Origin of the sequence: Nocardiopsis sp. NPDC049922 (assembly GCF_040660275.1) — a bacterium.
Classification (GTDB): domain Bacteria; phylum Actinomycetota; class Actinomycetes; order Streptosporangiales; family Streptosporangiaceae; genus Nocardiopsis.
This window is the reverse complement of the sequence record NZ_JBFAME010000002.1, coordinates 170467-226429: the sequence shown is the minus strand read 5'-3', so window position 1 is coordinate 226429 and position 55963 is coordinate 170467. Positions and strand designations below refer to the sequence as shown.

General features: G+C 72.8%; 61 protein-coding genes and 2 riboswitches (2 of these 63 running past the window's edge). Of the genes, 41 read left to right on the top strand and 20 right to left on the bottom strand.

Translation table 11 applies throughout. The features are described from left to right. From AB0I72_RS05265 to AB0I72_RS05245, 5 genes are all read left to right on the top strand, one after another. A protein-coding gene (locus tag AB0I72_RS05265) for a glycosyltransferase family 4 protein (RefSeq protein WP_358563221.1) crosses the window boundary here: on the top strand, positions 1–721 show its 3' portion. The gene continues 488 nt to the left of window position 1, outside the view; 721 of the gene's 1209 nt are visible here — the last part of the coding sequence; its start codon lies off the left edge, out of view; its stop codon occupies positions 719–721. 23 nt (positions 722–744) lie between these two features. Further along, positions 745–1272 (top strand): hypothetical protein, encoded by a 528-nt coding sequence (locus tag AB0I72_RS05260; protein ID WP_358563219.1) that lies wholly within the window; start codon positions 745–747, stop codon positions 1270–1272. Between the two features lie 186 nt (positions 1273–1458). After that, the gene (gene pdxS / locus AB0I72_RS05255; protein WP_358563217.1) at positions 1459–2370 is read left to right on the top strand and encodes a pyridoxal 5'-phosphate synthase lyase subunit PdxS; all 912 of its coding nucleotides are present in this window, start codon (positions 1459–1461) and stop codon (positions 2368–2370) included. 76 nt (positions 2371–2446) lie between these two features. After that, positions 2447–3055 carry a pyridoxal 5'-phosphate synthase glutaminase subunit PdxT gene (gene pdxT / locus AB0I72_RS05250; RefSeq protein ID WP_358563215.1) on the top strand — a complete coding sequence of 203 codons (609 nt, stop codon included), beginning with the start codon at positions 2447–2449 and terminating at the stop codon, positions 3053–3055. After that, positions 3052–3801, top strand: coding sequence for a YebC/PmpR family DNA-binding transcriptional regulator (locus AB0I72_RS05245; protein ID WP_358563213.1), 750 nt, complete (start codon positions 3052–3054; stop codon positions 3799–3801). The genes pdxT and AB0I72_RS05245 overlap by 4 nt, the downstream gene beginning before the upstream one ends. 65 nt (positions 3802–3866) lie before the next feature. Here the strand turns inward: AB0I72_RS05245 and AB0I72_RS05240 are convergent, their stop codons facing one another. Continuing rightward, positions 3867–4079, bottom strand: a complete 213-nt coding sequence (locus AB0I72_RS05240) for a DUF397 domain-containing protein (protein ID WP_358563211.1) — start codon at positions 4077–4079, stop codon at positions 3867–3869. A 9-nt stretch (positions 4080–4088) separates the two neighbouring features. Then, complete coding sequence (locus AB0I72_RS05235; protein ID WP_358563209.1) at positions 4089–5012, bottom strand: helix-turn-helix transcriptional regulator; 924 nt, start codon at positions 5010–5012, stop codon at positions 4089–4091. 154 nt (positions 5013–5166) lie between these two features. Between AB0I72_RS05235 and AB0I72_RS05230 the strand changes: the two genes are divergently transcribed. The 3 genes from AB0I72_RS05230 (at position 5167) to AB0I72_RS05220 (ending at position 6244) form a co-directional block, all read left to right on the top strand. After that, positions 5167–5523 (top strand): hypothetical protein, encoded by a 357-nt coding sequence (locus AB0I72_RS05230; RefSeq protein ID WP_358563207.1) that lies wholly within the window; start codon positions 5167–5169, stop codon positions 5521–5523. 139 nt (positions 5524–5662) lie between these two features. Then, positions 5663–5992, top strand: coding sequence for a DUF6247 family protein (locus AB0I72_RS05225; RefSeq protein WP_116245094.1), 330 nt, complete (start codon positions 5663–5665; stop codon positions 5990–5992). A 123-nt stretch (positions 5993–6115) separates the two neighbouring features. Continuing rightward, positions 6116–6244: a hypothetical protein gene (locus tag AB0I72_RS05220; protein WP_358563205.1), complete on the top strand. Its 129-nt coding sequence runs from the start codon at positions 6116–6118 to the stop codon at positions 6242–6244. A 126-nt stretch (positions 6245–6370) separates the two neighbouring features. Here the strand turns inward: AB0I72_RS05220 and AB0I72_RS05215 are convergent, their stop codons facing one another. Then, positions 6371–7075 (bottom strand): NAD(P)-binding domain-containing protein, encoded by a 705-nt coding sequence (locus AB0I72_RS05215; RefSeq protein WP_358563203.1) that lies wholly within the window; start codon positions 7073–7075, stop codon positions 6371–6373. A gap of 219 nt (positions 7076–7294) precedes the next feature. Between AB0I72_RS05215 and AB0I72_RS05210 the strand changes: the two genes are divergently transcribed. From AB0I72_RS05210 to AB0I72_RS05195, 4 genes are all read left to right on the top strand, one after another. Further along, positions 7295–7909: a TetR family transcriptional regulator gene (locus AB0I72_RS05210; RefSeq protein ID WP_358563201.1), complete on the top strand. Its 615-nt coding sequence runs from the start codon at positions 7295–7297 to the stop codon at positions 7907–7909. Next, positions 7906–9084 (top strand): winged helix DNA-binding domain-containing protein, encoded by a 1179-nt coding sequence (locus tag AB0I72_RS05205; RefSeq protein ID WP_358563199.1) that lies wholly within the window; start codon positions 7906–7908, stop codon positions 9082–9084. The genes AB0I72_RS05210 and AB0I72_RS05205 overlap by 4 nt, the downstream gene beginning before the upstream one ends. 82 nt (positions 9085–9166) lie before the next feature. Continuing rightward, positions 9167–9532 carry a DUF6247 family protein gene (locus AB0I72_RS05200; protein ID WP_358563743.1) on the top strand — a complete coding sequence of 122 codons (366 nt, stop codon included), beginning with the start codon at positions 9167–9169 and terminating at the stop codon, positions 9530–9532. A gap of 174 nt (positions 9533–9706) precedes the next feature. Then, a complete protein-coding gene (locus AB0I72_RS05195; RefSeq protein ID WP_358563197.1) occupies positions 9707–9898 on the top strand; it encodes a hypothetical protein in 192 nt (63 codons plus the stop codon). 193 nt (positions 9899–10091) lie between these two features. Here the strand turns inward: AB0I72_RS05195 and AB0I72_RS05190 are convergent, their stop codons facing one another. The 9 genes from AB0I72_RS05190 to AB0I72_RS05150 all read right to left on the bottom strand — a co-directional run bounded on the left by AB0I72_RS05190 (position 10092) and on the right by AB0I72_RS05150 (position 18759). After that, entirely contained in the window at positions 10092–11258 is a 1167-nt protein-coding gene (locus AB0I72_RS05190; protein ID WP_358563195.1) for an amidase, read from the bottom strand. Positions 11259–11480: 222 nt separating this feature from the next. Next, entirely contained in the window at positions 11481–12599 is a 1119-nt protein-coding gene (locus tag AB0I72_RS05185; protein ID WP_358563193.1) for a tetrahydrofolate dehydrogenase/cyclohydrolase catalytic domain-containing protein, read from the bottom strand. A 69-nt stretch (positions 12600–12668) separates the two neighbouring features. Further along, positions 12669–13466: a hypothetical protein gene (locus AB0I72_RS05180; protein ID WP_358563191.1), complete on the bottom strand. Its 798-nt coding sequence runs from the start codon at positions 13464–13466 to the stop codon at positions 12669–12671. Between the two features lie 99 nt (positions 13467–13565). Next, the gene (locus tag AB0I72_RS05175) at positions 13566–13757 is read right to left on the bottom strand and encodes a hypothetical protein (protein ID WP_358563189.1); all 192 of its coding nucleotides are present in this window, start codon (positions 13755–13757) and stop codon (positions 13566–13568) included. Between the two features lie 176 nt (positions 13758–13933). Then, positions 13934–14359, bottom strand: coding sequence for a PPOX class F420-dependent oxidoreductase (locus AB0I72_RS05170; RefSeq protein WP_358563187.1), 426 nt, complete (start codon positions 14357–14359; stop codon positions 13934–13936). Positions 14360–14363: 4 nt separating this feature from the next. Next, positions 14364–15698, bottom strand: a complete 1335-nt coding sequence (locus AB0I72_RS05165; protein ID WP_358563185.1) for an adenylosuccinate synthetase — start codon at positions 15696–15698, stop codon at positions 14364–14366. Continuing rightward, a complete protein-coding gene (locus AB0I72_RS05160) occupies positions 15695–16690 on the bottom strand; it encodes a hypothetical protein (protein ID WP_358563183.1) in 996 nt (331 codons plus the stop codon). The genes AB0I72_RS05165 and AB0I72_RS05160 overlap by 4 nt, the downstream gene beginning before the upstream one ends. Before the next feature lie 72 nt (positions 16691–16762). Continuing rightward, complete coding sequence (locus tag AB0I72_RS05155) at positions 16763–17890, bottom strand: J domain-containing protein (RefSeq protein ID WP_358563181.1); 1128 nt, start codon at positions 17888–17890, stop codon at positions 16763–16765. A 68-nt stretch (positions 17891–17958) separates the two neighbouring features. Further along, entirely contained in the window at positions 17959–18759 is an 801-nt protein-coding gene (locus tag AB0I72_RS05150) for an NUDIX domain-containing protein (RefSeq protein ID WP_358563179.1), read from the bottom strand. A 218-nt stretch (positions 18760–18977) separates the two neighbouring features. Here AB0I72_RS05150 and ruvC point away from each other — a divergent pair, with 218 nt between their 5' ends. The 6 genes from ruvC to AB0I72_RS05120 all read left to right on the top strand — a co-directional run bounded on the left by ruvC (position 18978) and on the right by AB0I72_RS05120 (position 25252). Then, entirely contained in the window at positions 18978–19526 is a 549-nt protein-coding gene (gene ruvC, locus AB0I72_RS05145; protein WP_358563177.1) for a crossover junction endodeoxyribonuclease RuvC, read from the top strand. A gap of 45 nt (positions 19527–19571) precedes the next feature. Continuing rightward, complete coding sequence (gene ruvA, locus AB0I72_RS05140) at positions 19572–20183, top strand: Holliday junction branch migration protein RuvA (RefSeq protein ID WP_358563175.1); 612 nt, start codon at positions 19572–19574, stop codon at positions 20181–20183. Positions 20184–20194: 11 nt separating this feature from the next. Beyond that, on the top strand, positions 20195–21223 hold the full coding sequence (gene ruvB, locus AB0I72_RS05135) for a Holliday junction branch migration DNA helicase RuvB (RefSeq protein WP_358563173.1): 1029 nt from the start codon (positions 20195–20197) through the stop codon (positions 21221–21223). A 324-nt stretch (positions 21224–21547) separates the two neighbouring features. Beyond that, a complete protein-coding gene (yajC, locus tag AB0I72_RS05130) occupies positions 21548–21856 on the top strand; it encodes a preprotein translocase subunit YajC (RefSeq protein WP_358563171.1) in 309 nt (102 codons plus the stop codon). 90 nt (positions 21857–21946) lie between these two features. Then, positions 21947–22501, top strand: coding sequence for an adenine phosphoribosyltransferase (locus AB0I72_RS05125; protein ID WP_358563169.1), 555 nt, complete (start codon positions 21947–21949; stop codon positions 22499–22501). Between the two features lie 576 nt (positions 22502–23077). Next, positions 23078–25252 carry a bifunctional (p)ppGpp synthetase/guanosine-3',5'-bis(diphosphate) 3'-pyrophosphohydrolase gene (locus tag AB0I72_RS05120; protein ID WP_358563741.1) on the top strand — a complete coding sequence of 725 codons (2175 nt, stop codon included), beginning with the start codon at positions 23078–23080 and terminating at the stop codon, positions 25250–25252. A 12-nt stretch (positions 25253–25264) separates the two neighbouring features. Here AB0I72_RS05120 and AB0I72_RS05115 read toward each other — a convergent pair whose 3' ends face one another. The 4 genes from AB0I72_RS05115 to AB0I72_RS05100 all read right to left on the bottom strand — a co-directional run bounded on the left by AB0I72_RS05115 (position 25265) and on the right by AB0I72_RS05100 (position 28700). After that, complete coding sequence (locus AB0I72_RS05115) at positions 25265–25732, bottom strand: nitroreductase/quinone reductase family protein (RefSeq protein ID WP_358563167.1); 468 nt, start codon at positions 25730–25732, stop codon at positions 25265–25267. A gap of 81 nt (positions 25733–25813) precedes the next feature. Continuing rightward, positions 25814–27007, bottom strand: coding sequence for an acyl-CoA dehydrogenase family protein (locus tag AB0I72_RS05110; protein WP_358563166.1), 1194 nt, complete (start codon positions 27005–27007; stop codon positions 25814–25816). Positions 27008–27060: 53 nt separating this feature from the next. Beyond that, a complete protein-coding gene (locus AB0I72_RS05105; protein ID WP_358563164.1) occupies positions 27061–28308 on the bottom strand; it encodes a CoA transferase in 1248 nt (415 codons plus the stop codon). An 8-nt stretch (positions 28309–28316) separates the two neighbouring features. Continuing rightward, the gene (locus tag AB0I72_RS05100; RefSeq protein WP_358563739.1) at positions 28317–28700 is read right to left on the bottom strand and encodes a DUF3870 domain-containing protein; all 384 of its coding nucleotides are present in this window, start codon (positions 28698–28700) and stop codon (positions 28317–28319) included. Between the two features lie 213 nt (positions 28701–28913). Further along, positions 28914–29028: riboswitch (SAM riboswitch) on the top strand. A gap of 58 nt (positions 29029–29086) precedes the next feature. On the opposite strand from AB0I72_RS05100, the gene AB0I72_RS05095 reads away from it, so the two are divergent. The 3 genes from AB0I72_RS05095 (at position 29087) to AB0I72_RS05085 (ending at position 31875) form a co-directional block, all read left to right on the top strand. Next, positions 29087–30424 (top strand): aminotransferase class V-fold PLP-dependent enzyme, encoded by a 1338-nt coding sequence (locus AB0I72_RS05095; RefSeq protein WP_358563162.1) that lies wholly within the window; start codon positions 29087–29089, stop codon positions 30422–30424. 207 nt (positions 30425–30631) lie between these two features. Next, the gene (locus AB0I72_RS05090; RefSeq protein ID WP_358563160.1) at positions 30632–31342 is read left to right on the top strand and encodes an SAM-dependent methyltransferase; all 711 of its coding nucleotides are present in this window, start codon (positions 30632–30634) and stop codon (positions 31340–31342) included. After that, positions 31333–31875: a DinB family protein gene (locus AB0I72_RS05085; RefSeq protein ID WP_358563158.1), complete on the top strand. Its 543-nt coding sequence runs from the start codon at positions 31333–31335 to the stop codon at positions 31873–31875. Before AB0I72_RS05090 ends, AB0I72_RS05085 begins: the two co-directional genes overlap by 10 nt. Positions 31876–31914: 39 nt before the next feature. Here the strand turns inward: AB0I72_RS05085 and AB0I72_RS05080 are convergent, their stop codons facing one another. Next, positions 31915–33984 carry a primosomal protein N' gene (locus tag AB0I72_RS05080; protein WP_358563156.1) on the bottom strand — a complete coding sequence of 690 codons (2070 nt, stop codon included), beginning with the start codon at positions 33982–33984 and terminating at the stop codon, positions 31915–31917. A gap of 166 nt (positions 33985–34150) precedes the next feature. Between AB0I72_RS05080 and fmt the strand changes: the two genes are divergently transcribed. The 10 genes from fmt (at position 34151) to AB0I72_RS05030 (ending at position 43981) form a co-directional block, all read left to right on the top strand. Continuing rightward, positions 34151–35086: a methionyl-tRNA formyltransferase gene (fmt, locus tag AB0I72_RS05075; RefSeq protein WP_358563154.1), complete on the top strand. Its 936-nt coding sequence runs from the start codon at positions 34151–34153 to the stop codon at positions 35084–35086. A gap of 85 nt (positions 35087–35171) precedes the next feature. Beyond that, on the top strand, positions 35172–36638 hold the full coding sequence (locus AB0I72_RS05070) for a transcription antitermination factor NusB (RefSeq protein ID WP_358563152.1): 1467 nt from the start codon (positions 35172–35174) through the stop codon (positions 36636–36638). A 46-nt stretch (positions 36639–36684) separates the two neighbouring features. Then, entirely contained in the window at positions 36685–37356 is a 672-nt protein-coding gene (gene rpe, locus AB0I72_RS05065; RefSeq protein WP_358563150.1) for a ribulose-phosphate 3-epimerase, read from the top strand. Between the two features lie 177 nt (positions 37357–37533). Continuing rightward, on the top strand, positions 37534–38586 hold the full coding sequence (locus AB0I72_RS05060) for a phosphatase PAP2 family protein (protein ID WP_358563148.1): 1053 nt from the start codon (positions 37534–37536) through the stop codon (positions 38584–38586). Between the two features lie 69 nt (positions 38587–38655). Continuing rightward, positions 38656–38786: riboswitch (FMN riboswitch) on the top strand. Between the two features lie 110 nt (positions 38787–38896). Then, entirely contained in the window at positions 38897–39529 is a 633-nt protein-coding gene (locus AB0I72_RS05055) for a riboflavin synthase (protein ID WP_358563737.1), read from the top strand. 80 nt (positions 39530–39609) lie between these two features. Continuing rightward, positions 39610–40902, top strand: a complete 1293-nt coding sequence (locus AB0I72_RS05050; protein WP_358563146.1) for a bifunctional 3,4-dihydroxy-2-butanone-4-phosphate synthase/GTP cyclohydrolase II — start codon at positions 39610–39612, stop codon at positions 40900–40902. Positions 40903–40990: 88 nt separating this feature from the next. Further along, positions 40991–41464, top strand: coding sequence for a 6,7-dimethyl-8-ribityllumazine synthase (ribH, locus tag AB0I72_RS05045; RefSeq protein ID WP_358563144.1), 474 nt, complete (start codon positions 40991–40993; stop codon positions 41462–41464). A gap of 35 nt (positions 41465–41499) precedes the next feature. After that, the gene (locus AB0I72_RS05040; protein WP_358563142.1) at positions 41500–41961 is read left to right on the top strand and encodes a PH domain-containing protein; all 462 of its coding nucleotides are present in this window, start codon (positions 41500–41502) and stop codon (positions 41959–41961) included. A gap of 113 nt (positions 41962–42074) precedes the next feature. After that, positions 42075–43235, top strand: a complete 1161-nt coding sequence (locus tag AB0I72_RS05035) for an XdhC family protein (protein ID WP_358563140.1) — start codon at positions 42075–42077, stop codon at positions 43233–43235. A gap of 125 nt (positions 43236–43360) precedes the next feature. After that, positions 43361–43981 (top strand): nucleotidyltransferase family protein, encoded by a 621-nt coding sequence (locus AB0I72_RS05030; protein WP_358563138.1) that lies wholly within the window; start codon positions 43361–43363, stop codon positions 43979–43981. 98 nt (positions 43982–44079) lie between these two features. On the opposite strand, the gene AB0I72_RS05025 is transcribed toward AB0I72_RS05030, so the two are convergent. The 3 genes from AB0I72_RS05025 to AB0I72_RS05015 all read right to left on the bottom strand — a co-directional run bounded on the left by AB0I72_RS05025 (position 44080) and on the right by AB0I72_RS05015 (position 48023). Then, positions 44080–46782 carry a protein kinase gene (locus tag AB0I72_RS05025; RefSeq protein WP_358563735.1) on the bottom strand — a complete coding sequence of 901 codons (2703 nt, stop codon included), beginning with the start codon at positions 46780–46782 and terminating at the stop codon, positions 44080–44082. Positions 46783–46989: 207 nt separating this feature from the next. After that, entirely contained in the window at positions 46990–47295 is a 306-nt protein-coding gene (locus tag AB0I72_RS05020) for a DUF2470 domain-containing protein (protein ID WP_358563136.1), read from the bottom strand. A gap of 185 nt (positions 47296–47480) precedes the next feature. After that, positions 47481–48023, bottom strand: coding sequence for a YceI family protein (locus tag AB0I72_RS05015; protein ID WP_358563134.1), 543 nt, complete (start codon positions 48021–48023; stop codon positions 47481–47483). A 134-nt stretch (positions 48024–48157) separates the two neighbouring features. On the opposite strand from AB0I72_RS05015, the gene AB0I72_RS05010 reads away from it, so the two are divergent. The 10 genes from AB0I72_RS05010 to dinB all read left to right on the top strand — a co-directional run. Next, positions 48158–48634 (top strand): MarR family transcriptional regulator, encoded by a 477-nt coding sequence (locus AB0I72_RS05010; RefSeq protein ID WP_358563132.1) that lies wholly within the window; start codon positions 48158–48160, stop codon positions 48632–48634. A 41-nt stretch (positions 48635–48675) separates the two neighbouring features. Further along, entirely contained in the window at positions 48676–49383 is a 708-nt protein-coding gene (locus AB0I72_RS05005; protein WP_358563130.1) for an SseB family protein, read from the top strand. Positions 49384–49455: 72 nt separating this feature from the next. Next, positions 49456–50535 (top strand): A24 family peptidase, encoded by a 1080-nt coding sequence (locus AB0I72_RS05000; protein WP_358563128.1) that lies wholly within the window; start codon positions 49456–49458, stop codon positions 50533–50535. Positions 50536–50580: 45 nt separating this feature from the next. Beyond that, on the top strand, positions 50581–51762 hold the full coding sequence (gene aroC / locus AB0I72_RS04995; protein WP_358563126.1) for a chorismate synthase: 1182 nt from the start codon (positions 50581–50583) through the stop codon (positions 51760–51762). Between the two features lie 204 nt (positions 51763–51966). Beyond that, on the top strand, positions 51967–52482 hold the full coding sequence (locus AB0I72_RS04990; protein ID WP_358563734.1) for a shikimate kinase: 516 nt from the start codon (positions 51967–51969) through the stop codon (positions 52480–52482). Next, a complete protein-coding gene (gene aroB / locus AB0I72_RS04985) occupies positions 52479–53579 on the top strand; it encodes a 3-dehydroquinate synthase (protein WP_358563124.1) in 1101 nt (366 codons plus the stop codon). Before AB0I72_RS04990 ends, aroB begins: the two co-directional genes overlap by 4 nt. Before the next feature lie 149 nt (positions 53580–53728). Then, positions 53729–54289 (top strand): elongation factor P, encoded by a 561-nt coding sequence (gene efp, locus AB0I72_RS04980; RefSeq protein ID WP_358563122.1) that lies wholly within the window; start codon positions 53729–53731, stop codon positions 54287–54289. After that, a complete protein-coding gene (nusB, locus tag AB0I72_RS04975) occupies positions 54289–54702 on the top strand; it encodes a transcription antitermination factor NusB (RefSeq protein WP_358563120.1) in 414 nt (137 codons plus the stop codon). Before efp ends, nusB begins: the two co-directional genes overlap by 1 nt. Before the next feature lie 47 nt (positions 54703–54749). Beyond that, positions 54750–55556 carry a methyltransferase domain-containing protein gene (locus AB0I72_RS04970; protein ID WP_358563118.1) on the top strand — a complete coding sequence of 269 codons (807 nt, stop codon included), beginning with the start codon at positions 54750–54752 and terminating at the stop codon, positions 55554–55556. A 9-nt stretch (positions 55557–55565) separates the two neighbouring features. Further along, positions 55566–55963, top strand: the 5' portion of a protein-coding gene (gene dinB, locus AB0I72_RS04965) for a DNA polymerase IV (RefSeq protein WP_358563116.1). It continues 889 nt past the right edge of the window; the window shows 398 of its 1287 coding nt (coding positions 1–398); it begins with the start codon at positions 55566–55568; its stop codon lies beyond the right edge, outside the window.

Sequence of the window (55963 nt, the reverse complement as noted above, 5' to 3'; positions counted from 1 at the left end):
CCTGGGCGGGGACGCCGTCCTCATCCCCAACGGGGTGGCCGTGCGCCGGTTCGCCCGCGCCGAGCCGCTGCCGGGCTGGCCCGGTCACGGCGGTTCGATCGCCTTCCTCGGCCGTCTGGACGAGCCGCGCAAGGGACTGGCCACCCTGTTGGAGGCCTTCACCCTGCTCGCGCCCGCCCGCCCCGGACTGCGCCTGCTCGTCGCCGGGCCCGGCGACCCCGGCCCGGCGCTGGCGTCGGTTCCCGAGGGCCTGCGCCACCGGATCGTCCTGCCCGGGCGGCTCGACGACGCGGACAAGGTGCGCGCCTACCACTCCGCCGACGTCTTCTGCGCCCCCAACCTGGGCGGCGAGAGCTTCGGCATCGTCCTCACCGAGGCCATGTCGGCCGGTGCGGCGATCGTCGCCAGCGACATCCCGGCCTTCACCGCCGTCCTGGAGGGGGGAACGGCGGGCGAGCTGTTCCGGGCTGGCGACGCCGCCCACCTGGCCGAACGCGCCGGAGACCTGCTCGACGACCCCGAGCGCCGCGCCCGTCTGGGCGGGGCGGCCCGCCGCGCCGTGCGCGCCTACGACTGGGAGACCGTCGCCGCCGAGGTCGTCCACGTCTACGAGACCGTCCTGATGTGGGACGGACCGGACCGCGCGACCCCCAGGGTGCGCCTGGACACGGGCCCCCGCGCCACCGCGCTGCTGCGCCGCGGGGTGGGTGAGCGGCCCTGATCGAGGACGCCCTGTTCGTCGTCGTGGTCGCCGCGGCGGTTCTGGCGCTGCTGCTGACCGGCTTCTACCTGTCGTGGCGCGCGACCCGCCTGGACCGGCTCCACCACCGGGTGGAGACCGCCCGCGCGGCCCTGGACGCCGCGCTGCTGCGGCGCGGCTCGGCCGTCCTCGACCTGGCCTCCGCCGACGGCCTGCCACCGGACCGCGCCCGCGCGCTCGCCGAGGCCGCCACAGCCGCGCGCCGGGCCCCCGAGGGGGAACGCGAACTGGCCGAGAGCGCGCTGTCACGCGAGCTGCGCGCGCTGCTCGAACCCCTGTGCGCCACCGCGCACCTCCGCGACCACCTGACCGAGGTGGCCGGTGCCGCCCGCGGCGTCCAGCTGGCCCGCACCTTCCACAACGACGCCGTGGTCGACACCCGCCGGGCCCGGCGTTCCCGGCTCGTCCGCGCCCTGCGGCTGGCCGGAACCGCACCCCTCCCGGACTTCTTCGAGATCGACGACGAGCCGCCCGCCGCGCCCCCGCCGTCGGCCGGATCCGACACCCTGTAAGGGGACGAGCCGCGAAAACACCGATCTGGCCAAAGTGGTCCTGAGGGGGAGGAACTACCATGGTGCCCTGGTAGACCCAGGGTGCGCGGCGCCGGTGGCGTCCGCGGCCCCCCGCGTGACCGCCACCGCTGCCGGGGCCCACCGCTACCCACGCTGTCAACACCTACGGGACGGGAGTCCACCACCGTGGCCACCAACGCATCGAACACCACCGACAACGCCGTCGGTACGCAGCGCGTCAAGCGAGGCATGGCCGAGCAGCTCAAGAACGGCGTCATCATGGACGTCGTCACCCCCGAGCAGGCCAAGATCGCCGAGGACGCCGGTGCCGTCGCGGTCATGGCCCTGGAGCGCGTCCCCGCCGACATCCGCAAGGACGGCGGTGTGGCCCGCATGTCCGACCCGGACATGATCGACGGGATCGTCGAGGCCGTCTCCATCCCGGTCATGGCCAAGGTCCGCATCGGCCACTTCGTCGAGGCCCAGGTGCTGGAGCACCTCGGCGTCGACTTCATCGACGAGTCCGAGGTCCTCACCCCGGCCGACGAGGCCCACCACATCGACAAGTGGGCGTTCACCGTCCCGTTCGTGTGCGGTGCGACCAACCTGGGCGAGGCGCTGCGCCGGATCGCCGAGGGCGCGGCCATGATCCGCTCCAAGGGCGAGGCCGGGACCGGCAACGTCGTCGAGGCCACCCGCCACATGCGGTCGATCCGCGCCGAGATCCGCCGCCTGGGCACGCTCGACGAGGCGGAGCTGTTCGGTGCCGCCAAGGAGCTGCGCGCCCCGTACGACATCGTCAAGGAGGTCGCGACCCTGGGCAAGCTCCCGGTGCCGCTGTTCTCCGCGGGCGGTGTCGCCACCCCCGCCGACGCGGCCCTGATGCGCCAGCTGGGCGCGGAGAGCGTGTTCGTCGGCTCGGGCATCTTCAAGTCCGGCGACCCGGCCAAGCGCGCCGACGCCATCGTGCAGGCCACCCTGCACTACGAGGACCCGGGCGTCATCGCGCGCGTGTCCCGCGGCCTGGGCGAGGCGATGGTCGGTATCAACCTGGATGACCTGAAGGACTCCGAGCGTTACGCGGGTCGGGGCTGGTAGTTCGGCTCCGGGTGGCGGGCCCGCCCGCCACCCGCGCCGGTGTTCGACTTCGATGACACGACGAGTGAGGCCGTTCTTGACCGCCAGACCCACCATCGGCGTCCTCGCCCTGCAGGGCGACGTCGCCGAGCACCTGCACGTCCTGGAACAGCTGGACGTGCGGACCGCCAAGGTGCTCGGGCCCGACCAGCTCGACACCGTCGACGCCCTGGTCGTCCCCGGAGGCGAGTCCACCACCATGTCCAAGCTGGCCGTCCGGTACGGTCTGCTGGAGCCGCTGCGCAAGCGGGTCAGGGCGGGGATGCCCGCCTACGGCACGTGCGCGGGGATGATCATGCTGGCCGACCGCCTGCTCGGCGGGATCGACGGCCAGGAGACGATCGGCGGCATCGACATGACGGTGCGGCGCAACGCCTTCGGTCGGCAGACGGAGTCGTTCGAGGCGGCGGTCCCCGTGGAGGGCGTCGGCGAGGAGCCGTTCGACGCGGTGTTCATCCGGGCGCCGTGGGTGGAGTCCGTGGGTCCCGAGGTGACCGTGCTCGGTCGCGTCCCGGGCCCCGACGCGGCCGGTAGGATCGTCGCGGTACGACAGGGCGGCCTGATGGCCACGTCCTTCCATCCCGAACTGACCGGCGACGCGCGCATCCACCGCCTCTTCGTCGACATCGTGAAAGGACACGCATGAGCGGCCACTCGAAGTGGGCCACCACCAAGCACAAGAAAGCCGTCATCGACGCCAAGCGCGGCAAGCTCTTCGCGAAGCTGATCAAGAACATCGAGGTGGCCGCGCGGACCGGCGGTGGAGACCCCGACGGGAACCCGACGCTCTACGACGCCATCCAGAAGGCGCGCAAGAGCTCGGTGCCGCTCGACAACATCGAGCGCGCCCGCAAGCGCGGCTCCGGTGAGGAGGCCGGTGGCGCCGAGTGGCAGACGATCATGTACGAGGGCTACGCGCCCGGCGGCGTGGCGATGCTCGTGGAGTGCCTGACCGACAACCGCAACCGCGCCGCCTCCGAGGTGCGCGTGGCCGTGACCCGCAACGGCGGGAACATGGCCGACGCCGGTTCGGTGTCCTACCTGTTCAACCGCAAGGGCGTCGTCATCGTGCCGAAGGAGGGCACGAGCGAGGACGACGTGACCATGGCGGTCCTGGAGGCGGGCGCCGAGGAGGTCGAGGACATCGGCGAGGCGTTCGAGATCGTCTCCGAGGCCACCGACCTGGTCGCGGTGCGCACGGCGCTCCAGGAGGCGGGGATCGACTACGAGTCCGCCGACACGAACTGGCTGCCCACCATGGAGGTTCCGGTCGACGCCGAGACCGCCAAGAAGGTGCTGCGGGTGGTGGACGCGCTGGAGGACTCCGACGACGTGCAGAACGTCTTCACCAACGCCGACATCCCCGACGAGGTCATGGCCGAGATCGGCTGACCCTTCGGTGACCACTACGCCGGTGGCCGCGCCCGTTGGGGGCGCGGCCACCGGCGTTTTCTCGGTCAGGCCTGGCTGATCGCGGCCAGGAGGGCGGTCCACTCGGGACGGGCGAAGGTGAGGTGTCCGTGGCTTCGGTGCTGTGAGTCGCGCACGGCGAAGCGATCGGTCCCGTCTGTGAAGGGGCCTGCCTCTACACACTGCCTGCCGCCATCGGAGCTGTAGGTGCTGACGTGCCAGGCGACCGGGGATCCTGTGGCCACCTTGTGATTACTCATCGTGGTTCCTTATTCCAGGGCCGCAAGGAAGGCGGCTGTGTCCTCGGAGCTGAGGCTGTGTTCCTGGAACCAATCGTAGATGTCCGAGAACCGTTCAGCTGAGTCGGTTTCCAGGTAGATAGACCCCGCAGGGCTCTCGATGTGTGCCACTTCCGGAAAGGGATCGGACATCTTGAGCAGAGTGAAGGACCCCTCGGGGCTCGCGTGGGCACCAGCCTCGAACGTGAGCACATGGAGGTCGATGTGGGGCTGAGAAGCCAGTTCCCTCAGATGCTGGATCTGTTCTGCCATGACCTCAGGTCCACCGACGCGCCTCCGTAGGACGGACTCGTCGAGCACGGCGGACAGATGAACTGGCTCAGCGCGATCGAAGATTTGCTGACGGTCCATGCGTAGGCTGACTCCACGCTCGATCTCCCGCTTTGTGGCGCGCCTGTCAGCGACGACCATGAGGGAGCGCGCGTACCGCTCGGTTTGGAGCAGGCCAGGGATGGTTGTTGCCGCGAACGTTCGGATCTCGTGTGACCGGTTTTCCAACCAAGCGCGGTCGATGGTGGAAGTCCACACGTCGTCCTTGGAGTATTGCTCCCACCAACCTGTCTGCCAGACATCTCCGGCCAGCTCCATGACCGCTTCGCGCTGCTTCTTGTCGCTGACCCCGTACAGGTCGAGCATCGCGGCGGCGTCCACACGGCGGATCGGGTAGATGCCCAGCTCGCATCGGCTCACTGTCGAGATGTTGCGTTGGAGGTACTCCGCCACATCCTTGAGGGTGAGGCCCTTCCGCTCTCTGAAGTCCCGCAGGATCTGGCCAAGCCACTGAGCCCGCAAGGTTACGCCTCGGTCCGTCGGCATGCGCTCCTCCTGATCTGCCTGAAGATCAACTTGGGCAAATTGGCCTTCGCTCTTGTGGGAGCTCTTGTTGTGTGTCACTCTAACAGAGAGTGAGACGCAGCTCACTCGATACCGGGAAACTGGGGCGCGATCGTTGCCGCCCCGGACATGAGACCACCGCCTGGGCCGCTCGTTGGAGTTAGCCGCTCATGTAGCGACCCAGGCGGTGCCTTCGAGGAGAGGGGAACTCCGCATGACCGAAGCCCACGCACTCCCTGCCCCGATTGTCCCCTACGACTGGGGCGGCGTCGACACCTCTGTGGACGACGAGACCCCCGAACTGCTCAGCGAGGACCAGCTCGACCGGTACGTCGAGACCGTCGCCGAACTCCTGCGTGCCGCCGGTCTGGACGTGGACACCGACCGCGACGACCCCACCCACCTGTCGGTTCGCCGGAGCGGCGGCCGGTTCACCCTCGACCTGTACATCCGCGACGACCGCAGCACCGAGTGGGCCATCGAGGGCGGTGACGAGGTGTCGGAGGGCACCACGGCCGTCCGGCTCGCGTCCTTCCTCGTCCTGCTGATGACGGTCGACGCCGACCGATGAACCTCAGATCGACACAGGGCGGGGGTCCTCCGACCGCGTCGTGGCCCCCGCCCTGGACGGCGGTGTGGGAAGCCTGTGGAAAACGTCCGTGGAGGACGATGACGTCGTACTCTGGAGCGGAGTTCACGAGGAGGTTCGGATGTCGGCAGACGCGCGGCGTGCACACGAGGGTCCGGGTGAGGGGCAGCGGGAGCGGATCGGGAGAAGCCCGAAGGAGATCCGAGCTGCTCTGCTTCCGGAGGAGGTCGGTGACTTCGACCGGGAGTACCGCCGGGTGATGAACGACGCCAGGGAAAGCCTGGACCTCTCCGAACTCAACAAATGCCTGGAACGTTGGTGGCGGGTGGCCATGTCGTCCCGGGATCCTGAGGCCCATCGGCACATGTTGGACGTCGCTGATCGCGCGCAACGTGGCGAGCCGATCTCGTCCGTGCCCTGGTCGGAACTCAAGGCGGAACTGGGCCTGTAGCCGTACCGGATCGATATCGAAGACATCGCGAAGGAACAGATTCGCGCCCCGCCGGAACACCCACCGCCAGAGCTCGCGTCCTTGTTCACGCTCTGGGAACTGCGACCGTGGAGCGGGCCGCCCATGGACGCGCGACGTCCCTACGGGAACATCCGTCGACACGATCTGGGTGAGGGAGGCGAGCGCTCAGTCGTCTCCCTGATCCTCGACGATCAGAAGCTCGTGATGATCCTCCGGCTCGTCTGGGCCTGACGTATCGCTTGCGTGGCCGGTCTCAGACGCCGGGGACGTACACGAACGGCCGGGGCCAGGGCACCGATCGGGCTGGGGACCACGGCACGCCCTGTGGTGGAACGCCACGTGACCCCGGCGGTCCGACTACCGCACGACCTTGACCCCGAACCGGCCGCCCAGGGCCAGGCCGATCGCGGTGTGCATGTGGGCGTACATCTCCATGCCCCGCGAGCAGGCCAGGGGGCCCAGGTCCAGGACGTCCCGCCACCCGTACGACCTGAGCAGCTCGGTCACCACGGCCTTGGCGTCGGCGTCGTCGCCCGCCACGAACATCGTGTGGTCGCCGTCCCCGACGCCCGCCGGGTCGACCACGGTCTCCTGCTCCTGGGTGACGCACGCCTTGACCACCCGGGTGCGCGGCAGCGCCCGCTGGATCCGCTCTCCCAGGCTGTCGGTGTCCACGGGGTCGAGCCTGGGCATCCACCCCCACGGCGTCTCCCACTTGTGGGGGATGTCCGGGTTGTACTCGTAGGGCACGGCGTAGTCGATCAGGACCTTGCCGTCCAGGTGCTCGCCGATCGCGGTCAGTTCCCGGACCGCGTTGGCCCCGTCGATGCCGTTGATCACCAGGTCCGCCGAGGCCGCCGCGTCGGCGAACGTGGCGAGCGCGATGCCGGGGTGGTCGGCGAGCCACACGGGGTAGGGCGGGTTGCCCATCATGTCCGCCTCGGTCCGCGCCATCGTCCGTTCCGGGTCCCGCGTGCCGACCGTGACGTCGTGGCCCAGTTCCGACAACCTGGCGGCGTGTGCGCGGCCCCCGCCGCCCGTGCCCAGTACCGCGATCCTCATCGCGCCCCTCCTTCTGTGCTGCCGGGACCGCCCTTCGCGGTGCCCGCCCCACTTACTGTACATATGTACTGTAGGAATCTGGCAAGCACGGCGTCAAGCCTGGTCAAAGTGGAGCACACGGAGAACATCGCTGGTGGAGTCCGTTTCTGTGTCGAACGCGATGGGACGCACAACTGGTACATCCGTCCTATAATGAACGGTAATAGGGAGGTGGTGACCATGGGGGACACCCGTGCGGAGACGGGGAGGCGCGGCGACCGCCCGGCGCGCCGTCGGGACCCGCGGCGTCGGATCGCCGAGATCACCGAGGCCACCGCACGCGTCATCGAGGCGCGCGGCGTCGAGGGGCTCACCCACCGGGCGGTCGCCGAGGAGGCGGAGGTCCCGCTGGGCGCCACCACCTACCACTTCGCCACGCGCGAGGACCTCATCGCCGCCGCGCTCCGCGCGTCCGTCGAGCGCTACACCCGCTACCTGGACGACTGGGTCGCCCAGCGCCCCGACCTCGGCGCCGACCAGTTCGTGGTCCTGCTCGCCGACGCCGTCGTGGGCGCCTACTCCGGCGCCGAACGTGCCCAGGGCGTCATGGAGTTCGAGCTCCACGTGGCCGCCATGCGCCGCCCCGACCTGCGCCCGCTCGTCGACCGGTTCGTCGACGCCACCGTCGACGCCCTCGCCCACTACACCGACCCCCTCACGGCCGAGGCGGTCGCCGCGCTGACCAGCGGCGTCACCCTGCGGGGCCTGGCCAGTTCCGCACCCCCGGACCGCACCCGCGTGGAGGCCCTCCTCCGACGCGTCCTCGCACCGACCGCCCCCGAGGAGTCCCCATGAACAGCGCGCGCCCGACGGCGACCGACCGCGAACGCCGCGCCCGCCTGGTCCGGCGGCACCTGCTGTCGCCCGACGTCCACGCGACGCGGGCCGAGGACGTCGCCGAGGCGCTGGTCGGCCTGCACGCCACCGACCCCGCCACCGTCTACCTGTCCGCGCGCGCCCGCATGTCCGAGCCCAGCGTCGACGCGGTCGAGCGCGCCCTCTACGACGACCGCACCCTGCACCGGCTCCTGGCCATGCGCCGCACCATGTTCGTGGTCCCCGACGGCCTCGCCGACCTCGTCCACGACTCCACCGGACGCGCCATCGCCGACAGGGAGCTCCGCGACAGCCAGAGGTTCCTCCAGGAGGCCTTCGGCTGGGACCCCGACCATCGCGCCGGGATCGAGGCGACCGTCCTCGCCGCCCTGCGCGCACGCGGCGAGGCCACCGCCGCCGAACTCGCCGAGGACGTCCCCGCCCTGGCCGAACGGGTGGTCATCGCCCCGGGCAAGCCCTACGAGTCCACCCAGGCGGCCTCCTCGCGACTGCTGCGCAGCCTCGCCGCCCGCCGCCTCATCGAACGGGGCCGCCCGCGCGGTTCCTGGGCCTCCGCCCAGTTCCGCTGGCGCGCCGCCGACGCCACCGAGGCGACCGGGCGGCCCGCGCACGAGGCCAGGGCCGACCTCGTCCGTCACTACCTCGCCCGCTTCGGCCCCGTCACCCTCGCCGACGTCAAGTGGTGGACCGGGTGGACCCTCACCGCCTCCCGGACGGCGCTGGCCGACGTCGGCGCCGTCGAGGTGGACCTGGCCGAGGGCACCGGGTACCTCGCCCCGGACGACGTCGAGCCCGTCGGGGACACATCTCCCTCGGCCGCCCTGCTGCCCGGCCTCGACCCGACCTCCATGGGCTGGCGCGACCGCGGCTTCTACCTCGACCCCGACCACGTCCCCGCCCTCTTCGACCGCAACGGCAACATCGGCCCCACCGTGTGGTGGGACGGCCGGGTCGTCGGTGCCTGGGCCCAGCGCCCGGACGGCTCGATCGGCTGGCGCGCCCTCGCCGACGTCGGCGCCGAGGCCGCGGCGCGGATCGACGCCGAGACGGACCGCCTGGCCGCGTGGCTGGAGCCGACGCGGGTCAAGCCGAGCTACCGCACCCCCCTGGAGCGCGAACTCGCCGAGGGGTGAGCCGACGCGGGCATTCCTGTGGAAAGCGCCTGTGAGACGCAATGGCGTCGTACCCTGGAGCGGAGTTCACCCGGCGGTTCGGATGTCGGCAGACGCGCGGCACGTGCACGAGGGTGCGATCGAGGAGCAACAGGAGCGGATCGGGAGAAGTCCGAAGGAGATCCGAGCCGCCCTGTTCCCGGAGGAAGCAGGTTACTTCGACCGTGATTTCCGTCGGTTCGTGGACGAGGCCGGAGATGGCCTGGATCTCTCCGAACTCAACAAATGCCTGGAGCATGGGTGGCGGGGAGCCCTGTCGTCACATGATCTTGAGGCCCATCGGCACATGCTGGACGTTGCCGATCGGTTCCAACGTGGTGAGAAGGTGCGCAAGGTCCCTTGGCCGGAGACGAAAGCCAGGTCGGGGTTCTTGTCTTGTATCAGGCGACTTTTGTCCCGGACCGCGTAGCACCGTGACTCTGTCCGGGTGGCGGAACGAGCACACGTTCGCGAGACCGATGACGACGAGGGCAGGCGGCCGCTGCGGATCATTCGGAGAAGCACCGGGTCGGTGGTGGTCCGGTGACGAGCCCACATGGTCCCGCTATCCGCCCAGGGCACGCCGGTAACGGAAACCGCCGAAGTGTCCTTCACCACCACCGAGCCGGTCGAGCGGCGCACCCGGTCCCTGGAGTTCTTCCGTTACCTGCCCGGCCGCCACCCTCCCGGTGCACGGATCGCGATCGTGTGCGACAACTCCTCGTCACACCCGACCACGAAGAAGTACCAGCGGCTCGGTGCCCGGGCAGCGGCCAACAACGTCGAGATCGCCTGAACCCCTACGAATTCCTCACGTATCCAGGCCCGGCTCACCACCCTGCGCCACGTCGCCCTCGACGGCACCGACCAAGCCGGCCGCAATGAGCAGGACAGCATGATCCGCCGCTACATCATCTGCCGCCACCTTCACACCGACGACCGGCGTCTACGCGCCGACGTCGACAGGGCGAACACCGCCTCATGCGGCACTAGCGAGAACATGCTGAGGGCAGGAAGGGCCAGGGGACATTGCGCTCGTAGTCGGCCGCAGCGGCCATCAGTACATCGTCACGGTGGTGACCGGCGACCAGTTGCACACCGACAGGCAGTCCACCGGCGGACAGTCCACCGGGCAGGCTGATCGCCGGGTGCCCGGTGATGTTGAACAACCAGGTGAACCCGACGCTCATCACCTTCCCGGGACCTCCGTGCCCGTGTGGCAGGTTCGGGGTGGTCGGGGTGACCAACAAGTCCACGGAACCGAACAGGTCGTCGAGCGCGGCGCGATTGGCCGCGTCGTCGTCCCGAACCTTGGTGTCCGGCGTTTTCCTCCGCTTGGCGAGCCAACTCGCGGCGGGATCGATCAGTATCAGGTCCACCTCTTGCAGCGACACTCGGCCACCTTCCGACCACATCCGCACGACGCGGTCCACGACCCGGGCGACCTCCGGGTCCACCTGATTGAAGCCCAGCGTCAGAGAACAAGCCACACGTAGTGTCCGGGACAGAGGTGGTACGGGCTCCGATCCCAGCACGACCGACCGGTAGAGCTCCACGTCGGCGATGGACCGGGCCACGGGCCCGCCGGTCCCGAGCCCGGCTCTATCCCGGGCGGGCAGCAGACCGGTGGTGGGTTTGTAACCGACGACACCGCACCAGGCCGCCGGTATCCGGGTGGATCCGGCCCCGTCACTCGCTGTCGCCAACGGCACCATCCCCGCCGCGACGGCGGCCGCCGAGCCCGCAGACGAACCACCGGGGGTGGCGTCCGCCCGCCAGGGGTTGACAGTCCTTCCCCGGTCCGTCGTACCCCAGGTCTTCCATTCCGTCCCGGGGCCGGGAACCGAGGTCGGGCCGATGGGTACCGCCCCGGCTTCGAGCAACTTCCGGGCCTGGAGCGACTCGATCCCCTCAGACGCCTTCACGGCCAACGGGACCCCGGCGAGGGGAAGGTGCTTCCCCTTGGCCACTGCCTCGTCAACGCCTGACGCGCGCTCCCTGGCGGTGTCCGACCACACCTCACGAAACGCCTTGATCCCGGCGTCGGCCCGTTCGACGGCCTCCAGGGCCGCCTCGACCACCGTCACGGCACTGACCTTGCCGCTCCGCACCGTTGCCGCGATCTCTCCAGCGCCGACCCACCCATCATCGTCCACGCCCATCACCCTTCAGGCCTCCACGTCCACCGCGACCCGAGCATTCCAAGACCCCAGGACGGTTTCTACCGCGAACTCCCGGGAGGGTCAGGGGCAGGGAGCCCCCCCGGTAGATCCCCATGTTCACATGCGCCGACATGGGCCGGACGTGTTCAAAGCCGCGTCGGAACCGTCACGCAGTGGCCGCCCACCTGATCCGCCGGGTAGCCACCCAAGGGTTGCTCAGCGTTCCATACCGCCGTCACCCCTTGGTGAGTCACTGCTCGGTCCCGGTGTACTTCCAGTGTTCTGCGATCCCCTGCCGGACGGGAGCTGTCCACGTTGAGCGATACGGGCGGCCCGGGACATGCCGGACGGGAGCTGTCCACGTTGAGCGATACGGGCGGCCCGGGACATGCCGGACGGCGACTTTCCCTGGGTGTTCCGGCTCTCGGACGGCTCCTTGAGCTCGCCGCCAAGCCTGGAACCCACTGTGATGCGCTCCCTGGACTGCTCTCCCGAACCGGGTCCGACCCGCTGCCCGACGGTCACCGCGTTCCCGTCGTAGCTCCAGCTTTTCAGTTGGGGGTCCACCTCCGCCTGGACGCCGCGTTCGATCAGCACGGCCATCTCGACAGGACCGATACCGCCCGGTACGGGGGTGATGCGCTGGGGAATGTTGTAGGCGTCGTGCCGCACGTCGCCCTGCACGGTACCGTCCTCCCTCGGAACGAAGCCGGAGTCGATGACCGCCCGGTGGTGGCCAGCGATGATATCGCCTCCGATGATGCCCGGAGAGCCCGTGACGCTGATGATCACGTCCGACTGCCGCGCTCGCGAGAGGTCGTCCCCGTAGTCCAGGCAGACCGGCTCGATTCCCTGGTCGTTCAACAGACGGACCACACCGCTGCCCACGAAGCCATTCGATCCGATCACGGACACCTCCGCACCGTCGCGCGCGTACGGGAGGGCGACCCGGGTGATCCCGTCGGCCGTCGCGCACGCCCGCTGCTGCGATCGTGCTCCCAATAGCCCGTCAATGTCCTTGTGAGGGTCGATCTCCTGCACGTACGGGAGAAGGGTCCGAGGAGGCGGGAACTGCACGATGATCCCGAGGGAGTTCGGATCCTCGTTCGCTTTCAGGAGCTCCTCGTGAAAGCGCTCGGGGTCGACGTTGTGAGGCAGGTGGACATCCTTGGCCTCGAAGCCCATGGAGGAGAAGTTCTTCAACTTCTGGTTCGCGGACACACGTGAAGCCTCCAGCTTCACCCGGGTCTGCTCATCGAGTCCCTGGACAGGCTCGAACCGGATGACGGAGATCGACCGTCCGGTTCGGCGAACCGGCTGCTGGTAATGGGACAAACCCTGTTTGACCTGGCGCAACAGGTCACGCCCCGAGATCCGGTCGGTCCTTTGTTGTTCCACTGCGGATCAGGCCCTCTCACCCAGGGCTTCCAGGACTTCTTCGACCGGCGGCAAGGACAGCCGCTCGCGCAACGCATCGGCCTCGGCGTCGGGGACTACCTTGCGATCCGAGATCGGGTCGGTGAACCGGCCCCCCTCCCAGCCGAGGGGGATGGTGGTGAAGCTGGCGGGGCCGATGTCGTCGAAGTAGGAGAAGGGGCCGTAGTGGGCGTACCACTCACCGGCGATCAGGGGCTCCGGGCCGGAAAGACCGAGATCCTCCAGGAGGATCTCGGCCAACTCCGGCACACGAGTGACCAGGCCCGTTTCCATCGGGTTCGACTTGATCTCGGTGAGGACGTACACGTCACGCACCAGACTGCTGCCCGTGAAGATCTGGACGAGGCCCCGTCCTTCACCCAAGAACGTGGGGAATCCCAGGATGAAGGCCTTCATCCTGACTCCCTCGCGGGTTTTCTCATCGATGATCCTGCTGACGATCAAGGCTTCCTCCGATATCAGGGGGACATGTCGCGTCCAGCGGTTCCCTGGCGACATCCTTGACCTGGTTCCTTTCGGCACGCTGGACGAATCGCTGCCGTGGTCTGCGGACGCCAGGGTCCTTTCCAACCAACGGTCAGAGGGCTCGTACTTCGCGGAAGCACTCATCCACACCGCAGTGATGCTGTCGGACAGGGAAATCCGCCACAACTCATCTGGTTTCACCCTAGTGCCGCATGAGGCGGTGTTCGCCCTGTCGACGTCGGCGCGTAGACGCCGGTCGTCGGTGTGAAGGTGGCGGCAGATGATGTAGCGGCGGATCATGCTGTCCTGCTCATTGCGGCCGGCTTGGTCGGTGCCGTCGAGGGCGACGTGGCGCAGGGTGGTGAGCCGGGCCTGGATACGTGAGGAATTCGTAGGGGTTCAGGCGATCTCGACGTTGTTGGCCGCTGCCCGGGCACCGAGCCGCTGGTACTTCTTCGTGGTCAGGTGTGACGAGGAGTTGTCGCACACGATCGCGATCCGTGCACCGGGAGGGTGGCGGCCGGGCAGGTAACGGAAGAACTCCAGGGACCGGGTGCGCCGCTCGACCGGCTCGGTGGTGGTGAAGGACACTTCGGCGGTTTCCGTTACCGGCGTGCCCTGGGCGGATAGCGGGACCATGTGGGCTCGTCACCGGACCACCACCGACCCGGTGCCACACCGTTGGAGTGAACGGTGAGTGTACGGTCACCTGACCCTCGACGATCGGGAGCCCGTGGTGATCGTCTGGCTTTTCTGGACCTGACGGTTCACTCGGTCACGTCCAGGCCCGCGATGACCTTCGTTGGGCGGATCCGCACCACGAGCTCGCCGGGCACGCCGTTGCGGCGGCCGAACTCCTCGGCCCGGTCCTCGCCCATGTACCGCGCGGCGATGACGGTCGCCGTCCGCAGCAGCTCGTCCGGGTCCTCCGACACCTCGGCCACGCCCTGCACCTGCACGAACGAGTACGGAGGCCGTTCCAGGTCCACGCTGAGCGCCACGCGGGGATCCCGCAGGATCGACCGCCCCTTCGCCGAGGTCTTCCCGGTGTTGAGGACGATCTCCTCGCCCTCGACGGTGAACCAGACCGGCGCGACCAGCGGACGGCCGTCCGAGGCGGTGTAGGCCAGTTTTCCCGTGCGGGTGCCTTCGAGGAGGAACGAACGGACGCGCTGATCAGTGAGGGAAGTCATACGCTCACCCTAGTGCTCCGCCGTGTGCCGCTACGGCCCGCGACTCGCGCGCCCACGTCGTTCTCGCGTCCTCCCGCGTCGGCCCGGAGAACACCGCCTCGACCGGCACCCCCAGCGCGTCGCCGATCGCGGCGGCGGGCCCGTCGGGCATGGCGCTCAGCACCGGGCGGGCCGCCAGGAGCGCGGCGGTGAGGCGTTCCTGCCGGCCCAGGTCGGGCACCGCCCCGGGGGCGATCCGCAGGGGCGCGCCGTCGGCGTCCACGTACCCCGTGCACCAGCGCGGCTCCGCCCCGGTCGCGGCCCGCATCCGGTCGGGCGCGTCGGCGTGGGTCACCACGAGCGTGTCCACGCCGCCGGTGGCCTCCAGCGCGTACCGGTGCGCGACCAGGTCGAGGTGGCCCACCCGGAACGCGCCCTGCCAGGGGTGTGTCCCGTTGTGCCGCTCGGTGAGCACGGCCCCGAGCCCGGGGTCCTCGGTCACCAGCGGCCCCGCGCCGTGCCGCGTGGTGTAGGTCCGCACCACCCCGACCCGCCGCGCCGCCCCCTGCTGACCTGCCTCGGCCAGCAGGGCGAGCGGGTTGGCGGTCGTCGTGGTCGACCACGTGGTGTGCGGGTGGAACCCGTGCCACTCGTCCAACAGCACTCCCTGGGCCCCCTCGAACACCACGGGGGAGGCGGCCAGCAGTTCGGGTAGGTACCGCTCGTCCACCAGCCGGACCCGGTCGGCGAACGCCCGGTAGGTGAGCAGGCACTCCTCGACGTCGGGGAAGTCCTCACCCCGACCCGCGTACTCCGCCAGCCGGTTCAGCTTGCGCCGCAGCCGGGCCGGATGCGCGCAGTCCCCGGCGGTCGGGGCGTCCTCGGGACGGGCGAGCGCGTAGGCCATCGTCTCGCCCACCCCCATACCGCACGACCCGTGCCGCTCCGCGCCGCGCGCCCGCTCCCGCGCCCGGTTGACCGCCTGGTGCCACGGTGTGCTGATCAGCGCGCGGCGGTCCACGGTCACCAGCGCGAACGGGTCGCGCACCCCCAGCGACGCCAGGTGCCCCGCCTCGGCGGCCAGCGCGAACGGATCCACCACCACGAACCGGGACAGGTGCGTCGGCACCGGGCCGCCCGGCGCGAGGGTCCCCGCGCCGAACTGGGCGAACGTGTGGTGCCGACCGTCGGGCGCGACCACGTTGTGCGCGGCCTGGGCGCCCCCGTTGGCGCGCACGACGGCGCCGAAGCGCCGCCGCACGCACAGCAGGTCGACGGTCACGCCCTTGCCCGCGTCGCCGAACCCCAGGTCGACGACGATCGCGTGCTCGTCGGCCCACCGCCGTGGCGTGCCGGTCACAGGCGGCCCACCCCGTCCCCGGCGGATCCGTCGGTGAGCCCGTCCGGGGCCTGGGACACCACGACCGACCCGCGTGCCTCGGACAGCGGGCGCAGCGCCCTGCCGACCACGTCACCGGCGTCGGATCCGGCCTCGGCCAGGTCGGCCAGGCCCTCCTGGAGGTCGATCGCCTCCTCGCCCAGCCCGACCGTCACCGCGATCGTCTCCGACACCGCGTCCAGGTCGTCCAGGTAGATGACGTTCTGACCGAGGTGGCCGTCCCAGAAGCCGCGCACCTGGTCGTCGTTGAAGTGGTGGCTGCCGGTGGGCATGAGGTAGAAGACCTCGAACTTGCGCCGCAGCTCCGCGAGGATCACCGGGAACGGGATGTTCTCCCCGATGTCGTCACCGACGACCTCGCGCACCTCCCGGGCCTTGACCGCCCCGTAGGCCATCTCGTCGCCGATGATGAACAGGTAGCCGCGCCGCCCGCGCTTGTCCAGGCAGTCCATCGCGGTGTGCCGGGCCATGAAGTACATCGCCAGCTCGTAGGACTCGGTGGCCTGGCCGCCGCCTCCGCCCTCCAGCAGGATGTTGCCCAGGTCGTCCTCCAGTTCGTTGCCGGACTCGAACTGCCCGATCTGGAGCGGGGCGCGGTCGCAGGTGGCGTCGCCGATCGCGCCGAACATGATCTGCGGGTCCTCGACGTAGCCCTTGCGCAGCAGGAGGCCGAACAGGTCGGGCAGCTTGGTCTGGAGGATCCGCGGCACCCTGCCCATGGAACCGGTGACGTCGAACAGCACGGAGATGGCGAGCGAGTGGGGGTGGGCGTCCGAGTCGCGGCTCTCGCGGACGGTCACCCCCTTGGGGTCGAGCGAGTCGTGGACCTTCCAGGCGTTCCGGGGCGTGGAGGAGGCCACGTCGTCGGTGTAGCCGAAGCTGCTGGAGCCGACGGAGGCGTTGTAGGCCTGTCGGGCGTGGTAGGCGTCGGTGGACCAGTTGCTGCTTCCCATGGGGGACTCCTTCGTCTCGTTGTCGGTGGTCGGTGGTGGCGGGCGACGGGAGGGCGGTAGCCCACCCCCCGCTCAGCGCCCCGTGGGCGATGGCGGGTGACGGGCGGGCAGGTGGAAGGGGCGGAATCGGCGCGGGCCGAACACCCGCTCCAGCGCCTCGTCGAGCTCACCCAGCAGGACGAGTCCGTCGACCGGCCGCCGCTCGGGGGCGGGCAGACGGCAACCGCGGGCGAAGGCGCGCAGCGGCCGGGGGAGGCGGCCCGCGGTGACGTACTCGACACAGCGGGTCGCCATGAAGACGTCGGTGGCGGGCACGGCGGGTCGGCGGTCGAGCACCTCGGGCGGGTACAGGTCCTCGCGGTGGGGGACCATCGCCGGAACGTGCGGCGCCGTGCGCGCGGCGCCGACGGTGACCGAGTAGCACCAGTCGATGAGGACCAGCCCGTGCCGTTCCGGGTGGATCAGCACGTGCTCGGGAACGACCGCGCCGTGCACGACCCCCGCCCGGGCGGCGTTGCCGACCGCGACCAGCAGGCGCCGCCACATCCAGGCCGCGTCGCGCGGGTCGATCCCGTCCGGGTACGCGCGCCGCACGTCGGCCAGGCTGTGGAACCCCCTGAGCCGTCCCAGGACGTTGCCGCGCCGCTCGACCCCGGTGGCGGCGTCGCGGTGGCGGATCCGCTCGACCAGGTCGGGGTAGAAGGCGCGGTACCGCTCGCGGCCCCTCTCCCGAAGCCTGCCCAGGGCCTCCGCCTCGGCCATGACCAGGTCGTTGTCGCGGTGGGACCGGGGCAGTTTGAGCACCGCCTCGCGCCACACCCCGTCCTTGTGGCGCACCTCGTACAGGTCGGCGATGTCGCCCCGCGCCAGCGGGCCGGAACCGTGGCGCACGTGGTAGGTGCGCGCCCTGGTGACCAGGGTGAGGTCGTCCAGTCCCAGGCCCCCCTCGACCAGGTCCCGGTACCGCGACCAGCACGTGGTCAGCCGGGTGAAGGCGGTGGCGGCCTCGCCCGCGCGCCCGGCGGGCGCCCGGTCGGGGTGGACGAGACGGGCCAGGCGGCGGTACGCGGCGGTCGCCGCCGGGGGCGGATCGCCGCCGCCCTCGGGGAGGGGGCCGAACAGCGCGGTGGGGTCGTCGGCGAGCGCGATGAGGTGAAGAGCCTCGTCGAAGGGGGCGGTGGCGTCCTGCTCCGTGCTCATCTGCTGCCCTTCCGGGGGTGGGGGTCCGTCGACGGCGCGGGGTCGGGGCGCTCGGGGTGGTCGGCCGGTCACTGGCCGCCGCGGAGGAGCGGCGGATGGAGCACGGCCGCGCCGCCCGCCCGGTAGAGCCGGGGCCGCCGTCCGCCGCCGGACCCGCCGCGGTCGGCGAGGTCGCCGGTGTCCTCGACGAAGCCGGGGGTGGCGAGGATCTTGCGGTGGAAGTTGGCGCCGTGCAGGCGGGTGCCCCACACCGCCTCGTACACCTCGCGCAGCGCGGTGATGGTGAAGGTCGGCGGGAGGAACGCGGTGGCCAGGGCGGTGTACTCCAGCTTGGAGCGGGCGCGCTCGACGGCGTCGGCGATGATCCGCGCGTGGTCGAAGGCCAGCGGGCGGTCGGATCGGGCGTCGTCGCCGTGCCCGAGTTCGCTCCAGGGCACCCAGGCGGCGGCGTCCGTGCCGCGCCCGACGTGGGGGTCGGGCAGGTCGGGGGCGAGGAGCATGTAGGCCACCGAGACGACGCGCATGCGCGGGTCCCGGTCGCGCGCCCCGTAGCTCCGCAGCTGCTCCAGGTGGAGTTCGGAGGGCAGCGCGGTCTTCTCCGACAGCACGCGCAGGGCGGCGTCGGGCAGGTCGGGGTCGGCGGGTCCGTCCGGTCCGTCCTGTGCCCGGACGAACCCGCCGGGCAGGGCCCACCAGCCGCGCCGCGGTGGCGCCGACCGGCGCATCAGCAGGACGCGGGGCGTCCCCGCCCGAATGGTGAGGGCCACGACGTCCACGGTGACCGCGGTCGGCGCGTAGTCGCGCGGGTCGTAGGCGTCGAGGAACCGGCGTTCGCCGTCGTCATGCGGGCGGGTGTCGCCGGTCTCCATGGACCCTCCTGTTGTTCTCAGGGTGAGTTTTTCTCAATCTGAGATGAAGCTAGCAGGGGGCTCCGCCGCCGTCCACCCCTTTTCTGGTGCGCCACGTGTTTGGCCGGAATGCCTGCGACGATGGGGGCACGGCGCCGACACGCCCGTCCGGTCGGGTACGGGGTGACGGACCGCGCCGCTAGCATGGTGCGAACGGACGTTCGAGAAGGGTGGGGCGCGTGCGCGTGGTGGGGATCGACCCGGGGCTGACCCGGTGCGGCGTCGGAGCCGTCGAGGGCGCGGTCGGCCGACCGCTCACCTTCCGGGGCGCCGACGTCGTCCGCACCAGCGCCGACACCGACCTGCCCCAGCGCCTCGTCGCCATCGAACGCGGCATCGACGACTGGCTCGACCGGCACCAGCCCGACGCCGTCGCCGTCGAGCGCGTCTTCGCCCAGCACAACCTCAGCACCGTCATGGGCACCGCACAGGCCAGCGGCATCGCCCTGCTGTGCGCCGCCCGCCGCGGCCTGCCCGTGGTCCTGCACACCCCCAGCGAGGCCAAGGCCGCCATCACCGGCAGCGGACGCGCCGACAAGGCGCAGGTCGGCACCATGGTGGCGCGTATCCTCGGACTCGACGGTCCCCCCAAGCCCGCCGACGCGGCCGACGCGGTCGCGCTGGCCATCTGCCACATCTGGCGGGGCGGCGCCAACGCCCGTGTCGCCCAGGCCACACAGGACTTCGCCCGCAAGGTGGAACTGGCGCGCCGCGCGCGCGGCCGGTGACCGCCGCCCCCAGGAAGGAGAAGGGCGCCCCCGCGCCCGCACGAGATGATCGCGTTCCTCACCGGCCGGGTGGCCGCACGCGGCGCGGACACCGCCGTGATCGACGTCGGCGGGGTCGGCATGACCGTGCGGTGCACCCCCGCCGCCCTCGCCCGCCTCCACGTCGGCGAGACCGGGACGGTCACCACCAGCCTGGTGGTCCGCGAGGACTCGCTGACGCTCTTCGGGTTCGCCGACGACGACGAGCGCCACCTGTTCGAGCAGGTCCAGACCGCGTCCGGCGTCGGCCCGCGGCTGGCCCTGGCCATGCTCGCCGTCCACAGCCCGTCGAGCCTGCGCCACGCCGTGGCCACCGAGGACACCGCCGCGCTCACTCGCGTGCCCGGCATCGGCAAGAAGGGCGCCCAGCGCATCGTCCTCGAACTGCGCGGCAAACTCGACGCCCCCGACTTCGGCGACGGTGCGCCGCCCGCCGCACCGGGCGCCGCCGAACCGAACGGCGCCTGGCGCGGCCAGGTCGTGTCCGGCCTGGTCAACCTCGGCTGGTCCGCCAAGGACGCCGAGTCCGCCGCCTCCGCCGTCGCCGCCGAGGCCGAGGCCACCTCCGACGTCTCCGTCCTGCTGCGCAGCGCCCTGCGCAAGCTCAGCCGCGCCTAGGAGCCCACCCCATGCACGAACGCGACGCCGTGTCGCCCGACGCCCACGGGGACGAACGCCAGCTGGAGGGCGCCCTGCGCCCGCGCGGGCTGGACGAGTTCGTCGGTCAGGAACGGGTGCGCGAACAGCTCTCCCTGGTGCTGCACAGCGCCCAGCGGCGCAACCGGGCCCCCGACCACATCCTCATGTCCGGCGGTCCCGGCCTCGGCAAGACCACGCTCGCCATGATCATCGCCGCGGAGATGGGCGCTCCGCTGCGCATCACCTCCGGACCGGCCATCGAGCGCTCCGGCGACCTGGCCGCCGTCCTGTCCACCCTCCAGGAGGGCGAGGTCCTCTTCCTCGACGAGATCCACCGCATGGCCCGCCCCGCCGAGGAGATGCTCTACGTCGCCATGGAGGACTTCCGGGTCGACGTGGTCGTGGGCAAGGGGCCCGGAGCCACCGCGATCCCCATCGACATCGCGCCGTTCACCCTGGTCGGGGCGACGACCCGGGCGGGCATGCTCCCGGCGCCGCTGCGCGACCGCTTCGGGTTCACCGCGCACATGGACTTCTACACCCCCGAGGAGCTCGAACTCATCCTGCACCGCTCGGCTGGCCTGCTCGGGGCGCCCCTGGACGAGGACGCCGCACGGGAGATCGCCGGGCGCTCGCGCGGCACCCCCCGCATCGCCAACCGGCTCCTGCGCCGTGTCCGCGACTACGCCGAGGTCCGGGGCGACGGCAGGCTCTCCCTGGCGACCGCCCGCGCCGCCCTGGACCTGTACGAGGTCGACGCGCTCGGCATGGACCGCCTCGACCGCGCCATCCTCGACGTCCTGCTGCGCCGGTTCCGCGGCGGGCCCGTGGGCCTGTCGACCCTCGCCGTCTCCGTGGGGGAGGAGGCCGAGACCGTGGAGGTGGTCGCCGAGCCCTTCCTGGTCCGCTCCGGCTTCCTGGCCCGCACGCCGCGCGGCCGGGTCGCCACCCCGCAGGCCTGGGCGCACATGGGGCTGACCCCGCCGCCCGACGCCGCGTTCGGCGCCGCCGCACCGTGACCGCCACCGTTGCCCGTCCGAGTTCCGACCGTGGGGCTGCGGTGACCGCCGCCACGTAAGCTGGAGAGCATCCAGCCATGCGGGGGCCGCGAGCACGGCTCCCACGTGTCTTTCGACACGGAAGGAACGCGCGGGCCGCCGGGAGCGTTGTGTCTCACGGGTGCGGACCGCGACACGACGTCCGGGTCGGCACGGTGAAGGTGGTCGTCGCGGTTCTTGAGCCGACAACGGTCGGCCACACGAAGAAACGTACGGAAGGACGCCCCAGTGCAGGGCATTTACACTCTCGCCGCCGAAGGAGAGCCCACCGGGGGTCTCCTGAACATGATTCTGCCGTTCGCGCTGATCCTCCTGGTGTTCTGGCTGCTGTTCTGGCGGCCGAACCAGAAGCGTCGCCAGCAGGAGTCGCAGATGATGAGCGCGCTCGTCCCCGGCGTCGAGGTCATGACCAAGGCGGGCATCTTCGCCACCGTCGTGGAGGTCCACGAGCAGGACGTCCTGCTGGAGATCGCCCCCGGCACCCGCATCCGCATGCTCAAGGCGGGTGTGGGCGAGGTCATCACCCCGGCCGCGGACGACACCCCGGTGGAGGACCGTCCCGACTTCGGCGACGACGACAAGCCGAACAGCTGATCTCCGACCGGTCACACTCTCACCGGTACCGGCCCCGCCCGGGGCCGGTACCGGCGTGTTCGGTCCACCACGAGTAAGGTCCCGCCACCCATGTCCCACGACCCCGCGACCGCCGAGACCGGCCCCCTCGACGGTCTGATCCGGTCCCACGTCCGCGACGTGCCCGACTTCCCCCAGCCCGGGGTGATGTTCAAGGACATCACGCCGCTGCTCAACGACCGGGAGGCCTTCGGGGCCACCGTCCGGGGGCTGGCCGCACCCTTCCAGACCGACGGGGTGGACCACGTGCTCGGGCTGGAGGCGCGCGGCTTCATCTTCGGCGCCCCGGTCGCGCTCGCGCTGGGCGCGGGCTTCGTCCCCGCGCGCAAAGCCGGGAAACTGCCCTCGGCGACCATCGGTCAGGCCTATGATCTGGAGTACGGCACCGCGACCGTGGAGATCCACGCCGACGCGATTCGGGCGGGCAGCCGCGTGCTCATCGTCGACGACGTGCTCGCCACCGGCGGCACGGGCAGGGCCGCGGTGGAGTTGGTCCGCAGGGCGGGTGGTACGGTCGTGGGATTCTCCGTCCTGATGGAGCTCTCCGCGCTCCAGGGACGCGGGAAGCTGCCGGACGTGGAGCTGCACACCCTCCTGTCGGTCTGACCGGGGACCCCCGCCGCGCACCCGCCCGCACGGGAATGCGCGACGAGTCCCCCCACGTTGAAGCTGGGACGCACCCCTCACCGCGCCCGACCCACGCACCGCCGGGCGCGGCCCGGAGCGTACCCGACGACCGCGTCCCCGCGCAGGTGGGAGCGCGGACACTAGACTGGTGGGAGAGGTACCGCGGCGGCCACGTTCAGCGACTGGCCCTGACAACACGCACGTGCACCGGGCGGGCGCCGGCGACGGCGTCCACGCGACCGGGTGGATCCGCGGGAGGTAGGCATGCCAAGCGAAGTGGTTTCGACCGGGGCGGTACCGGCTCGTGACGAGCGGCCGGAGGCCACCGGGGACCGGCGCCCCGGCATGCCGGGAGGGCACGCGCACGGCGGCGACGTGACGGCCGCCAGCAGACCACAGGGGGACCGCCCGGAGGGCGCCGCGACCGAAGCGGCGCCCTCCGACGTCTCCGAGGCCGGCTCGGGCGGCCACCAGGGGCCGCCCGGCTCCACCACGCCCTCCACCGTGCGAGTCCGCAGAAGGCTCGCCCGACTCGGCGCCCAGCGGGGAGTGACGATGAACCCGGTGCTCGAACCACTGATCAAGACCGTGCGTGCCACCCACCCCAAGGTGGACGTCCGGCTCATCGAGCGCGCCTACGAGGTCGCCGCCCACCACCACCGCGACCAGAAGCGCAAGAGCGGCGACCCCTACATCACCCACCCGCTGGCGGTGGCGACCATCCTCGCCGAGCTGGGCATGCAGGAGGCCACCCTGGCCGCCGCCCTGCTGCACGACACCGTCGAGGACACCGCGTACTCCCTCGACGAGCTGCGCGCCGACTTCGGCGACGAGATCGCCGAACTGGTCGACGGCGTCACCAAGCTGGACAAGGTCAAGTACGGCGAGGCCACCCAGGCCGAGACGGTCCGCAAGATGGTCGTGGCCATGGCCCGCGACATCCGCGTCCTGGTCATCAAACTGTGCGACCGCCTGCACAACATGCGCACCCTGCGGTACCTGCCGTCCCGGGCCAAACGGGAGAAGAAGGCCCGCGAGACGCTGGAGATCTTCGCCCCGCTCGCGCATCGTCTCGGCATGAACACCATCAAGTGGGAGCTGGAGGACCTGGCCTTCGCCACCCTCTACCCCAAGCGCTTCGACGAGATCGCCCGCCTGGTCTCCGAGCGCGCCCCCCGCCGCGACGTCTACCTCCAGGAGGTCATCGAGGCGGTCTCCGGCGACCTGCGCGAGGCCAAGCTCAAGGCGACCGTGCGCGGCCGGCCCAAGCACTACTACTCGATCTACCAGAAGATGATCGCCCGCAACTGCGGCTTCGACGAGATCTACGACCTCATCGCCGTGCGGGTCCTGGTGGACAGCGTCCGCGACTGCTACGCGGCCCTGGGAACCATCCACGCGCGGTGGAACCCGGTGCCCGGCCGGTTCAAGGACTACATCGCGATGCCCAAGTTCAACATGTACCAGTCGCTGCACACCACGGTCATCGGTCCCTCGGGCAACCCGGTCGAACTCCAGATCCGCACCCGCGCGATGCACCGCCGCGCCGAGTACGGCATCGCCGCGCACTGGAAGTACAAGGAGGACCGCGTCTCCGGCGGCGACTCCAAGAAGGGCGCCTCCGACATGCAGTGGCTGCGCCAGCTCATCGACTGGCAGCAGGAGACCAAGGACCCCGGCGAGTTCCTGGAGTCGCTGCGCTTCGACCTGTCGGTACAGGAGGTGTTCGTCTTCACCCCGCAGGGCGACGTCATCTCCCTGCCGCAGGGCGCCACCGCCGTCGACTTCGCCTACGCGGTGCACACCGAGGTCGGCCACCGCACGGTGGGCGCCCGGATCAACGGCCGCCTGGTGCCGCTGGAGAGCGCGCTGCACAACGGCGAGGCGGTCGAGATCCTCACCTCGAAGGACCCCGACGCCGGACCCAGCCGCGACTGGCTCAACTTCGTCAAGAGCGCCCGCGCCCGCAACAAGATCCGGCACTGGTTCACCAAGGAGCGCCGCGAGGCCGCGATCGAGCGGGGCAAGGACGAGATCGCCAAGATCATGCGCAAGCAGGAGCTGCCGGTCAAGCGCCTGTTCAGCGGTGAGGCGATCATCGCCCTGGCCCGGGACCTGCGCTACGCGGACGTCGACGCGCTCTACGCCGCCGTCGGCGAGCACCAGGTCAGCGCGCAGAGCGTGGTCAGCAAACTCGTCGACTCCCTGGGCGGTCTGGAGAACCACACCGAGGACATCGCCGAGTCGGCCCTGCCCACGAAGGCCGTCACCCGCCGCCGCCACCCCGGCAACCCGGGCGTGGTCGTCGAGGGCGACGCCGACGTGTGGGCCCGCCTGTCCAAGTGCTGTACACCGGTGCCGGGCGACGAGATCGTCGGCTTCGTGACCCGCGGCAACGGGGTCTCGGTGCACCGGGGGGACTGCGTGAACGCCTCGACCCTGGACACCGACCGCATGGTGCGGGTGGAGTGGTCGCCCACCGAGGACTCGATGTTCCTGGTGGCGCTCCAGGTGGAGGCGCTGGACCGGTCACGGCTGCTGTCGGACATCACCCGCGTGCTGTCCGACCAGCACGTCAACATCCTGTCCGCGACCGTCCAGACCAGCCGCGACCGGGTGGCGCAGAGCCGGTTCACCTTCGAGATGGCCGACCCCGCCCACCTCGGCAGCGTCCTGCGCGCGGTACGCGGTGTGGACGGGGTCTACGACGTCTACCGGGTCCGCAACTGAGGGGCCGGGTCCTCAGATGCGGATCGTCGTCGACCGCACGATCTCGAACACCGGGTGGCGGTGGGCCTCGGCCGCGAAGTCCTCGTCCGGCGCCTCCGGCGGGGCCTCGAAGTACGGGCCCACGACGAACGCGCGCGGGTGGTCCAGGTACTCGCGGAGCACCGGGGCCGCCTCCTCGGCGTCGAGCTCGCGCACGATGGCCAGCTCGATCCACCCGCCCTGCCGCAGGGTCGCGAACCCGTCCTTGCGCAGGTTGCGCACCCAGTCCACCGCCCCGTAGGGCGCGACCAGGTACCGGCCCCGGTCACTGTCCAGCACACTGACCGGGGTGGTCCGCAGGAATCCGGACGTGCGCCCGCGCGTCGTCAGCAGGTGCAGGTCGGGCGGGCACACCCCGTACTTGACGAAGCCACTGACGAAGGCGTTGGCGGTCCGCCGCACCCGCGTCATCTCGAACCGCTTCGTCGGCTCGTTCACCATCTTGCGCAACTCCCTCGGTCGGATGCTCCCTATTCTGGTGGTTCCGAGGGACCGCCGGCACCCGAGGCACCGCTTCGCGCGTCACCGGAACGCCGAGACACCCGTCACGGCCTGTCCGATGCTCAGCGCGTGGATCTCCTCGGTGCCCTCGTAGGTCGCCACCGTCTCCAGGTTCACCATGTGCCGCATCACCGGGTACTCCAGCGTGATGCCGTTGGCCCCGTGGATGGAGCGCGCGGCGCCGGCCACCCGCTGGGCCGCCGCCACGCACGAGAACTTGCCGAAGCTCACGTGGTTGTGGTGGCAGTTCCCCTCGTCCTTGAGGCGGCCGATCCGCAGCGCCGTCAGGTTGGCGTGGTTGACGTCCACGACCATGTCGGCGAGCTTGCGCTGGGTGAGCTGGAAACCGCCGATGGGGCGGCCGAACTGCTCGCGGGTGGTCGCGTACTCCAGCGCCGCCTCGTAGCAGGCGCGGGCGGCCCCGGCCGCGCCCCACACGATCCCGTAACGGGCCTCGTTCAGGCACGACAACGGCGACCCCAGACCCCCGGACCCGGGCAGCAGGGCGTCCGCGGGCAGCCGCACGTCCTCCAGCACCAGCTCGGAGGTGATCGAGGCGCGCAGGGACAGCTTCCTGTGGATGACGTTGGCGGTGAAACCGGGCGTGTCGGTGGGCACGAGGAACCCGCGGATGCCGTCGTCGGTGGCGGCCCAGACCACGGCCACGTCGGCGACCGAGCCGTTGGTGATCCACATCTTGGTGCCGTTCAGGACCCAGTCCGACCCGTCGCGTCGCGCGCGGGTGCGCATCGAGCCCGGGTCGGAGCCGGAGTCGGGCTCGGTCAGGCCGAAGCAGCCGATCGCGTCGCCCGCCGCCATCCGCGGCAGCCACGCGTTCTTCTGCTCCTCGGAGCCGAACGCGTGGATCGCCGTCATCGCGAGGGAGCCCTGGACGGACACGAAGCTGCGCAGCCCGGAGTCGACCGCCTCCAGCTCCCGGCAGGCCAGGCCGTAGGCGACGGCGCTGGAGCCCCCGCAGCCGTAGCCCTCCAGGTGCATGCCGAGCACGCCGAGGTCGCCGAAGGCCTTGGCCAGGCCCCGGGGGTCGGGCAGGGTGCCCGCCTCGAACCAGTCGGCGACATGGGGCAGGAGCTCGCGGGAGCCGAACGCGCGGACCGCGTCGCGGACGTCGCGTTCGGTGTCGGAGAGCGTGGCGTCCACCGCGAGGAAGTCGCGGGGGTCCGGGGCGGCGGGCTTGCGCCGGGTGTCGCTCATGGGTGTTCCCTTCGTGGTTCGGTGTGTCGGTCGGGGCGGTCGCGTCGCCCGGGTCAGGGCAGGTCGGGCTGTTGGACGGCGCCGCGCTTGATCATCGCGTCGATGCGGCCCCCGTCCAGGCCCAGCTCGGTGAGCAGGTCGCGGGAGTGCTGGCCGAGCAGGGGAGGGGCGGCCAGGGGGGTGGGCGTGCCCTCCATCCGGAACCCCGCGCGGACCAGTTCGAGCGGTCCGACGGTGGGGTGTTCCACGGTGCGCAGGACGTCGTCGCCGTGGGCGTCGGCGGTGCGCAGCGCGTCCAGCACCCCGCGCACCCGACCGGCCGGGACCCCGGCCGCCACGAGCACGTCCATCCAGTGGTCGGCGGGCCGGGAGCGCAGGGTGCGCGACAGTTCCGCCACCAGTTCCCCGCGGTGCTCCACGCGCCCGGGGTTGGTGGCGTAGCGCGGGTCACCGCCCAGGTCGGGCCGGTCCAGGGCGGCGCACAGGCGCTGGTACAGGGCGTCGTTGCCCGCCGCGACCACGATGTCGGCGTCGGCCGTCGGGAAGACCTGGTAGGGGACGATCGTCGTGTGCGCGTTGCCCATCCGCGCGGGCTCGGCCCCGGTGACCAGCGCCTGTTGGGTGAGGTTGACCAGGCCGGACAGGGTCGAGTTGATGAGCGAGGCGCTGACGTGCTCGCCCCGGCCCGTGGTCCGCGCGCGCATCAGGGCGCCCAGGACGCCCACGGCGGCGTTGAGGCCGGTGAGCACGTCGGTGAGCGCCACGCCCACCTTGCTCGCCGGGCCCTCCGCCGGGCCGGTGGCGGCCATCAGCCCGCTCTCGGCCTGCACGACGATGTCGAAACCGGGGCGCGTGGCGGGCTCGTGCTCGGGCCCGAACCCGCTGACCGAGCAGTACACGACCGCCGGGTTGCGGGCGCTGACGTCGGCGTATCCCAGGCCCAGGCGGTCGATGACCCCGGGGCGGAAGTTCTGGATCACCACGTCGGAGGAGGCGCACAGGTCCTGGACGGCGGCCAGGCCCTCGGGGTCCTTCAGGTCCACCGCGAGGCTGCGCTTGTTGCGGTTGACCGACAGGAAGTAGGCGGCCTCGCCCGGGGCGTCCTGGGCGGCCCCCGCCCAGGGCGGACCCCAGGCGCGGGTGTCGTCCCCGCGTCCGGGCTGCTCGACCTTGACCACCTCCGCGCCCATGTCGGCGAGGAGCATCGTGGCGTAGGGCCCGGCCAGGACCCGGGACAGGTCGGCCACGCGCACCCCGGCCAGGGGCGGGGGCGCGGCGGGTTCGGCGTGGGTGTCGGACACGGGGGCGCTCACTCCTCGGCGTCGGCGTGACCGGGCAGCTGGTCGCCGTCCCGCAGCTGGTGGTAGGTCTCCAGACAGCGGCGGAGCGCGGTGGTGAGGGCGGCGCCGGACTGGCCCGCGTACCGCGTCTGCACCCGCTGGACGATTTCGGCGATGTCCTCGGTCACCGAGGCGCCCTCGACGAGGGCACGGAAGAACTCCTTGGCCAGGTCGGTGAGGAGCGTGGTGTCCGCGGCGACGATCCGGTCGTCGGCGGTGTCCACGGCGAGCACGACGCCCAGCCGCTGGTACTGGGAATGGCTCGCCACCGTGTCGGGAAGACGGGCGTAGCCGGAGATCAGGACAACCCTGGGGTTGCGGAAAAGCTGCTGGATACGGTCGTCGCCGTGCAAAGCAACACACCTCTCGCTCGCGGGCATGCGAAAACTCCGATGCTCTGGAGTCTCGCGCCTGGAGGGCGGCCGGGAAAGCCGGACACCCGCGGCGTGAGGGCAGGCGGCTCCAGTATGTCCCAGGCCCGGCGGCGGGTGTCAAGCGGGGTGTGGGCGGGCGCACACCAGGGGGCCGGTGTACGCCCCGCCGGGGCTGTGCTACCTTTCTGGCCAGGTCACGAGTGCCAGCGTCAAGCCCCGGCTTGCTGGCCGGCAACCCTCCTTCCGCGGTGGGGTGCCCCGGGTGAGGACCAGGTCCCGACACGACCGTGTCTGACAAGCGCGGACCCCGGAGCTGATGCCGTGAGGCACCACGTGGGTCCCCCGACCCACGAATGAGGTGCATCTTGACCACGGTCCATCACATCCACTCCCTGCGCTCGCCCGAACCCGCCGAGTGCTCGATCGTCACCGCCGACGCCGGCGTCCCCCTCGTCACCGGCGGGCGCGTCGACTACGCGAACTTCGACTACGCGGCCAGCGCCCCGTGTCTGACCTCGGTCGCCGAGGCCCTGTCGGACGCCCTGCCCCACTACGCCAGCGTGCACCGCGGCGCGGGCCACCACTCCCAGGTGAGCACCGACGCCTACGAGCGCGCCCGCCGCAGTGTCGCCCGCTTCCTGGGCGCGCGCACCGAGCCCGCCGACGCCGTGGTGTTCGTGCGCGGCACCACCGACGCCCTCAACCTCCTGGCGCGCGCCGTCCCCGAGGGCTGCACCGTGGTCGTCTTCGAGTCCGAGCACCACGCGAGCCTGCTGCCCTGGGAGCACCCCGCCTCCCGCGCGGGCCGGGTGGTGCGCCTCCCCCTGCCGGAGTCCCCCGAGGCCGCCGTCGCCGCCGCGCGGCGGGCCCTGAGCGAGGCCCCCGCCGGTCCGACCCTGCTGTGCGTCACCGCCGCCTCCAACGTCACCGGCGAGATCTGGCCGGTCGAGGACCTGGTCCGCGTGGCCCACGCCGAGGGAGCGCGCGTGGTGGTCGACGCCGCCCAGTACGTGCCGCACCTGCCGTTCAGCCTCGCGGCCACCGGCGCGGACTACGTCGCCCTGTCCGGACACAAGCTCTACGCCCCCTTCGGCTCCGGTGTGCTGGCCGGGCGTTCCGACTGGCTGCGCGCGGCCACCCCCTACCTGTCCGGCGGCGGGGCCACCCGCCTGGTCACCGAACACGACGTCCAGTGGAACGACCTGCCCGCGCGGCACGAGGCGGGCAGCCCCAACGTCCTGGGCGCCGTCGCCCTGGCCGCGGCCTGCGACACCTTCACCCCCGCCACCCAGGAACTGCTGCACATCCGCGAGTCCGCCCTGCTGGAGCGGCTGCGCGCGGGACTGGCCGGGATCGACGGGGTTCGCGAGCTGTCCCTGTGGGGGAGCGACCACACCCGCGTGGGCATCGTGTCCTTCACCGTGGACGGCCTGCCCGCCGAGCTGTTGGCCGCCGCCCTGTCCGCGGAGTACGGGATCGGCGTGCGCGACGGGCTGTTCTGCGCGCACCCCCTGACCCGCCACCTGCTGCCCGAGGGGCACGCGCAGGCGGTGCGGGCGAGCCTGGGCGTGGGCACCACGACCGAGCACGTCGACCGGCTCGTCGGGGCGGTCGCCGCGCTGGTCGAGCACGGCCCCCGGTGGGAGTACGCCGACTGCGACGGACGGCTGGCGCCGGTCCCGGACCCGCGCAACGTGCTCTGAGACGGCACGGCACACGGGCCTCCCGCCACGGATTCCGCCGTGATACCGCCCAGACGGAGAACCGGGGCACGAATCACCCGACCCTGTGCGACGGATCACGTTCCCGGGGGTAGCATCGGGCCCTGACGGTAGGGCGCGATACGTACGATCCCGATCGGATCCGCGCGCCGTGCCTCCCACGAGCGGACCGGCTGGGGGAGCGTGATCGTGACGGACGTCCGAGGATCGAAGGCAGGCCCGCTCACGGCCGCGTCCCAGCGGCCGGACCCCGTGCCGGTCCCCGGACGGCGGTCCCGCGTCGTCGGCCTCGGCCGTCGGGCGGACGCCCGGCTCCCCGACCCCCGCCACGCCGAACAGCTCCGCCTGCACGAGCGCTTCCTGGGCCGCGTCGTCGACTACCTGTGCGCCGACGCCGGTGTGGACCAGTTCGTCGACTGGGGGTGCGCGGTGCCCGGCACCGGCGCACGCGTCCGGGAGCGCAGGCCCGACGCCGCCGTCGTGCACGTCGCGCCGCACGGCACGGCGGGGGTGCTCCCCGCCTCCGACACCGCGGTCCTCTCCGGCGACGGCGCCGACCCCGCCACGCTCCTGTACCGGCTGCGCGCCTCCGGTCTGGTCGACCTCGACCAGCCGTTCGCCGTCCTGCTGACCCGTCCCCTCGCCCCCGACACGCCACCCACGTGGATCGGCGACCTGCACTCCCTGATGCGCGGCGGCGGGTTCCTCTGCCTCGCCTCCACCGCCCCCCACGCGGCCGTGCGGGACGCGTTCGCCCCGTTCCGGCCCGTGGAACCGGGCGTCGCGGACATCACCTGGTGGCCCTACCCGGACGAGGACGTGTCCGCCCGGGGCAGCGGGATCCGGGGCGGACTGGGTCGGGCGGCGGCACGCACGGGGAGGCCGGGCCCGTGGCGGTGAACTGGACCGGGGAGACGCTGGCGCAGCTCCAGTTCTACTGGGAGTACTCCCTGTGGCCGAGGTTGGACGGCCTCACCGACGCGGAGTACCTGTGGGAACCCGTCCCCGGTTGCTGGACCGTGCGGCGGAGGCCGGACGGGCGGTACGCGCCCGACGGCGCCCTCCCCGAACCCGACCCGCCGCCGGTGACCACCCTCGCCTGGCGGCTCGGCCACATCGTCGTGGACGTGCTGGAGACGCGGGTCGACTGGCACTTCGGCGGCCGGACGGCCACCCGGGAGACGATCGACTGGCCCAGCGGGGCCGAGGACGCCCGCGCCCGGCTGCACGCGGCCTACCACGCCTGGTGCGCGCACGTCCGGGAACTCGACGACGAGGCGATGTCCGCGCCCGTCGGCGCGGCCGAGGCGCCCCAGTGGGCGGAGTTCCCGATGGTGGCGCTGGTCCTGCACCTGAACCGGGAGATCGTCCACCACGGGGCGGAGATCGCCCTGCTCCGTGACCTGTACCGGGCCGGGTACGGGAGGGGCTGAGGGGCCGGGGCCACGCCCGGCGCCGTCCTCGGCGGGAGGTCAGACCACGTGCAGCGGGTCCACCCTGACCTGGGCCAGGTGCTCGTCGCGGCGCGCGCTGCGGGCGGAGGCGGCCACCTTCAGGGCTCTGGCCAGCGCGCCGACACCGCCCCGGGGCACCCGGAGCAGGGCGCGTTCGGTCGCGGCGGCGTCGCCGGAGGTCTCCTCCCGGGGCGAGGCCACCGGGACCGGTCCGAGCAGTTCGGTCCCCTCGGGCAGGTCCAGCTGGTCGAGCAGTTCGCGCACGTGCTCGGGGGCGCCGGTGACCGAGGCCATCGTGACCGCCGGGGGGAACCCGAGTTCGCGCCGGTCGGCCAGCTCGCGTGCGGCGAACCCGGCCGGGTCCCAGCGCACCAGGGACTGCACGACGGGCAGGGCGGCGTCGGCCGACACCACCACCGTGCCGCCCGGCCGGACCAGGGCCGAGGCGTTCAGCCAGCGGCGCAGCGCCTCCTCCCCCGCCCGCAGGTCCATCCGGTTGAGCAGTGCCCAGCCGTCCAGCAGCACGGCCGCCGCGTACCCGTTCTCGGCCGTGGGTTCGGCGCCGGGGGTGGCCACGACGATCGACGGCCGGTCCGCGACCGCGGACAGCACCTCGTCCCTGCCGGACGTGCGCACGGTCAACGAGGGGAAGGCCCTGCCCAGCTCCTCGGCCGTACGCCGGGCGCCCACCACGACCGCGCGCACCCGCGTCACACCGCACTCCGGGCACGCCCACTGCCCGGCCACCCGGCCGCACCAGCCGCACGAGGGCATGGCGTGCGAGCCGTGCACGGCCAGCGGACCCCGGCACGCGTCGCACCGCGCGGGCTCGCGGCACCCGGCGCAGGCCAGCGCGTTGAGGTACCCCCGTCGCGGCACCTGGAAGAGCACCGGTCCGGTCTGGGCCGCGTCCCGGGCCACGCGCAGGGACAGGCTCGGCATGCGCGCCGACCGCGCCGCCTCGTCGCGGGCCAGCTCGCGGTCGTCCCCCGCCGCGCGCACGACCGGAGCCCGTCGGCGCAGGGTGGCCCGGTCCGCCGCCAGCGGCAGCGCCCACCCCGACTCGACCAGGAGCTGGGCGTCGGTGGTGCGCGTGTGCCCGCCGATGAGCGCCCCGGCGTCGGCGCGGTGCGCGCGCATCGCCAGGACCGTGCGCGCGTGCGGGTAGGGCGCGTGCGGTTCGGCGTGGAGGTCGTCGCCGTCGTCCCACAGCACCACCAGGCCGAGGTCGCGCACGGGGGCGAAGACCGCCGCCCGGGTGCCCACGACGATCCGGACCCGGCCGCGCAGGACCGCGAGCCACCGCCGGTAGCGCTTGGCGGGTCCGAGGTCGGCGGTGAGCGCCACGTGGCGTCCCTCGCCCAGACGCCGGGTCAACGCCGCGTCCACCGCCTCGACGTCCCGGCCGTCGGGCACGACGATGACCGTGCCGCGCCCCGCGGCCAGCGCCGCCCCCGCCGCGACCGCCACGGCGTCCGCCCAGTCGGCACCGGGCAGGGCGCTCCAGACGGCGCGCGCGGCGCGACCCTCGCGCAGCGCCCGGAGGAAGACGGGCCCCTCGGGGTAGTCGGCCCACGGGCCGGGGCCGGTGTCCTCGTCCCCGGCCGTCCCGGCGTCCTCGTCGGTGGTCTCCTCCCGCTCCACACGCGCGTGGCGCGGTGGCACGGCCAGGCGGAGGACGTCGCTCAGCGTGCCCGCGTAGCGGTCGGCGACGGCGCGGGCCAGACCGAGGATCTCCGGGGTCAGGACGGGCTCGGGGGAGACCACCGACTCCAGGTAGGCCAGGCGGCCGGAGAACTCGGAGGTCTCGACCCGCTCGGCGAGGAACCCGCCGAGCTGGCGGTTGTTGAAACGGACCCGCACCCGGCAGCCGGGCACGGCCGCCTCGTCCATGTCGGCGGGCACCCGGTAGTCGAAGTAGCGGTCCAGGTGGGGGAGGGGGGTGTCCACGACCACGCGCGCGACGGGGAGACGGTCGGCGGGCTCGCGCTTGGCCGCTCGGCGCGCCCTCGCCGGGGCTGCCTTGGGCGGGTCCTGTTCGGGAAGATCGAAGAGGACCCCGTCGGGCGGGCCGGGCTGAGCTGTCATCACCCACTGGTCTACCAGAAGCCGCGGACACCGCCCGTGGTCCGCGGCGCCGGGCGGCCCCTACGACTGGTAGAACTGGGACGCGTACGGACCGTGCGCGTGGGCGTCACGCGATCCGGGCGCCCGGGGGCACGGGGCGGCCCGGAGCAGTGGAGGGGACCCGACCATGAAGCTCGTCTTTGCTGGAACGCCGGAGGTGGCGGTGCCGTCCCTGCGGGCGCTGATCGACTCCGACCACGAGGTCGCCGCGGTCGTCACCCGCCCCGACGCGCGCTCCGGGCGCGGGCGGAGGATGTCCGCGAGCCCGGTCGCCGAGCTGGCCGCGAGCGAGGGGATCGAGGTGCTCAAGCCGGAGAAGGCGGGCGACCCCGCCTTCCTGGAACGGCTCACCGAGATCGCGCCGGACTGCTGCCCGGTGGTGGCCTACGGCGCCCTGCTGCCCCAGCGGGCCCTGGACGTCCCCAAACACGGCTGGGTGAACCTGCACTTCTCGCTGCTGCCCGCCTGGCGCGGCGCGGCCCCGGTCCAGCACGCCGTCCTGCACGGCGACGACGTCACGGGCGCATCGACCTTCCGGATCGTCAAGGAGCTGGACGCCGGTCCGGTCTTCGGCACCCTCACCGAGACCGTGCGTCCCACCGACACCAGCGGCGAACTCCTCGACCGCCTGTCCGTCTCCGGCGCCGAACTGCTGGTCCGCACCATCGACGGCATCGCCAGCGGCGAACTCATCGCGGTGCCGCAGGAGGCCGACGGGGTCTCCTACGCGTCCAAGCTCAACCCCGAGGACGCCGAGCTCGACTTCACGGACCCCGCCCAGCGCGTGGACCGCGTCGCGCGCGCGTGCACGCCCGCGCCCGGCGCGTGGACCACCTTCCGCGGCACCCGGCTCAAGGTGGGCCCGGTCACGCCCCTGCCCGACGCCGACACCCCCGCCCTCGACCCGGGGCAGGTGCACGCCGACAAGCGCCGCGTGGTCGTGGGGACCAGCACCAACCCGGTCCTGCTGGGCGAGGTGCGGCCCCAGGGCAAGCGCGCGATGGCGGCGGTGGACTGGGCCCGTGGCGTGCGTCCCACCGAAGATGACCGCCTGGGCCGCTGAGCTGCCGTAGTCTCGTCCTGGCGAGCGGGCCCCGTCGGCCCGCTCCGGCCAGACCCCGTCCCCGGTTCGTTGAGGCAGAACACCGTTGAGCGAGCAGTCCCGATCCCCGTACCGCCGACCCCGACGCGGCAGGAAACCCGCGCAGGGCGCAGGCCGGGACGCCTCCGGACCGCCCAAGCCCCGTGACCCGGCCCGCCGCGTCGCCTACGACGTCCTGCTCGCCGTCGAGCAGCGCGACGCCTACGCCAACCTGCTGCTGCCCGCCCAGCTCACCGACCGGGGCATCAGCGGCCGCGACGCGGCCCTGGCCACGGAGCTGACCTACGGCACCCTCCGCCACCAGGGCACCTACGACGCGATCCTGGAGGCGTGCGTCGACCGCACGCTGGCCTCCGTGGACCGCGAGGCGCTGCCCCTGCTTCGCCTGGGAGCCCACCAGCTGCTGTCGACGAAGATCCCCTCGCACGCGGCCGTGAGCGCCACCGTCGACCTGGCCCGCAAGGTGGTGGGGCACCACCGCGCCCGGTTCGTCAACGCCGTCCTGCGCAAGGTCTCCGCGCGCGACCTGGGGGCGTGGACGGAGGTCGTCGCCCCCGACCGCGACACCGACCCCAGCGGGTACCTGTCCGTCGTGCACAGCCACCCGCGCTGGGTGGTCAAGGAGCTGGCCCGCGCGCTCGGGGAGCGGTCCGCCACCGGACTGGTCGAGACCGAGCGCCTGCTCGTCGCGCACAACGAGCGCCCCCGCGTCACGCTCGTCGCCAAGCCCGGCCGGTCCACGGTCGCCGACCTGGTCGCTGCGGGCGCGCAGGAGGCGCGCTACTCGCCGTTCGCCGCCTACCTGCCCGAGGGCGACCCCGCGGCCATCCGCGAGGTGCGCCAGCACCGGGCCGCCGTGCAGGACGAGGCCAGCCAGTTGGTCGCGCTGGCGCTGACCCGGGTGGACGCCCGCGGCGACGACTCCCTGTGGCTGGACATGTGCGCGGGCCCCGGCGGGAAGGCCGGTCTGCTGGCGTCCCTGGCCGGACAGCGTGAGGCGCGCCTGCTGGCGTCGGAGGTGCAGCCCGCCCGCGCCGGGCTGGTGGCCACGGCGGTCCGCCGCGCCCCGCGCGACGCCGGTCGGGTCGTGGTCGCCGACGGCACCGCCCCCGCGTGGCGGCCGGGGGTCTTCGACCGGGTCCTGGTGGACGTGCCGTGCACGGGACTGGGGGCGCTGCGCCGCCGCCCGGAGTCGCGCTGGCGGCGCACCCCGGAGTCGGTGACCGCCCTGGCCCCGCTCCAGCACGACCTGCTGGTCAGCGCGGTCGAGTCCGTGCGCCCCGGGGGAGTGGTCGCGTACGTGACGTGCTCGCCGCACCTGGACGAGACCGACGGGATCGTGCGCCGCGTGCTCGACGAGCGCGACGACCTCACCCTGCTGCGCGCCGCCGACTACCTCGACGGGATCCCCGACCTGGCGGCGGGCCCCGAGGGGCGGTACGTCCAGTTCTGGCCGCACGTCCACGGAACCGACGCCATGTTCCTGGCGCTCCTGCGCAGGACCGACGCGTGACGGCGGCGGGGGCTCTCAGCCGAGGACCGCTGGCTACACTTCGGGTGTGGCAATCCAGATCTCACCCAGCATCCTCAGCGCCGACTTCGCCCGCCTCGCGGACGAGGCGGCCGCCGTGTCCCCCTCCGCCGACTGGCTCCACGTCGACGTCATGGACAACCACTTCGTGCCCAACCTGACGCTCGGCCTGCCGATCGTGGAGTCCCTGCTCAAGGCGGCCTCCACGCCGCTGGACTGCCACCTGATGATCGAGGACCCCGACCGCTGGGCCCCCGCCTACGCCGAGGCGGGCGCGGGCAGCGTCACCATCCACGCCAAGGCCGCGAACGCTCCCGTGCGCACCCTGCGCGAGATCCGCCGCCTCGGCGCCCGCGCCGGGCTGGCCCTCAACCCCGCCGAGCCGGTCGAGCCCTACGAGGACCTCATCGGCGAGATGGACATGCTCCTGCTCATGACGGTCGAACCCGGCTTCGGCGGCCAGCGGTTCCTCGACATCGTCCTGCCCAAGATCCGCAAGGCCCGCGAGCTCCTCGACAACCGCCAGTCCTCCGTCTGGCTCCAGGTCGACGGCGGTGTCAGCGCCGAGACCATCGAGCGCGCCGCCGAGGCCGGGGCCGACGTGTTCGTCGCCGGTTCGGCCGTCTACGGCGCCCAGGACCCGGCCGCGGCCGTCGACACCCTGCGCTCCCTGGCCGCCAAGGCCAGCCCGCTCGCATAACGATCCCGGCGCGCCGCCCGGGTGGCTCTGGTCACCCGGGCGGCGCCCGTTCTATGCTTCCCCACCGAAGTCATCGATTCCGCTTGGTCGCGGCTCCGTCTTCCCCTCGCGCCCGCGCGATCCGGGGGAGCGGCGCGGCGTGAGCGCGTTGCCAGGCGCGGACCCCTGGAGTGCGCGTTGACCGCTTGGACACCCGAGCACCTGGCCATGGACGCCCTGTGGGAGGCGGAGACCGCCCCCATCCTGTGGGTGCAGGGATGGGGCGACTGGCTGGCGTTCCCCCTCGGCCTCATCACCGAACTCGGCTCGCAGACGTTCGTCGTCCTCCTGCTCGCCCTGGTCTTCTGGTGCGTGCACGCGGGCACGGGCGCCCGCCTCTTCGTGGCCGTGGTCGGCTCCGGCGCGGTCAACTACCTGCTCAAGGCCGCGCTCTTCGGGGCGCGCCCCTCCTGGTTCAGCCCGAGCGTGACCGCGCACGCGGCCGAGTCCACCTTCGGCGTCCCCTCCGGGCACGCCCAGTCCTCCACCGTCCTGTGGGGCTACCTGGGCGTGCGCTCCGGCCGCCGCGGCTGGATCGCGGCGGCCGCCGTCCTGGTCGCGCTGATCTGCCTGTCCCGCGTCTACCTGGGCGTGCACTTCCTCAGCGACGTCCTCGCCGGACTCCTCGTCGGACTGGCCATCCTGTGGGCGGTCCTGCGCTGGGAGGACCGCGTCCTGGCCTGGTGGCGCGGCCTGTCCACCGCCGCCTGGGTCGGCTGCGCGCTGGCGGTCTCCGTCGTGCCCTGTCTGGCGGCGGCCCTGTGGCAGGGGCTCGCGCGCGCCGACTGGGTCGCGCCCGCCGACTGGACGGGCGCGGTTCCCGCCGACCCGGCGGGAGCCTCGCTGGCCGGGCTGGCCACGGCCTGCGGCGGCCTGCTCGGCGGGATCGTCGGGTTCACCGTGCTCCACGCGCGCGGGTGGTACCGCGCCGACGGCGCCCTCACCGCGCGCGCCGCCCGCTTCGTCCTGGGCGTCTCGGTCATCCTTGTGGTCCGTGTCCTCGACGACCTCCTCCTCGGCGGTCTGACCGGTCCCGCCGAGGCCGTCGCCGAGTTCGCCGTGTACGCCCTCATCGCCCTGTGGGCCTCCCTCGGCGCGCCCGAGATCTTCGTCCGCAGCGGCCTGGCCCGTCGTCCCGAACCCCTGCCGACCTCCCCGGACGGCGACGCCGACACCGAAGTGAACCCGTGAGTAGCCTCACACGGCCTAGGCTTCCCGCCCCATGACCGGGTAGTATCCGGGCAGTTAGACGACAGTCGAACGCGTGCTCCGGGGTCGGTGAAAGTCCGAACCGGCGGTGACAGTCCGCGACCCGGCCGAAGCCATCGGCCGGTTGAACCGGTGGAATTCCGGTACCGACGGTGAAAGTCCGGATGGAAGGCAGTACGCGTTGGGACGGGTCCGACCGCCGTGTCACACGTGCGCCGTCGGCCCCGACCGCCGTGGACCCGATCCACACCCCATGCCCCGGAGCGCCATGACGCGAAGGGAAGGCAAGGGCGTGTTCACCGGAATCGTGGAGGAACTCGGCGAGGTCGTGTCCATCGAACCCGCCGGTACCACGGGCGAGTCCCTTCTACTGACCGTGCGCGGACCGTTGGTCGGCTCCGACGCGGGCCACGGCGACTCCATCGCGGTCAACGGCGTGTGCCTGACCGTCGTCGGCCGGGGTGAGGGCACCTTCACCGCCGACGTCATGAAGGAGTCCCTCGACCGGTCCTCGCTGGGCGCGCTCGTCCCCGGCTCCCCGGTCAACCTCGAACGCGCCGCCCGCGTCGACGGCCGGCTCGGCGGCCACATCGTGCAGGGCCACGTCGACGGCACCGCGCGCCTGATCTCCCGCGCCCCCGGCGACAACTGGGACGTCCTGCGCTTCGACCTGCCCCGCGAGCTGTCCCCGTACGTGGTCGAGAAGGGGTCGATCACCGTGGACGGCACCAGCCTGACCGTGTCCGCCGTCAGCGCCCCGGGCGCCGCCGACGAGTACTTCGAGGTCAGCCTGATCCCCGAGACCCTGCGCGCCACCACCCTGGGCGCGCTCGCCGTCGGCGCCACCGTCAACGTCGAGGTGGACGTCGTCGCCAAGTACGTCGAGCGCATCGCCGCCGTCACCGCCGCCCGCGACCGCGGCTGACTCCCAGGGGCGGCCACCCGAGGGCGGGTCCGGGCCGCCACCCACCCAGCACACCACCCAGCCATCTTCAGGGAGCGGTAATGACCGTCACCGACACCACACCGGGCGCCACGGACGCCACCGGGCCTGCCTCGGTCCTCGACTCCATCGACGAGGCGATCGCCGACTTCGCCGCCGGCCGCGCCATCGTGGTCGTGGACGACGAGGACCGCGAGAACGAGGGCGACATCATCTTCGCCGCCGAACTCGCCACCCCCGAACTCCTGGCGTTCATGATCCGCCACACCTCCGGCGTGGTGTGCGTGCCCATGGAGGGCGGCGACCTGGACCGCCTCGACCTCCCCCTCATGACCGCCCGCAACGAGGAGAGCCTGCGCACCGCCTACACGGTGACCGTCGACGCCCGCGAGGGCGTCACCACCGGCATCTCCGCCGCCGACCGGGCGCACACCATCCGCCTGCTGGCCTCCACCGACAGCCGCCCCGTCGACTTCGTCCGCCCCGGCCACATCCTTCCGCTGCGCGCCCACCCGGGCGGCGTGCTGGCCCGCCGGGGGCACACCGAGGCCTCCACCGACTTCGCGCGCCTGGCCGGGCTCCGCCCCGCCGGGGTCCTGGCCGAGGTGGTCAACGACGACGGCACCATGGCGCGCCTGCCCCGCCTGCGCGCGTTCGCCGACGAGCACGGCCTGAAGCTGGTCTCGGTCGAGCAGCTGGCCGCCCACCGCGTCGCGCTCGGCCACGACCTCACCCCCGAGCAGGCCACCCCGCCGCTGGTCACCCGCATGGTGGAGACCCGCATGCCCAACCGGCACGGCGAGTGGCGGGCCATCGGGTTCAAGGGCACGGCCGACGGCGCCGAGCACGTCGCGCTCGTGTACGGCGACCTGACCGACGGCACGGACGTCCTGACCCGCCTGCACTCGGAGTGCCTGACCGGCGACGCCTTCGGCTCCCACCGCTGCGACTGCGGCGCCCAGCTGGACGCGGCCATGGCCGACATCGCCGAGGAGGGCCGCGGCGTCGTCGTCTACCTGGGCGGCCACGAGGGGCGCGGGATCGGGCTGCTGCACAAGCTGCGCGCCTACAGCCTCCAGGACGAGGGCGTGGACACCGTCGACGCCAACCTGCGCCTGGGCCTGCCCGCCGACGCGCGGGAGTTCGGCGCGGGCGCCCAGGTCCTCACCGACCTGGGGGTCTCCTCGGTGCGCCTGCTGTCCAACAACCCCGCCAAGGCCGAGGGCCTGGCGGCGCACGGCGTGCGCGTGGTGCGGCGGGTGGCCATGCCCTCGTTCGTGACCAGGGACAACATCACCTACCTGCGCACCAAGCGCGACCGGATGGGGCACGAGCTGGACGGTGTGGCCCAGTAGGATCCGATCCGCCGCCCCGTCAGCCGCCGCCGCGCCCCCGTGCGTCGGCACCGGCACCCCACCCGCATCAGAACACAGGGAGTAACACATGAGTGGTGAAGGTCGCCCCGACAGCCAGGGGGTCGACGCCTCGGGGATGTCGGTGGGCATCGTCGTCACCCGTTGGAACGCGCAGATCGTCGAGCCGATGCTGGCCCGGGCCCTGGACGTGGTCAAGGCCTCGGGCGCCGCCGAGCCGGTCGTGGTGCGGGTGGCGGGCGCGGTCGAGATCCCCGTGCTCGCCCAGGAGCTGGCCCGCAGGCACGACGCCGTCATCGCCCTGGGCGCGGTCATCCGCGGCGGCACCCCGCACTTCGACTACGTGTGCCAGTCGGTGACCCACGGGCTCACCGAGGTCGCGCTGCGCGAATCCACCCCCGTGGGTAACGGGGTGCTCACCTGTGACACCCTGGAGCAGGCACGCGACCGCGCGGGCCTGCCCGGTAGCGCCGAGGACAAGGGCGCGGAGGCGGCCTGGGCCGCCCTGGACGCGGCGGCGGCGCTGCGCGGACTACGGCGCTGAACCTGGAGCAGTCGGTGAGAACGAGGGAACGACCGGTGGACGAGACGGCGGGCGAGTCCGCGCTTCCGAGGACCTGGCGGCCGCGGGCGGTGCGGATCGTCGCCTACGGGATGGGGCTGCTGATCATGGCCACCATGATCGTGCTCACGGTCATCCTCCCCGACGACTGGCGGCCGCAGGACCGGGTGCTGCTGATCCTGCTGGGCGCGGCGATCGCCGCCGCCCTGCACCTGCTCGCCCGGCCCAGGCTCGTCGCCGCCGATACCAACGTGACGGTGGTCAACGGCATCCGCACCCACGTGCTGGCGTGGCCGGAGATCGTCGACATCCGCATGCCCGTCGGCGAGCCCTGGCCCTCGGTGGACCTGTCCGACGGCACCACCCTCGCGGTGATGGGCATCCAGAGCGCCGACGGGGAGCGGGCGCGCCGCGACCTGGAGGAGTTCCGCGCGATGCTGCACGAGCGCGGCGAGGCACCGGAACCCGGCGACTCGTAGACATCTACCAGGGGGGTCCCCGTTTCTTGGCGGAACGGGGACTCCCCTCCTGTTGCGTGGGGCACATACGTTGGTAGCGAAGGTCATGTGGGGGAACGCGGAAGGGGTACCGAGTGCGCGACATCCGAGCGGCCGTGGCCGATCTCCTCGCCTCTGGTGAGACGTTCGCACTGGCCACGGTGATCGACACCGACAAGAGCGCGCCGCGCGACCCCGGGGCCGCCATGGCCGTGGGCGACTCGGGCGAGGTCGTCGGCTCCATCTCCGGCGGCTGTGTGGAGGGCGCGGTCTACGAGGAGGCCCTGGAGGCCATCCGCACGGGCCAGCCGGTCCGCCGCACGTACGGGGTGAGCGACGAGGAGGCGTTCAGCGTCGGACTGACCTGCGGCGGAACGCTGCACGTGTTCGTCGAGCCGATCAGCCGCGCCGCCTTCCCGGAGCTGGAGTCGGTGCTCGCGGCCATCGACGGGCACCAGCCGGTCGCCGTCGCCACCGTCGTGGCCGACCCCTCCGACTCCGGCCGTCTGGGCCGCCGCCGGGTCGTGTGGCCCACGCACGCCGAGGGCGACCTGGGTCCGACCAGCGGCCGCCTCACCGACGCCCTCGACGACGACGTGCGCGGCATGCTCGCCCAGGGCAGCACGGGCCTCCTGCGCTACGGAGTGGACGGGCAGCGGCGCGGTGACGCGCTGGAGGTCTTCGTCCAGTCCTTCGCCCCGGCCCCGCGCATGCTGGTCTTCGGCGCGATCGACTTCGCCGCGGCCGTCGCCGACCTGGGCTCCTACCTCGGTTACCGGGTCACGGTGTGCGACGCGCGGCCGTTGTTCGCCACCTCCAAGCGCTTCCCCACCGCCGACGAGGTGGTCGTGAAGTGGCCGCACGTGTTCGTGGACGAGATCGCCGACCAGATCGACGAGCGCACGGTCGTGTGCGTGCTCACCCACGACCCCAAGTTCGACGTCCCCGTCATCAAGGCGGCGCTGGCCACCCGCGCGGGCTACATCGGCGCGATGGGTTCGCGGCGCACCCACCAGGACCGGCTGGAGCGTCTGCGCGAGGCCGGTGTGCGCGAGGAGGAGCTGGAGCGCCTGCACTCACCGATCGGACTGGACCTGGGCGCCAGGACCCCGGAGGAGACCGCCGTGTCCATCGCGGCCGAACTCGTCCAGACGCGGTGGGGCGGGAGCGGGCGCGCCCTGCGGGAGACGACCGGCCGCATCCACCGCGACACGCGCCCCCTCGTTCCGGCCGGATTCGGTCAGCCCCACAGGTGAACCGAATCCCGACCTCCCGTGAACTGCCTGGTCACGGAGGGGTCGGTGGCGTGTCCCCGGAAACCTCGCACTTCGACCGCCGCGCGTACGGCACGGATCGTCCGGCCGCGTGGCATCATCGCGTCATGGTGACTGGGGACACGGCGGACACGGGGAGCGAACGGACGGGCACGGTCGCGGGGCTGTTGTTGGCGGCGGGATCGGGGAGCAGACTCGGCCGTCCCAAGGCCCTGGTGGAGGTGGGCGGACAGCGCCTGGTCGACCGGGGTGTGCGCACTCTGGCCGAGGGCGGCTGCGCACCCGTTCTGGTGGTGCTGGGCGCCGCCGACACCTCCGTGCACGGCGCCCTCACGGTGCTCAACCCGGACTGGGCCAGCGGCATGGGCTCCTCGGTGCGGGTCGGCATCGACGCCCTGCCCGACACGGTGGACGCCGTCCTGGTCGCGTTGGCCGACCAGCCGCTGGTCACCGCCGAGGCGGTGCGCCGCCTGCTGCGCGTGTACGCCCAGGGCGCCCGAGCGGCCGTGGCCACCTACGGCGGCAACCCGCGCAACCCGGTGCTGCTCGGCCGCGAGCACTGGTCGACCGTGCACGCCATGGCCGTGCGCGACGTGGGAGCGCGCCCCTTCCTGCGCACCTACTCGCACCTGGTGACCAGCGTGGCCTGCGACGACATCGCCAGCCCCGAGGACATCGACACCGCCGAGGACCTTGAGCGGGTCCGGGACCTGATCGACCGGCCGTGACACGCGCGTGAACCCGGTCCTCGGCACGGTGACCCCAGGGGGTCGCCGTTCGGGCGAGGGGCGGGACGAAGCGAAGCGGGGCCCGAAGAGAACGCGGCCTAGCCCAGCAGCCCGTCCAGCGGGATGAACACCCCCGAGCCCAGCGCCACCAACCCCGTCGACAGCAGGACCAGGACCATGAGCAGGGAGCCCGCCACGGCCAACCGGAAGGCGGCCAGGCGGCGTCGGGCGCGGGAGGAATTGCGCTGGCTGGCCGCCGCCCGCCCCAGCAGCACCAGGACCACCGACAGCGCCACCGGCAGCCACCACGCGGTCTCCACGGGCTCTGGCAGGAGGCCGGTCACCGCGCCCGCCGCGCGCGACAGGCCGGCCAGGACGCCGTCGCGCGCCGAGTCCACCAGGCCCGAGTACGCGGAGGTGACGAACGCGCTCTCCGGATAGAAGCCCTCGTCCGGACGCAGGACCCGACCCAACCCGTCGACCAGGCCGAGCAGCGCGGCGGGGTAGGCGAACCGGCGGCACCGGCCCGCCCGCATCGCCCGCTGGATCTGGTTCATGGTCCGGTCGACGCGGCGCCTGGCCCGCTCCTGGGCACGGCGCGACCCCGGGGTCTCCTCCTCGCCGAGCGGAGCCGGGGCCCCGTACCCGTAGGGTCCCCCGACCAGCGGCTGGTCCGGCCGGGTCGGGGCGGTGGCCGCCTGGGAGCGCCGCCGACGGGCGCCCTCCCAACGCTCCTTGGCCCCGTCCCAGCGCTCCCGCGCCGCGCCGGACAGCGACGCCCACCGGTCCTGCCGCCGGGCCCGACCGTCGGCGCGTTCCCGTTCGGAGACCAGCCCTCCGACCCGGACCGCCTCCGGCAGCAGGAGCGCCGCGGTGACCAGGGCGGCGCGGGTGGCGACCGCGTCACCGCCCCTGCCGTCGCGCAGTGCGAGTCGGCGCTGCTCGACCCACCAGGGCGCGTGCGGAGCGGCGCTGCGCTCGGTCGGGTGCCACGACTGGCGGCGCAGCACGGAGCGGTGGGTCGAGGCGGAGTCGGCGTCCAGGACCAGCTCGACCGCCCGCGCCCACGCCGAGTCCACCTCGTGCGGCTCGGGCCGCCGGGGCGCGTCGGCGCCCGATCCGACCAGCCGCTCGACGGTCTCGACCACCTTGCGCATGACCAGCGGGACCTCGTGCTGCACCCGCTCCAGCAGGGCGCACCGGCCGGAGCCACCCGAACGGCAGGACGGATGCGGGCACCAGTGCTGGGCCGCCAGCCCCACGACGCCCGACGCGACCGCCTCGCGCACCACCGCGTGGCGGCTCGCCTCGCCGGTGGCCAGCGCCAGGAGTCCGTCCGCGCCGATCTCGTGGCCGCGGAACCGGGGCGGCATGCCCGGGACGTAGCGGGCCGCCAGCGCGCTGATCGCCACGTGCGCCAACCGGGGGTCGGCGTCCAGTCCGGTCAGGTACGAGCGGTCGAAGGTGTAGTCGTTGACCTCGCGGTCCAGCCAGCTGCGCAGTTCCGGCCAGTGCGTGCGCAGCCACATCGCGCCGGTGTCGGAGCGGTCGAGCAGGTCGAAGGCCAGGCTGGGCGGGTCCTCGTGGCTGGCCCCGGCGAAGGTGATCGGGCGGGTGCGGCCCGCCGTCCGGATCTGGGGCCGCTCCCCGGCCAGCCACTGGGCGACCTCGTCGTGGCCCCACCGGGCGGCGGGGGAGGGCGCGAGCAGACCGCGCGCGAGCAGGCGCCAGCGTTCGTCGGTGATCGCCGAGACGTCGATCTCGGTGTTGCGGGCGGTGAGCCAGTTGCCGCCGCGCTCGGGGCGGCGGCCGGTGACCAGCTCGTGGACCATGACGCCCAGGGACCACCAGGCGGCCGGGGCCTCGCGGCGGCCCTCGATCACCTCGGGGGCGGCGTAGTCCTCGGTGACCGCCAGGCCCCCGTACACGCGGCTCATCGTGGCGCGGACCGCGCCGCCGAAGTCGGTGAGGGCGACCACGGGCGGGTCGACGGAACGCAGGAGGAGGTTCTCGGGCTTGACGTCGGTGTGGTTGTGCTGGAGGTCGTTCTGCCAGTGGTGCAGGCAGTCGGCGACGGCGGACACCACCGCGCGGGCCCGCTCGTCGTCCAGCGGGGCCTCGTCCATGACCGTGCGCAGCGATCCCCGGGAGAAGTACTCCTGTGCCTCCCAGGCCAGGCTCTCGCCCCAGGAGCTGGACGCGGCGCCGTAGCCCTGGATGGCGGGGGTGTGCGGCGAGGCGGTGCCCCGGGCGCGCAGGCGGTCGAGGAGCTCGCGGTTGACGTCGTGCCCGGGCCGGTACACCTTGAGCGCGAGTCGGCGGCCGGGGGAGTCGGTGGGTTCGGCGAGGTAGACGACGGCCTCGCCGCCCGAGCCCAGGTGGCCGAGGATCCGGTAGCGGCGGCGCAGGTCGGTGGGGACGGCGTAGTCCAGGTCGCCCGCCGGTCCGACCACCACGCGGGAGACCACGCGGGTCAGCCAGTCCAGGACGGGGCCCAGGAGCGTCCGCCACCAGCCGCCGCCCCGGCCGTCGGGCGTCGCGCCGGTGGCGGCGCCGCGCGGCCGGGCGGTCCGGGGCTCCGGACCGCCCGTGCGGGCGCCGCCGGGCAGGACGCTGGTCCTGTCCGCGCCGGGGCCGACCACGCGGGTGGGCTCGTCGTCCTCAGCGCTGGCGGAGCCGGGCCGCAGCACACGCGTGACCCACCGCGTGGCGCCCGCGGCGGGTTCGGTCCGCGTGGTCGGCGCGGTGGGTTCGATCCTTCGGGTCGGCGCGTTCTCGTCACCGGGTTCGGGCGTGACCATCGAGGTCGGGGCCACCCTTCGGTCGCTGGTCGGGTGAGGTGTCCGGGGGATCGGCTGACCCTTCCACACTAGGCGCTGGGGCGCGCCGCGCGCGGTGGAGTCACCCGGGCCGCCGTTCACCTCCGTACCCCGTTGGACTCCCGGTGGCCCGTGGGAGTTCCGAGGTGTCGGGCACGGCACAGTCGGCCGTGGCCGGTAGCGGGAGCGTCAGTGGCCGCGCGGTGTGACGCCGAGCCGCTCGCAGGCCTCCTGGTACATGCGCACGACCTCGGCGCGGATCTGGGCGCGCTCGGTGAGCGGGTGCGACCAGGGGATGCGGACGGCGCGCTCGACGCCCTCCACCGTGACCGCGTAGTCGCCGCCGTCGCCGTCCAGACCGGTCATCCGGGCCGCCGTGGCCTCGGGGTGGCCGCCCAGGGCGCGGCAGATGACGAGGGTGTCCTCCGGGTGGTCGCCGTTCATGTGGGCGGTGACGGCGGTGACGACCTCGTCGGAGAAGGGGCTGGAGGGCACGTGGACTCCCATGGTCTGGTCGCGGACACGAGTGGGGGAGGGCGCCGCGCGCCCTCCCCCACCGACGATATCCGAGCCCCCGCCTTTTCGTGACAGTGTGTCGTCACCTTGGGCCGGGTGTCCGCCCCCGCTCCGGGCGATCAGGTGTCCGCCCACGTGGCCCGGCTCGGGGTCCCCCGGACTCCCTAGGCCTGCCGGGTGAACTCGGCGTCGATCTCGATCGCGATCTTGTCGCCGACGACCACGCCGCCGCCGTCCATCGGCAGCTCGATGTCCACGCCGAACCGCTTGCGGCTGATCGTGGTGGTGGCGGAGAACCCGGCGCGCTCCAGGCCGTAGGGGTCGAGCGTGGAGCCGTTGAACTCCAGCGCGAGCTCGACCGGGTGCGTGATCCCCTTGATCGTCAGGTCGCCCGTGAGGACGAACTCCTCGCCCCTGGCCTCCAGTCCGGTGGAGCGGAACGAGAACTCCGGGTGCGTCTCGACGTGGAAGAAGTCGGCGGACCGGACGTGGTTGTCGCGGTCGGCGTTGTCGGTGTTGATCGAGGCGGCGTCGATGGTCGCGACCACCGAGGACCGGGTCGGGTCCTCCGGGACGGTGAGCGTGGCGTCGAACTTCTCGAAGCGCCCGCGGACCTTGCTCACCATCATGTGGCGCACCGAGAACCCGACCACCGAGTGGGCGGGGTCGATGTTCCAGGTGCCTGCCTTGAGTTCCTGCGCTGCCATGGTCTGTCTCCCTCGCTGACGGGACCCGAGCGAGGCCCCTTTCGTTTGCTTGTAACAAGGTAGCGCAGAAGTATCTTCCTCGGAAGTAGAATGTGCGGACAGCCCTTCCCGGGCCGCGTCGATAGGATGGAGAGATGGAGAACGCCACCTGGCTCGACGACGAAGAACAGCGCGTCTGGCGCGGCTTCCTCAGAGCCAACGCGGCGCTCTACCACGAGCTGGAGAAGGACCTGCGCTCCCGCTGCGGGCTCTCCATCGTCGAGTACGGCATCCTCGTCCACCTCTCCGAGGCCGAGGGGCGGCGGCTGCGCATGCGCGTGCTCGCCGACAGCGTGATCGTCTCCAAGAGCCGCCTGTCCCACCAGGTCGCCCGCCTCGAACGCGACGGGTTCGTGCTCCGCGAACACTGCGACGACGACCGGCGCGGACTGTGGGCCGTCCTCACCGACGAGGGCGCCGCGCTCCTGGAGCGGGCCGCCCCCGGCCACGCCGCGTGCGTGCGCGCCCTCCTGTTCGACCGGTTGGACCGCACCCAGGTCGCCCGGCTCGGTGAGATCGTCGCCGCACTGGAGGGTGAGACCCGCGTGACCCCCGGACAGGCCTCCGACTGAGCCCCACCACCGCGCGTCGGCGCCCGGTAGAGTCGGGCCCTGTGAGCAGACCATCCATCATCGGCGCCCAGAACTTCCGCGACGACGACGGCGGCGCCGACCCCGAGGTCGAGGCCCGCCTGCGCGACCACGCGGCCGGCCGTGTCGGCGACCGCCAGGTCCTGTCCGCGCTCGCCGGTTCCCGGGTGCTCGTCCCCGTCGTCGCCGTGGCCACCGAGACGGAGACCGGCGCGGCCGGGCTCACCAAGGACAAGTCGAGCGAGGTCGCGGTCCCGATCATGACCGGCAAGGACGGCCGCCGCGGGGTGCTCGCCTTCACCTCGGTGGACGCGGTCCGACGCTGGCGCCCCGACGCCCGCCCCGTCCCGTTCACCACCCAGGACGCGTGCAAGGCCGCCGTGGAGGAGGGGGCCGACGCACTGGTCGTCGACGTCTCCGGGCCCCTGCCCTACACCGTTCAGGGGCGCTTCCTCGGTCTGCTCGCCGAGCACGGTCACGTTCCCGAACCCAAGGAGGACCCGCAGGTCCTCGCGCTCGTCTACCGCGTGACCCACGCCGAGTTCGGGATCGGGCGCGTGCGCGTGCACGACTCCGAGCGGGCCGAGCTCGGCATCCGCCTCGAACTCGACCAGCGCGACGACGAGGCCCTGCGCCGGGTGGCCGAACGGCTGCGGGCCGAGCTCGGCCACGTCCTGCCCGGGGGCATCGAACTCAGCGCCGTCGTGCGGGCCCGAAGGGACCGGGACTGACCGCGCCCGGGTCGTCCACAGCTCGTCGTCGGGCACTGTCGCCACGCGCGTTTCGACGGTAACTTTCCGACTATGACCACCCCCGCGCTGTCCTCGCTCCCACCCCACCTCTGGCTGGTCACCGCCGCCGTCGCGGTCCTGCTCGGGCTGTGCGGAGCGCTGGTCGGCCTGGTCACCGGACGCCTCGTGTACCTGTTCGGGGCCGCCCGCCCGAGCACGCCCGGCAGGCGTGCCGGAGCGCCGGAGCCATGCGGCTCCGGTCAGACGGAGGGCGGTGCCGTGGTGGACCGGACCACCGGTCAGGCGGAGGGCGCCGCCGCGTCGGCGAGGGCGGTGGGGCCCACCGACGGCGCGGTCGCCCAGGGCGAGGTGAGCGCCGGTGCCGCGGACGGGACCGCGGATCCCGCCCCCGGGCCCGTGCCGGACACGGTGGCCGACCCCGCCGACGACGACGAGGGACCGCCACCGCCGCGCTGTCCGCACTGCCGGGCCGAACTCCGCTTCGCCCGCGCCCTGCCCGCCGTGGCCGACCGCGGCTTCCGCCGGACCGGCCGCTGCCCGCACTGCGAACGGGTCGTGCGCCCCCACCCCGCGGTCGTCGCCGCCACCGCCGCGCTCTTCGCCCTCACCGGGGCGCTGGCCGTCCACCACCCCTCCTGGTTCCCGTTCGGCCACCTGGCCGTCCTGTGGCTGGTGGCCACCGGTGTGCCGCTGGCCGTCGTCGACATCAGGGTCATGCGGCTGCCCGACGACCTCCTCGCCCCCGCCTACCCGATGGCGGTCCTGCTCGTCACCGCCGCCGTCCTGGTCGCGCCGGGAGGGCCCGACCCCGGCGCGGCCGTGGACGCCCTCGCGGGCATGGCCCTGGTCACCGTGCTGTTCTGGCTGTTGTGGCGCGTCAACCCCAGGGGCCTGGGCTTCGGGGACGTCAAGATCTCCGGCCTGACCGGCCTGTACTGCGGGTGGGCCGCCGGACCGTTGGGCGCCCTGGTCGCGGTCTTCTGGGCCTTCACGGCGTTCAGCCTGGTCGTGGCGGCTCTCCTCGTGCTGCGCCGCGTCGCCCGGCGCGATCCGTTCCCGTTGGGGCCCTTCCTGGTCGCGGCCACGCTCGCCACCGTGCTGGCCGGACAGCCCCTGGTGTCCGGATGGTGATATCCGATGCCGCGTCCGGCGACGATCCATGGGAGGATCGTGGACATGTTGCGTTGGCTGACCGCGGGGGAGTCCCACGGACCGGCACTCGTCGCGATTCTGGAGGGCCTTCCGGCCGGTGTGTCCGTCACCTCTGACGACATCGCCGCCGCACTGCTCCGCCGCCGCGCCGGGTACGGCCGTGGTGCCAGGATGAAGTTCGAGAAGGACGAGGTCTCCGTCATCGGAGGCATCCGACACGGCCGGACCCAGGGGGGACCGGTCGCGATCGAGGTGGGCAACACCGAGTGGCCCAAGTGGGAGAAGGTGATGTCTCCCGACCCGGTGCCCGCCGAGGAGCTGGAGGGTGTGGCGCGCAACGAGCCGCTCACCCGCCCGCGCCCCGGGCACGCCGACCTGGTCGGTATGCAGAAGTACGGCCACGAGGAGTCCCGGCCGATCCTGGAGCGCGCCAGCGCCCGTGAGACCGCCGCCCGGGTCGCCGTCGGCGAGGTCGCCCGCCAGTTCTGCCGCCAGGCGCTGGGCGTGGAGATCCTCAGCCACGTCGTGTCCATGGGCCCGGTCGAGGTGCCCGAGGGCGCGCCCGAGCCCCGTCCCGAGGACCTGGCCGCCGTCGACACCGACCCGGTGCGCTGCTTCGACCCCGAGACCAGCGCCCGCATGGTCGAGGAGATCGACGACACCAAGAAGTCCGGCGACACCCTCGGCGGCGTGGTCGAGGTGCTGGCCTACGGGCTGCCGCCCGGCCTGGGCAGCCACGTCCACTGGGACCGCCGTCTGGACGCCCGGCTCGCCGGCGCCCTGATGGGGATCCAGGCCATCAAGGGCGTCGAGGTCGGCGACGGCTTCCGCACGGCCGCGCGCCGCGGCTCCGTCGCCCACGACGAGATCGAGCCCGGCCCCGACGGCGTGCGCCGCCGGACCAACCGCGCGGGCGGTGTCGAGGGCGGCATGACCACCGGCGACCCGCTGCGCGTCCGCGCCGCGATGAAGCCGATCGCCACCGTTCCCCGGGCGCTCGACACCATCGACACCGAGACCGGCGAGCCCGCCCAGGCCCACCACCAGCGCAGCGACGTCACCGCGGTCCCGGCCGCCGGTGTGGTCGCCGAGGCCATGGTCGCGCTGGTCCTGGCCGAGGCCGCCGTGGAGAAGTTCGGCGGGGACTCGGTGGCCGAGACCGCGCGCAACCTGCGCGGCTACCTGGACTCGCTCACCATCCGCTGAGGCGGTGGGCCCGGCCCCGCGCCGGGCCCACGGGTCTTCGCGTGCGGAGCCCGCGGCGAGGTCGCCCGGCGCGACGGCGACGACCCCATCGGCCCCGCACACGGGGCGGCCCGTCTGCTAGACAGAGGGCGACGAGGAAGAACGGCGAATGTCCCCGCGCACACGGGGATGGACAGGCAGGCGAGTGTGGCCAGAGCGATCGCGGTGCTCATCGGATCCCCGGGATCGGGCAAGTCGACCGTCGGGCGGGCGCTGGCCGAACGCCTCGGCGCGGACCTGCTGTGCACCGACACCGAGATCGAGAAGCGCGCGGGCAAGCCGATCAGCGACATCTTCGTCGAGGACGGCGAGGACCGCTTCCGCGCCCTGGAGCGCGAGGTCGTGGCCGAGGGGCTGCGCTCCTGGGAGGGCGTGATCGCGGTCGGCGGCGGCGCCGTCCTCAACGAGGACACCCGGGCCGACCTCGCCGACCACCACGTCGTCTACCTCCAGGTCGAGTTCGCCGAGGCGGCCAAGCGCGTCGGCATGGACGTCGCCCGGCCCCTCCTCGCGGGCAACCCCCGCGCCAGGCTCCGCAAGCTGCTCGACGAGCGCCTGCCCGTCTACGAGGCCCTGGCCACCGTCACCGTGCCCACCACGGACCAGCACCCCGAAGAGATCGTCGACGCCATCCTGCCCACCCTCGGGCACGGGCGGACGACGGGAAAGGCCCCGCAGTGACCGTGACCCGCATCGGCGTCGGCGAGCCGTCCGGCCGCTACGACGTGGTGGTCGGCAGCGGCGTCCTCTCCGAGCTGCCCGCACTGGTCGGCTCCGCGGCCCAGGTCGCCGTCATCCATCCCGAGGGCCTCGGCGAGATCGCCCGCCCCGTCGTCGGTGTGCTGGAGGCCGCCGGGTACACGGTCCGGCCCATGCCGGTCCCCGACGGCGAGGCCGCCAAGACCGCCGCCGTGGCCGCCGACCTCTGGTCCCGCCTGGGCCGGCACAGCTTCACCCGCAGCGACGCGATCGTCGGCGTCGGCGGCGGCGCCACCACCGACCTGTCCGGCTTCGTGGCCGCCTCCTGGCTGCGCGGCGTCCGCTCGGTCCTGGTGCCCACCACGCTCCTCGGCATGGTCGACGCCGCCGTCGGCGGCAAGACCGGCATCAACACCCCCGAGGGCAAGAACCTCGTCGGCGCCTTCCACCCGCCCGCCGGCGTCCTGTGCGACCTGGCCACCCTGCCGAGCCTGCCCCGCGCCGACTACGTGGGCGGCCTCGCCGAGGTCGTCAAGGCCGGGTTCATCGACGACCCCGTCATCTGCGACCTCGTCGAGGACGACCCCGAGGGCGCCACCCGACCCGAGGGCAAGCACACCCGCGAGCTCATCGAGCGCGCCGTCCGCGTCAAGGCCGACGTGGTCTCCGGGGACCTCAGGGAGAGCGGCCGTCGGGAGATCCTCAACTACGGCCACACGCTCGGCCACGCCATCGAGCGCGCCGAGAACTACACCTTCCGGCACGGCTACGCGGTCTCCATCGGCATGGTCTTCGCCGCCGAGCTCGCCCGCCTGGACGGCCGCATCAGCGCCGACCTGGTCGAACGCCACCGCTCCCTGCTCGCCTCGGTGGGCCTGCCCGTCTCCTACGCGCCCGAGGCCTGGCCCGAGCTGCGCGCCGCGATGAGCGTCGACAAGAAGGCCCGGGGCGCCACCCTGCGCTTCGTCGTCCTGGACGCTCTGGCCAACCCCACCATCCTCAGCGCTCCCGCTCCCGAACTGCTGGACGCCGCCTACCGCGCGGTCGCCGGCGACGCCCGCGTCCCGCGAAGCCACTAGACTGGCCGCAGGAGGGGTGCGCCCCCGGCCGCCCACCGTCGCTGGTCAGCACGTGGGCAGCCACGGAGCCGCGCCCCGACCCACCGAGCACCGACCGGAACGGCGTGTCCGGTCCCCGACGTGTCAGACCCCTTGGAGAGACGACCGAAGTGGCCACGACGAACGACATCAAGAACGGCAAGACCCTGCGACTCGACGGCGTTCTCTGGAACGTCCTGGAGTTCCAGCACGTCAAGCCGGGCAAGGGCGGCGCGTTCGTCCGCACCAAGCTGAAGAACGTCCTCACGGGCAAGATCGTCGACAGGACCTTCAACGCCGGCGCCAAGGTCGAGTTCGCCGACGTCGACCGTCGTGACATGGAGTACCTCTACAACGACGGCACGAACTTCGTGTTCATGGACTCCACCACCTACGAGCAGCTGGAGGTCGGGTCCGGCGTCGTCGGCGACAACGCCAACTTCCTGCTGGAGAACACGAAGGTCACGGTGGCCACCAACGAGGGCAACCCGCTCTACATCGAGCTGCCCGCCGCCGTCGAGATGGAGATCACCCAGACCGACCCCGGCGTCCAGGGCGACCGCTCCACCGGCGGCACCAAGCCCGCCACCGTCCAGACCGGCGCCACCATCCAGGTGCCCCTGTTCATCACCACGGGTGAGCGCGTCAAGGTCGACACCCGCACGGGTGACTACCTCGGGCGAGTCAACTGATGAGCGGAGCACGGCGCAAGGCCCGTCGGCGCGCGGTCGAGGTCCTCTACGAGTCCGAGGTGCGCGGCATCTCGGTCGAGGACGTCATCCGACGTCGCAGGGCCCAGCCCGAGCCGCCGATCAACGAGTTCACCGAGAACCTGGCCCGCGCGGTCGACGAGCGGCGGGCGCGCATCGACGAGCTGCTGGACGCCTACGCCATCGGCTGGACCCTGGAGCGCATGCCCGTCGTCGACCGCAACATCCTGCGGATGGGCGCCTACGAGCTGCTGTGGGCGGAGGACATCCCGGACGGCGTCGCCATCGCCGAGGCCGTCGGTGTGGCCAAGGAGCTGTCCACCGACGAGTCGCCGAACTTCGTCAGCGGCCTTCTGTCACGCTTGATGGAGAACAAGGCGCAGCTCGCCCTCTGACGACCGCCGCGGGCGGGACGTCGGGACACCGTACTGAGGGGACCCAGGTGACTGACAGGACCAGCGCGACCGTGACCGGCGTCGGCTTCGTCACGAGCGGCGCGACCGGACCGGGACGGGCGGCCAACGCCGCGCGCACCGCCGTGGTGTGGGACGCCCTGGCGGACCTGCTGGCCCGCCTCGGCGCCGGGCCCCTGGAGATCGTCGACGCGGGCGGCGGCACCGGCGGCGCCGCCGTTCCGCTCGCCGAGCTCGGCCACCGCGTGACCGTCGTCGAGCCGAGCCCCGACTCCCTGGCCGCCCTGGAGCGCCGCGCCGCCGAACGCGGCGTCACCGTGCGCGGCGTCCAGGGCGAGACCCGTGACCTCGCCTCGCTGTTCGCCCCGGGCAGCGCCGACCTGGTCCTGGTGCACAACGTGCTGGAGTACGTCGACGACCCCGCCGCGGCGCTGCGCGACGTGGTCGGGGTGACCCGCCCCGGCGGCGCGGTCAGCCTTCTGGTGACCAACGCCGTCGCCGGCGCCCTCCACCGGGCGCTGGCCGGGCACATCACCGACGCCGCCCACCTGCTCGCCGACCCCGAGGGCCGGTGGGGCGAGGGCGACCCGATGCCGCGCCGGTTCACCCGCCAGCAGCTCCTGTCCCTGGTCGGCGAGGCCGGGCTGACCGGTGAGAGCGTCCGGGGCGTGCGGGTGTTCGCCGACGTCCTGCCCGGGCACGCCTGGGAGGGCGACGCCCACGCCGGGCAGCACCTGGTGGAACTGGAGAAGGCCGCCGCCGAACACCCCGAGCTGGTCGGCATCGCCACCCAGCTGCACGTCATCGCCCACCGTGAGGTCGGCGACCGGGCGTAACCTGGGCCCATGAGCCGACGCCAACTGGAACGCGGCGCCGCGTTGCGCGGAATGGTCGCCCCCGAGGGCATCGTCCCCCTGGGGGCGGACTTCCCCGCCGACGGATCCGGTCCGGACGCGGGCTGCGACATCCTGCACCTCGACATGGACGCGTTCTTCGCCAGCGTCGAGCAGTTGCGGCACCCCGAGGCGCGCGGCCACCCGGTCATCGTCGGCGGCGCCGGTCCGCGCGGAGTGGTCTCCTCCGCCGACTACCTCGCCCGCGCCCGCGGTGTCCACTCCGCGATGCCCATGACGCGCGCGCGGCGGCTGTGCCCGGACGCGATCGTCTTCCCCCCGGACGGCCCCGCCTACCGGGAGGCCTCCGAGGCCGTGATGGACATCCTGCGGTCGGTGACGCCCCTCGT

Excerpts from the sequence above, each read along its gene's own strand:
- AB0I72_RS05245 (WP_358563213.1), top strand. The coding sequence starts at position 3,052 with ATGAGCGGCCACTCGAAGTGGGCCACCACCAAGCACAAGAAAGCCGTC.
- AB0I72_RS05240 (WP_358563211.1), bottom strand. The coding sequence starts at position 4,079 with ATGAGTAATCACAAGGTGGCCACAGGATCCCCGGTCGCCTGGCACGTC.
- AB0I72_RS05230 (WP_358563207.1), top strand. The coding sequence starts at position 5,167 with ATGACCGAAGCCCACGCACTCCCTGCCCCGATTGTCCCCTACGACTGG.
- AB0I72_RS05225 (WP_116245094.1), top strand. The coding sequence starts at position 5,663 with ATGTCGGCAGACGCGCGGCGTGCACACGAGGGTCCGGGTGAGGGGCAG.
- AB0I72_RS05220 (WP_358563205.1), top strand. The coding sequence starts at position 6,116 with ATGGACGCGCGACGTCCCTACGGGAACATCCGTCGACACGATCTGGGT.
- AB0I72_RS05215 (WP_358563203.1), bottom strand. The coding sequence starts at position 7,075 with ATGAGGATCGCGGTACTGGGCACGGGCGGCGGGGGCCGCGCACACGCC.
- AB0I72_RS05210 (WP_358563201.1), top strand. The coding sequence starts at position 7,295 with ATGGGGGACACCCGTGCGGAGACGGGGAGGCGCGGCGACCGCCCGGCG.
- AB0I72_RS05205 (WP_358563199.1), top strand. The coding sequence starts at position 7,906 with ATGAACAGCGCGCGCCCGACGGCGACCGACCGCGAACGCCGCGCCCGC.
- AB0I72_RS05200 (WP_358563743.1), top strand. The coding sequence starts at position 9,167 with ATGTCGGCAGACGCGCGGCACGTGCACGAGGGTGCGATCGAGGAGCAA.
- AB0I72_RS05180 (WP_358563191.1), bottom strand. The coding sequence starts at position 13,466 with ATGATCCGCCGCTACATCATCTGCCGCCACCTTCACACCGACGACCGG.
- AB0I72_RS05170 (WP_358563187.1), bottom strand. The coding sequence starts at position 14,359 with ATGACTTCCCTCACTGATCAGCGCGTCCGTTCGTTCCTCCTCGAAGGC.
- AB0I72_RS05160 (WP_358563183.1), bottom strand. The coding sequence starts at position 16,690 with ATGGGAAGCAGCAACTGGTCCACCGACGCCTACCACGCCCGACAGGCC.
- AB0I72_RS05155 (WP_358563181.1), bottom strand. The coding sequence starts at position 17,890 with ATGAGCACGGAGCAGGACGCCACCGCCCCCTTCGACGAGGCTCTTCAC.
- AB0I72_RS05150 (WP_358563179.1), bottom strand. The coding sequence starts at position 18,759 with ATGGAGACCGGCGACACCCGCCCGCATGACGACGGCGAACGCCGGTTC.
- ruvA (WP_358563175.1), top strand. The coding sequence starts at position 19,572 with ATGATCGCGTTCCTCACCGGCCGGGTGGCCGCACGCGGCGCGGACACC.
- ruvB (WP_358563173.1), top strand. The coding sequence starts at position 20,195 with ATGCACGAACGCGACGCCGTGTCGCCCGACGCCCACGGGGACGAACGC.
- yajC (WP_358563171.1), top strand. The coding sequence starts at position 21,548 with ATGATTCTGCCGTTCGCGCTGATCCTCCTGGTGTTCTGGCTGCTGTTC.
- AB0I72_RS05125 (WP_358563169.1), top strand. The coding sequence starts at position 21,947 with ATGTCCCACGACCCCGCGACCGCCGAGACCGGCCCCCTCGACGGTCTG.
- AB0I72_RS05120 (WP_358563741.1), top strand. The coding sequence starts at position 23,078 with ATGAACCCGGTGCTCGAACCACTGATCAAGACCGTGCGTGCCACCCAC.
- AB0I72_RS05115 (WP_358563167.1), bottom strand. The coding sequence starts at position 25,732 with ATGGTGAACGAGCCGACGAAGCGGTTCGAGATGACGCGGGTGCGGCGG.
- AB0I72_RS05110 (WP_358563166.1), bottom strand. The coding sequence starts at position 27,007 with ATGAGCGACACCCGGCGCAAGCCCGCCGCCCCGGACCCCCGCGACTTC.
- AB0I72_RS05080 (WP_358563156.1), bottom strand. The coding sequence starts at position 33,984 with ATGACAGCTCAGCCCGGCCCGCCCGACGGGGTCCTCTTCGATCTTCCC.
- fmt (WP_358563154.1), top strand. The coding sequence starts at position 34,151 with ATGAAGCTCGTCTTTGCTGGAACGCCGGAGGTGGCGGTGCCGTCCCTG.
- AB0I72_RS05050 (WP_358563146.1), top strand. The coding sequence starts at position 39,610 with ATGACCGTCACCGACACCACACCGGGCGCCACGGACGCCACCGGGCCT.
- ribH (WP_358563144.1), top strand. The coding sequence starts at position 40,991 with ATGAGTGGTGAAGGTCGCCCCGACAGCCAGGGGGTCGACGCCTCGGGG.
- AB0I72_RS05030 (WP_358563138.1), top strand. The coding sequence starts at position 43,361 with ATGGTGACTGGGGACACGGCGGACACGGGGAGCGAACGGACGGGCACG.
- AB0I72_RS05025 (WP_358563735.1), bottom strand. The coding sequence starts at position 46,782 with ATGGTCACGCCCGAACCCGGTGACGAGAACGCGCCGACCCGAAGGATC.
- AB0I72_RS05015 (WP_358563134.1), bottom strand. The coding sequence starts at position 48,023 with ATGGCAGCGCAGGAACTCAAGGCAGGCACCTGGAACATCGACCCCGCC.
- AB0I72_RS05010 (WP_358563132.1), top strand. The coding sequence starts at position 48,158 with ATGGAGAACGCCACCTGGCTCGACGACGAAGAACAGCGCGTCTGGCGC.
- AB0I72_RS05000 (WP_358563128.1), top strand. The coding sequence starts at position 49,456 with ATGACCACCCCCGCGCTGTCCTCGCTCCCACCCCACCTCTGGCTGGTC.
- aroC (WP_358563126.1), top strand. The coding sequence starts at position 50,581 with ATGTTGCGTTGGCTGACCGCGGGGGAGTCCCACGGACCGGCACTCGTC.
- nusB (WP_358563120.1), top strand. The coding sequence starts at position 54,289 with ATGAGCGGAGCACGGCGCAAGGCCCGTCGGCGCGCGGTCGAGGTCCTC.